This window comes from Verrucomicrobiota bacterium (assembly GCA_037139415.1).
Taxonomy (GTDB): domain Bacteria; phylum Verrucomicrobiota; class Verrucomicrobiia; order Limisphaerales; family Fontisphaeraceae; genus JBAXGN01.
In genome coordinates this window covers 1-44899 of record JBAXGN010000044.1, presented here as the reverse complement: position 1 = coordinate 44899, position 44899 = coordinate 1, and the positions used below count along the sequence as shown (strand labels likewise).

The window sequence follows — 44899 nt, the reverse complement described above, 5'->3', positions numbered from 1 at the left end:
AGGCATACGCCGAGGCGGAAGGGTTTGATCTATCCCGGTATCTGGACGGCATGGCGGCACATGCTTTGGAGGTAAATCCAGCCACAAAAGGTGAATCCACCCGCCATCATTAACCCGGCATCCATCCCATGAGCAGCCGCCCTGGCCATCCAGGGCGGTTGTTGTTTGCCTTGGTAGCCGTAAAATGAACCATGCGGAGAATTATTCCAGAAGAGATTGAAAACTTTATTTTCAAGAGTATGTTAGGGAAATAACAGTTATGGGCGCACCTGCAATACCAGTAAATATTCCAGTGGAAAGGCTGGGGAGCCTTACTACAAGGCAATTGCCAGACGACGGCAAACCCATCGTCATGGAGGGATACGATTACTTGTTTCTGAGTGATACCCAAGAATGGTTGGCGGAATGCCAGGGAGAAAAGGACGCCATATTGGAAGCGTTACCTCACGCCAAGGTGGTCATGCTTGCAGACATCCAGTGATCTCCATTCCCTAATTATGATCCGGCGAACCTTGCGCGGAAGTCCCGCGCCAGCCTGGCCAAGCACCCGCAGACCCGCCGCGATGATAATTTTTCCTAATGTAAAAAACTCAAAACGGCAAAATCTCCCAAGGTGGTCAATTCTAGCCACTTTCACTTTATCGTTAAAGGAACATTTCCAATCACTTGTCTTGGGGCCTTGGAAATCAAGGACTTACAAATGTCGATTTTGAAAACCCGCGACAAGTATAAAAGCACGAAAAACGGCCTCTCTAGGTTTTGCATCTCTCTTTATTCCAGCCAGTTCCAACTGATTCCAACCCAATGAAGGCTGTTAAAGGTGTTCAAGACAAGTGACTGGAAACATGACAATAATTCCGTTTATTGGTGCCGACGGAGGGGGTCGAACCCACACACTCTTGCGAGTACTAGATTTTGAGTCTAGCGCGTCTGCCAATTCCGCCACATCGGCCACCAAAAACTGACGGGCGCAACCTTAAACAAAAGGCGGCGCGGAACGCAAGCGTTTCATTGCGTTTTTTCTTATTCCTCGGAAAATAGGTATTCCAGGTCGGTCTGTGACAGGCTGCGGGCAAAGCCTTCCTCGCCGAGCACGTCCGCAATGGTCTGGGCTTTGCGTTGTTGCAGGTCCCAGATTTTTTCCTCGACCGTGCCGGGGGTGATCAAGCGGTAGGCGTTGACGGTGCGCGTCTGACCAATGCGGTGCGAGCGGTCAATGGCTTGCGCCTCCACCGCGGGATTCCACCACGGATCGTAAAGCACAACGTAACTCGCGGTAGTCAAGTTCAGGCCGGTGCCGGCGGCACGCAAGCTGAGCAGGAACACGGCGGCATTGGGATCATTCTGGAATGCCTGCACCACGGCCTGCCGTTCCTTGGTTTCCCCGGTCAGGATATGCGTGGGCATCTGGCGCTGGCGGCATTCGCCTTCCAGTATCTTGAGCATCTGCACAAATTGCGAGAACAGCAGCACCTTGTGGCCTTGGGCCAGCAACGGTTCGAGCAGTTCAAACAGGGTTTCGGTCTTGCCCGAGGCGGAATCATTGCCGACCAACATGGGATGACAGCAGATCTGGCGCAGGCGCGTGAGAGCCGCCAGCACATGCATTTTGCTGCGGGCCAAGCCCTTTTCCGCAACGATCTGTGAAATCTGTTCGCGGCTGCGGCGCAATTCGGCCAGATATAGTTTGCGCTGGGCTTCGCCCAAATCACAATCGCGGCGTTCCTCGATGCGGTCTGGCAAATCCTTGGCCACCTGTTGTTTCAGGCGGCGGATCATGACGGGGCGCAGCTTGGCGGCTAACCGCCGGCGCGCTACCCGTAACTGAGTGATAGCATCCTCGCCATCCCCGGTCACCTTTGGTTCGTAGGTCTCGTGGAAGTGATCCTGGTCGCCCAAGTAACCGGGCTGAATGAAATCCACAATGCTCCAGAGATCCAACAGGCGGTTTTCCAAGGGGGTGCCGGTCAGCGCCAGCCGTTGGTCGGCTTCGAGTTGTTTGACGGATTGCGAAACCTGGGCCGTCGGGTTCTTAATAAATTGGGCCTCGTCCAGAATGATGGTGCGGAAGTTAAACTTCTGCAACTCTTCAAGGTCGCGCCGCAGGAGGGCGTAATTGGTGACGATCAAATCGTGCTGGGGAATCTGTTTGCGCAGATTGTGGCGGGCGGCGCCGCTTTCCAGCACCAGCACCTTCATGGTGGGTACGAATTTTTCCGCCTCGCGCCGCCAGTTGTGCAGCACGGAAGCCGGGCAAATAACCAGCGAAGGTTTGGGATCCTTGCGATAATATTCCTTGAGCCAGGCCAGCCATGCCAACGTCTGGAGGGTTTTGCCCAAGCCCATATCGTCCGCCAGTACCCCGCCGAGCCGGAGGCTGGTGAGTTGGCACAGGAAGTCAAAGCCCTCCTTTTGGTACGGGCGCATATCGGCATGCACCGTGGCGGGCAGGGGGATGGAAGGAATGCCGTCGAAATTGGCCAGGCGTTGCTTGAAGGCTTTAAGTTCCGGTGTGGCGGTGAATCGTCCGAGGGCGGATTCATCCAGGTGCGCCGCTTGTTCCATGCCGATTTTTTGGGCGATGGGGCTCAACCCTTCCATGCCGAGGTCGGCCATGGTTTCGTGGGCTTGGGCGACGGCAGCGGTGTTGAGTTCCACCCAGCCGGCGTCCGGCAGTTTGACAAAGCGACTGGTCGAGACCGCCAGACGTTCGAGATCCGCCGGGGAGAGGCGCATCCCTTCCGCCTCCCATTCGGCGGAGACGGAGAGCCAGTCAATGCCGCTGCCCTTGATCATCAGCTTGGGCTTGAGCTGGCGCGGTTGGAGGAAGAGTCGGTGGAAGGCCGGATTACCCAGAAAATCCGCTTCTGCCGGGCGGTCATTCCAGATGGCGGCCAGCGTGCTCAGGAAAACTTCATTCGCATCGCCCACCCATTGACCGGGTTCCGGGGTGAACCAATCGAGGCGGCGTAGCCACTGGGTGGCGGCATCGAGCCGGGCATCTTCCAGGACGTTGGGTTTGTCTGCCTGCTTCGGCGTTCCGTCGGTGATCCACTCATTGCCAGTCCAATGCCATTCGCTGCCATCGCGGTCGCTCGTGGCCAACAGGCGCAAGTGGATGCTGTCCGCGCTGAGTTCAAAGGTAAATTGCGGCCGGGCGGTATGCGTCACGCATAACGCATCCCAATCCACTTTGCCCAAGTGGCGCAGCTTGCGCAATTGCATGCGCAGGCGGGCGCTCAGTTTGCGCACAGGGACGACCGGGTTTTCGCGCCAGTGTTCCAAGAGGATGTCCGGGGCGGGATTGCGGACCAGGAAAAAGTCATTCCCCACCAGGGCGATCGCCGGACTGCCGGCAAAGAACTTCACTTCCTGCAATGGACAGGATTTGCCATCGGGCAATTGCAGGTGCGGCGAGAGGGATAGTTCGTCCGCCCCGCTATTCAGGCAGGGCAGGAGTTCCACCACCTGCCCGTTAAAGGACAGGCAGGCCGGTTGATCCGCCCATTCCAGTCGCTTCGTATGGCCCCAGCGGGCCAGCCATTGCAGCAGTTCCACCCCGGCGAGATCCAGTTCTGAGGTTTCCGGGTCCGCCGCGGCGTAGCAGTCGGCAATCCATTTCATGAAATCCCAGTCGTCGGGCGAAAATAATTCCTGTTCGTGCGTAGCACGCGTGGTCAGCTCTATGATTTCCTCGAGCGTGCGGTTCTTTTCGCCGGAACGCGGGCGGAACAGGTTGAGTTTGACGCACAGCGTATGCAGGGACTGGGAATCCTTGACCGGTCGCACCGAACACAAGGTGCGGAGGGTGGCACGGGGGGCATCGAGGTGCTCGGGGGCGGGCGGGAATAGCCAGCGTTCGAGCGTATTCAGCATCTTTTGCTCCTGCTCGGCCTGCTCGATTTCGGCAAAGCGCTGGAGGTTGGCGTACTCGGTGAGTTCAGTGGGGACAGTGCGCCGGGAGCGCAGGAACAGGATGGCCAACTCTTCGAGCCGTTCGCGTCCGGTGACCGTCAACAGGCGCGCCCACCACTCCTCCGTGGGGAAATCCTTGCGGGACAGGGAGAGTTTCTCGAAGTAATCTTCGAGCAACAGCCAGGAGCGTTGCGAATCGGTGCAACTGGCGAACAGCTTGAGCACGTCATTGCGCTCAGCCACCTTGCTTTTGGATTCGGTCAGTTCACGACGCAAGTCGGCCAGCGCACCGTACGTCTTGGACAGCACGGAATGGTGCGCGTCATATTTGGCGGCGCTGGCGGAGAACCGCGGCGCACGCCCTTTGTTTTTAGCAATTCTAGGCATTAGTCAAAATCACAGTTGGCATCCATATAAGATGCAAGGTTCATATTGGCACAATATTTACCCCCTGTGGTCAATAGAAATTTGCGCTAGAGGCCATTTATTTTTGATCGGGTGGTTCCCGCCTGGGGCGGGATGTCAATCTTGGAATCAATAAAATGACTGCGCAGAACAATACGCCAGCCTAAAAATGGAACCCCGCCATGGCAAACGAGGGCAGGCAAAGCGCTTGGGGAAGGTGAAAACAACCGGAGGGAAAAGCCTTTCCGGGGCTGGCGGCAAGGTGCCACCCAGATTAGTCTCTGCTTTTCATTACCTGGGTGGTGGTTTATCGTGGGCCCATGCAGTCACACGAATTATTGCGGGAAGTGATCCAGCAGGCCGGGGCCAAGCACGTTGCGGCGGAGTTAGGGGTGTCGCTTTCACTGGTCTATAAGTGGACGGAGGCGTCGCAAGCGGATAGTGGCAGCGGATCGGCCAATCCGTTGGATCGTTTGGAAGCGCTGCTGAAATGCACGAACGACCCGCGGCTGGTGCAATGGTTGTGTGAACGGAACAACGGCTTCTTTGTGCGGAACGCCCCGGCGGATGGCGCGCCACCGGAGAATCTCATTCCAGCCACCAATGAAATTGTGAAGGAATTTGCCGATTTGCTCCAGGTGATTGCCACGGCGGCGGCGGATAATCGGATCACGCGGGAGGAATCCCTTTCCATTCGCGACCGCTGGGAAGAACTCAAGGGGGTGACGGAAACGTTTGTGCGCTGTTGTGAGCAGGGAAACTTCCGTCCGCTAAAGCTCCCGGTGCCGGGCGCCGCGCCTGCTGTCAAACAACGCGGTCACTGATCTATCCTTGGCTAAACCTGCCACCAGCATTCCTTTATCGCGATTTCTGAGCCGCTTTGTGGCCAGGGATGTTTTCTAACCCACCGACTTAACCGCCAGCGTTGCTATTCCTGCGAGCGGGAGGCCAATTGCTCGCACCAGGCGTCGCGGCGCTGTTTGGCGGTGTTGAAGAACTTTTCCAGGGCGGCACTATCGCCACGCTCAATCAAGCGGCCGAGGTTTTCCAGGGCGCGCACATAGGCCCGGAGTGATTTCCCCAGCGCCTCGCGGTTGGCAGACACGATGTCCCGCCACATCTCGGGTGAACCGGAGGCGATGCGGGTGGTGTCCCGAAATCCCGTCGCGCACAGTTGCGCCAGCTCTTTGGGGCTGCGCGGGTCGAGCACGAGGGTGGCCAGTTGGGCGGCGGCCAGGTGCGGCAAATGGCTGGAGCGGCTGACCAACTCATCATGTTGGGCGGGGGATAATTCGAGGACGCGTGCGCCCACCGCTTTCCACAAGGCTCGCAACCGGCGCACGGCTCCCGGCGGGGTCTGCGGGGTGGGGGTGACAATGCAAACCGCCTTTTCAAAAAGGTCCGCGCGGGCCGCCAGCGGCCCGGTTTTCTCACTGCCCGCCATGGGATGGCTGCCAATGAAGACCGCGCCGGCCCGTTTTAATACGGGCGCGAGTTCACGGATAACGCTGGTTTTGACGCTGCCGACATCGGTCACCAGTACGCCCGGACGAAGTTGGCCACTCATCTGCATGGCCAGCGTCCGCATCTGGGCCAGCGGCGTGCAAAATACGATGAGATTCGCGTCCTGGACCGCCTCCGATAAATCCAGGGTGGCGTGGTCCACCACGCCGGCTTTGGCGCATTCCGCCACGCTGGCTTCCCGCCGGACGTAGCCGACGACGCGCCGGGCCAGACCACGCTGTTTGAGCGCCAGACCGAGGGACCCGCCCAACAATCCAACCCCGATTAATGTAACCTGTTTCAGTTGCACGCGGGCAGGATACCGCAGGTGCGGAGGAAAAGTCGAGCGATTCACGCTGCCGATCATTCCCGGACTTATTTCAGGTGGGCTGGCGGTCGCGTGAGCCGCAGGTTTTGAAGGAATTCATTTCACTCATGTCCGGTTGTTCCTTGCCTCTGACCGCCGGTTTTCGTTTCTTGCACTATTTATTTCACTAACCTTATTTCTCTCATTGCCCGGCGGTGGGGACTGTGGCAGGCTGGACGCATGAGCACTTTACAGCACCGAACTTTTCTGGCGCGGATACTGGTCCTGACCGCCACGGCCACCTTATTGCTGACGCAACACCAAGCCGCCGCCTGGCAGCCGGCGCAAGGGCCGCTCGCGACCCGTTGGGCCAAGGATGTCAAACCGGAGACCGTCCATGCCGAGTACCCGCGCCCGCAGTTGGTGCGCAGCGAATGGCAAAACCTGAACGGCCTCTGGGAGTACGCCATCGTGGACCGCGCCGCCCAGCCCGCGAAATATGACGGGCAAATCCTGGTGCCGTTCCCGGTGGAATCCGCGCTCTCGGGTGTGATGAAGCCGCTGTTGGAGACGCAACGCCTCTGGTACCGCCGCACGTTCCAAATTCCTGAGAAATGGAAGGGCCAACGGGTGCTGCTGAACTTCGGGGCGGTGGATTGGGAGGCGACCGTGACCGTGAACGGCAAGGAACTCGGCACCCATCGCGGCGGGTTCGACGCGTTCAGTTTTGACATCACGGACGCGCTCAAGCCCGCGGGCGAGCAGGAAATCATCGTCGCGGTGTGGGACCCGACGGATCGCGGCCCGCAAGCCAAGGGCAAACAGGTGCTGAAGCCCGGCGGCATCATGTACACCGCGAGTTCGGGCATCTGGCAGACGGTGTGGCTGGAGCCGGTCCTCCCCGCGCATATCCAGAAGCTGCGCATTGTGGCGGACGTGGACGGCGGCAAAGTCCGCATCGCGGTGGACACCGTCGGCGCGACGCCGGAACAGCACGTGGAGGTGATCATCGAAGATCCCAACACGCGCCATAATGCGAAGAATCAACTCGTGCGGGAAGTGGTCGCCTTCAAAAACGGCAAACTCGGGGAATTCATTGAGCTGCCGATCCCCAATGCCAAGCTGTGGTCGCCCGATCAGCCGTTCCTTTATGATATCAAGGTGCGCCTGACGGATGCCGGCTCTGTCTCCATGGATTGGGTCAAAAGTTACGCGCCAGACGTTGACGCGAGAACGATTGATTTTGGTGGCGGCTCTGTCACCATGGATTGGGTCAAGAGCTACTTCGGCATGCGCAAGATTTCCATGGGCAAAGATGCGGCGGGCATCAACCGGCTGCTGCTGAATAATAAGCCGCTGTTTCAATACGGTCCGCTGGACCAGGGTTTCTGGCCGGATGGCATTTTTACCGCGCCAACGGATGACGCCCTGCGTTACGACATCGAAATCACCAAGGAACTCGGCATGAACATGGCGCGCAAGCATGTGAAGATCGAACCGGACCGCTGGTATTATTGGTGCGACAAATTGGGCCTGCTCGTCTGGCAGGACATGCCCGGCAGCGGCGTGGGCGACAATAAAACGGATACGATCCGCAAAGGGCGCGAGGATGCCGCCAAACAATTCGAGACGGAGATGAAGGCGATGATTGAAGGGCATTGGAATCATCCCTGCATCGTCATGTGGGTGCCGTTCAACGAAGGCTGGGGCCAGTACGATACGCCGCGCATCTGCGAGTGGATCAAGCAGCTCGATCCGTCGCGCCTGGTGAATAATGCGTCCGGCTGGACCGACCGCAAGGTCGGGGACGTGATTGACATGCATAATTATCCGGGGCCGGGCGTGCCGAAGCTGGAAGACGGGCGCACGGCGGTGCTGGGGGAATTCGGCGGGCTCGGGCTGCCGGTGAAGGGGCACTCCTGGCAGGACGAGAAGAATTGGGGCTATCGCAACTTCAAAACCTCCGAGGAGCTGACGGATACATACTTGGGACTGATGCGGAAGCTGCACCTGCTGACCGGCGAGAGCGGCTTGTGCGCCGCCGTCTATACGCAGACCACCGATTGCGAAATTGAGGTCAACGGCTTGCTCACGTACGACCGCGCGCTGGTGAAACTGGATCAGGCCGCCATCACCGAAGCGCACAAGCAGCTTTACACGCCGCCGGTGCCGCGCCGCGCGGAAGGCACGAAGCTCGTGCCGCCCGCCACGCCGCTCGTGGCTTGCGATCCGTATTTCAGCGTCTGGTCGCCCAGCGACAAACTGAACGAGACCGATACGACGCACTGGACCGGGAAGCCGCATCGCCTGAGCAGTGTGGTGAACATTGACAGCAAGCCGTACCGCGTTTTGGGCGGCGCGCCCCGGCGGTTGCCCGCGCTCGAACAGACGAGCCTGACGGTGCTGCCCACGCGCAGTATTTACACGTTTGAAGGCGCGGGCATCGCGCTCACCCTCACCTTCATGACCCCCGCGTTGCCCGAGGATATTGATATTCTCTCGCGCCCGGTGACGTACGTGACGTATGAGTTCAAAGCCACGGACGGCAAGAATCACAAGGTGGATTTCCAGTTCAGCGCCTCCGCCGAGTTGACGGTGAACGAAGGCAAGCAACCGGTGGTCGTGGGCCAGGAAAAGATCAATGGGTTGACGGTCGTGAAGGCGGGCTCGAAGGATCAGGCGATCCTGGCCAAGCGCGGCGATGACATCCGCATTGACTGGGGCTATTTATATCTGGCGGCGCCGTCCGCGCGCGGCGTGAGCGCGATGGTGCAGCCCACGTCGGCGGAGGATCAGGCCAAAGCGCCGGTGGAAGGTTCCGGCGACAGCTTGTTCGCCGTGCTGACGGTGGACGTCGGCAGCGTGAGCGCCAAGCCGGTCTCGCGCTGGTTGATGGTGGCCTACGACGATCTGTACTCGATCCAGTACATGAAAAAGAACCTGCGCCCCTATTGGCGGCGGAACGGCTGGGAAGCCGCGGATCTGCTCAAGGCCTCCGCGAAGGAGTACGCGTCGCTGCTCAAGCGTTGCGTGGCGTTCGATGAGGAACTCATGGCCGACTTAACCAAAGCCGGCGGCGAGAAGTACGCCAAACTCTGCGCGCTGGCGTATCGCCAATGCTACGCGGCGGGCAAGTTCGTGGCCGACGAAAACGGGCAGCCAATCTCCTTCTGCAAGGAGAACCACTCCAACGGCTGCATCGGCACCTCGGATGTCTTCTATCCCATGGCGCCGCAATTCCTGCTGTTTGGCGCGTCGCAGGCGAAGTCCTTCCTGGTGCCGTTCATGAATTACGCCGCGAGCGAGCGCTGGAAATTCCCCTTCGCCCCGCACGACCTCGGCCAATACCCGCACGCGAACGGCCAGCGCTACGGCGGCGGCGAGCGCACGGAGCAGAACCAGATGCCGGTCGAGGAAAGCGGCAATATCCTCTGCCTCTTCGGCGCGATCGCCCAGTTGGAAGGCAAACCGGACTTCGCGAACCTTTACTGGCCGCAATTGGAGAAATGGGCCGCCTATCTCAAGGAGAAAGGGTTTGATCCGGAAAATCAGCTCTGCACCGACGATTTCGCCGGGCATCTCGCGCATAATGTCAACCTGAGCGCCAAAGCCATCTGCGGGCTGGGCGCGTTTGCCAAGCTCTGCGCGATGCGCGGCGATGCGCGGGCCGATGAATACTTCAAACTCGCCCGCGAGTTCGCCCAGCGCTGGGTCAAGGAAGCGGATTCCGGCGATCATTTCCGCCTGGCGTTTGACAAGCCCGAGACCTGGAGCCAGAAGTATAACCTCATCTGGGACCGCATCCTCGGCCTCAACCTCTTCCCGGACGCCGTCCTGCGCAAGGAAATGGATTATTACAAGAAAATGCAGAACAAATACGGCCTGCCGCTCGATAACCGCCAGACTTATACCAAGCTGGATTGGATCACCTGGACGGCGACCCTCACGCAGAACCGCGCGGACTTCGAGGCCCTCATTGGCCCGATCTTCCTGTTCATGAATGAGACGCCGGATCGCTCGCCCCTCACCGATTGGTACCAGACCGTAAGCGCCCGCAAGGTCGGCTTCACCGCGCGCCCCGTCATCGGCGGCGTCTTCGCCCAGATGCTTTACGATAAGGCCGTGTGGGCGAAATACGCTGGCCGCGACCAAACCAAGGCCGCGAACTACGCCCCCATGCCGAAGCCGCCCGTCACGCGCACCATGGTCCCCACCGCCAAAGAAGAGGACGATATCCACTGGCGTTACACCACGCAAAAGCCCGCCGGCGGCTGGTTCAAGCCGGACTTTGATGCGGCGGCGTGGAAGGAAGGCGTTTCCGGGTTTGGCACCAAAGGCACCCCCGGCGCAATCGTCCGCACCGAATGGAATACCGCCGACATCTGGTTGCGCCGCGAATTCACCATCCCGGAAAGCGGCCTCAAAGAACCGCAATTGATCATCCACCATGATGAAGACGCCGAAGTCTATCTCAACGGCATCCTGGCCGGCTCCGTCGCTGGCTTCATCAGCGATTACGAAACCATGCCCATGAGCGCGGAAGCCCGGGCGACCCTGAAGCCCGGCAAAAACACCATCGCCGTCCACTGCCACCAGACCCGCGGCGGCCAATACATCGACGTCGGCCTGGCCGAAACCGTGCCGGGGAAGTGAGCTTTAAAGAACCAGTGAATAAGCCCCCTGTTTTGATCGGCTGCCATGAGTACAAGCAAGACGTCCAGCAAAACCGGATCGTCTGAGCCTGAAGCGGGCGAGGCAGCTTGAAGATAAGCCGGGATTTCCCGCCTAACTCACCATCGCCATGGCCGGATTGCTCCAATAACCAAACCCGGCGGCCCCTTTGGCGCGGACGCGCACCCAAACGCGCTGTCCGCTGACCAACTCCTCCAGCGTGCCCTTGCACTTCGTCTCCGCGGAACGCAACGTCCACGTCCCGACATTCGGATTATCCGTCGTGCTGATCTCATAAAGCGACGCGCCCTTGAGCCGTTTCCAGCGGACCAGCACCTTGCCTGAATCCGTCGAGGCAATGACGCGCACATTTAGCACCTTGCCCAGCGCGCCGACGGGCTCATGCGACTTCTGCATCTCCAATCCCGCCGCGACGAGGTCCATCGGCTCCGCGCTCAGGCCGACGCAACCCACGGCAATCTCCTGCACCATCGCGACCAGCTCCTTGGAATCCCGGGCCGTGACCAGGATCAACTCCTTCAACTCCGTTTCCTTCTCATCGCGCAACGCCTGATTGGCGGCGCTGACGGCGATCTTCCCGCCCAACGCGGCCAACTTATCCGCCAGGCTGGCATACTTGGGGACACTGGCCACCGCCTGCTTGATTCGGTTCGCTTCCGCCAAAAGATTCAGGCGGCTCAGCCGGGCATACTGACTAGTCTTAACAAGCTTCATAATTACCGATGCGCTGCGAAGAGCCGACACCACAAACCACCCCAGGAACACCCTGGAACCATCCATTTCATGGTAAACCGATGCCAAAACCCTTCAAATTTGCCATATTATTGGGAAATAATAATAAAGCACCAAACCCACTATCAACCATAAAAGACATAAAGTCACAACTTACTAACAGATAATACTTTAAACATGTCAGACACGCCTGAATTCCTATTTGAAATACATGATTTCCTTGCTTACAAAGGCCAAAAGCATTTTTACAAAGGCCTTTGTAAAAATAAACCTGCTCCATATTTCAAAACATACGATGCATGTCATAAAACTTTGTTTTATGAAAACAAAAGTAATGCTGTTTGAAACTAAATATTGATACAATAAAATGAAACAAATCACGTCAGTAACAAAAGAATATGCATCTGCTAATCAGGATTTAACATCTGTGAATAAGGAATTGGAGTCTGGATGAATGGACAGTGACATTGATTAACTGACATTTAGTACGAATACGAAGGAGTATGTATCAATAAATCAAATTCCTGTTAAGTCCAATCCATAGTGCCAGGCATGAGATCAAACAAATCCGTCCGAAAAGGAGAAATCAGTGTCTGAAAACCTGAAATTTGACTCCGAAAGGGTGGTTTTCGCCCACGGTGGGCTGACGCTCCAGTTTTCCCGCTACGGGGTTATGCTGACGCGAAAGCCTCCGAGGGGAGCGGGCGTTTGCGAGAATTATAATCGTCACTCTTCAGCGGACCGGGTGAGGGGTGGTTCCCAATAAATCTCCATCACCCGCCCCGCCTTGCACCAGCAATCCTGAAGGCGGTTGCGTCCGGTTTCACTTGCGCCTTGACGCACTACTGATAAAGCGGCAAACCTATTCCCGTGAGTCACGCTCCTAAAAGCAGTAAGCCAGCCAGCCTGCGCCGCCAAGCGGAGGCCAGGGTCAAGGCCGCTGCCAAAAAACGCCCGGCGCCGCTGACGCGCGCGAATGCCCTGCGAACGGTGCATGAACTCCAGGTCCATAAGGTTGAATTGGAGATGCAGCAAGAGGAATTGCGAGCCAGCAACCTACTCTATCGTTCCCTGTTCGAAAACATGCCGAATGGGCTTGCCCATTGCCGGCTTCACCGCGATGCCAAGGGCCGCCCCGTGGATTTCACCTACCTGACCGTCAACCGCGCCTATGAAACTCTGATTGGGGCGTCAAAGCAGGTCCTCGAAAAAAAGGTCACCGAAGTTATCCCTGGCATCCGGGAGTCCAATCCCGAATTGTTCGAGATTTATGGGCGCGTGACCGCCACCGGCAAACCCGAACGGTTTGAGATATTTATCCAGTCCCTGAAGACGTGGTACCGGGTTTCGGCATCCCGTTTGACGCCCGACGAGTTTATCGCCGGGATTGAAGTCATCACCGAGCACAAGCGGGCCGAGGAGGAATTGCGGGAGACCAATGAACTGCTCAGCCTCTTCATCAAGCACTCCCCCATTCACGCCTACATCAAGGAAGTGACGCCCACCCAAAGCCGCATCCTCAAAGCCAGCGAGAACTTCAAGGACATGGTCGGGATCCCGGGCTCTGCGATGGTTGGCATGACCATGGCCGACCTCTTCCCCGCCGACTTCGCCGCCAAAATTACCGCCGATGACTGGACCGTCGTTTCCCAAGGCAAAATCCTCAAATTGGATGAAGACCTCAACGGCCGCAACTTCACCTCCATCAAATTCCCCATCCGATTGGGCGGCCAACAACTGCTCGCGGGCTACACCATTGACATCACCGAGCGCAAACAACTGGAGCTTACCCATAAGCGCCTGCTGGCCATCCTGGGTGCGACCCCGGATTTCGTGGGCTTCGCCGATGCTAAAACCACCCAAATCATCTACATCAATCCCGCCGGTCGGAAGATGGTCGGCATTGGCGTGGAGGAAGACCTGGCTGGTTACAAAATAGGCAATGTACACCCGGAGTGGGCCAACACTTTAATGCGCGAGGTAGCCATCCCGGCGGCCACCCGCGACGGCGTCTGGACCGGCGAATGCGCCTTCCTGAACAAAGACGGGCGGGAAATTCCGGTCCTCATGGTGTTGTTGGTCCATAAATCGCCCGGCGGTGAAGTGGAGATTATTTCCACCGTCTCGCACGACATCACCACCCTCAAGCAGACCGAGGCCCAACTCCAGAAGCTCTCCCAGCAACTCCTCCGCACCCAGGACGCCGAGCGCCGAAGCATCGCACTGGACCTCCACGACTCCACCGCCCAGCGCCTGGTGGGCCTGCTGCTCAGCCTCAGCTCCCTGCGCAACCACGCCAAAACCGCTAGCCCCGGCAGCGAGGATCGGTTGGATGAATGCATGGAGATCACCAAGCAAAGCATTGCCGAAATCCGCACCCTCAGCTTCCTGCTGCATCCGCCGCAACTGGAACACTTCGGCCTGCTGGGTGCCATCCGGGACTTCGCCACCGAATTTGGCCACCGCAGCGGCATCCAACTCACTCTGGATTTGCCCAATAAACTCAGCGGGCTGACCAAGGAACATGAAAAGCCCCTGTTCCGAGTGCTCCAGGAAGCTTTGACCAACATTCACCGGCATTCCGGCAGCCTCTCCGCCACCATCCGGCTCCTGCGCGAAGAGCGGGCCGTGCGGCTGGAAGTCCAGGATGCCGGCTGCGGCATCCCCAAAGACAAGCTGCACGCGTTGGAATCCGAATCTGCCCGCTACGGCGTCGGCATCTCCGGCATGCGCGAACGCCTGAAATTCTTCCATGGGCAGTTGGAAATCAAATCCACGAAGACCCGCACCACCCTCATTGCCACCCTGCCGCTACGCACCTGACCGACCAAGGCGGCTGGCCGAAGGATTTGGGAGCGCCAGGGAAAACACCCGCCGCGGGAACGCAACCAGACCCGGGTCGAAAATAATCCCAAACTTTAGTTGACATCTAAACAATGATAGGTTAGACATAACCCCATGTTGCAACCATTGCCACAGCCGGGGCCGCGCTACGAAGCGCTTTTGGGCCTGTTGCACACCGCGGAAACGGTGTGGAACGCCAGCCGCCTGTTTTTTGTCCGCTGGGACCTCACCCCCAGCCAATTCAACATCCTGAATCTGCTCGACAGCCAGCCCGAGGGGGTTTCGCAGGTGGAACTCAGCCGCCGATTAATCATGCACCGCTCCAATGTGACGGGATTGATCGACCGGCTGGAGGCACGCAAGCTGGTGCAACGCCGCGATCTGGCGGACGACCGGCGCGCCTACCGCGTGGTGCTCACCACCGCCGGGCGCAAACTGGTGCAGGACATCCTGCCACACTATTATGCGGCGGCCGAGGCGGTCTGGGGCGACCTCCCAGCGGCCCGCGCCTGCAAGCTGGCGGCGGAGCTGACGAAAGTCAGCTCCAATGCGGAACAATTGGCTGAAACAATCGGCCCGGCCGTTTAAGGTTTGCCGCCACTCACGTATCCACCCGATATAATCGTATTCATGCAAAACCGATTCAATTATCCGCTTGTGCTGATCAGCCAATTCCTGGGCGCGTTTGGCGACCAGATGTTCCTTTGGCTGATCATTGGTCCGCTGACCGCCCAACAAAAGCAGGGGGTGATCACCGAACAGCATGTGAATAGCGCCAACGCGTTTTACGCCTGCATGTTTTACGCCGCGTACGTGGTACTGGCGCCGGCGGCGGGCTTCCTGAACGACCGCTTCCCCAAGACTCGCTGGCTGTTTGGCGGCAATGTCATCAAGATCATCGGCGTGCTGGTCGGCTCGGTGAGTCTGACCTCCAGCGGCCCCTGGCAGGCGGCGGGCTACTTCCTGATCGGCGTGGGGGCGTGCGTGTTCTCACCGGCCAAGTACGGCGTGCTGCCGGAGATTCTGCCCGCCGAGCGGCTGGTGAAGGCGAACGGCACGGTGGAGATGCTGACCATCGTCGCCATTCTGACGGGCATCATCTTTGGCGCGTGGATGACGGATCATTATTCGGCGGGCGTCGGGTACAGCGCGGTGTTCATCGTCTATGCGCTTTCCCTGGTGCTCACCCTGTTCATGTCCAAGACGCCGTGCAATCCGGATATCTGCGTACGCGCCAGCATCCGGGAATTTAGCCAGCACGCCATGAGCCTGTTCCGGCATCCGCGCCTGAGCCGCATGCTGCTCGGGACCGGCTTGTTCTGGGTCAGCGGCTCCGTCATGAAGAGTAACTTCCAATCCTGGGGCTTGCGGGAGCTGGGCTTGACGAGCAACACCAAGGTCTCCCTGCTCAGCCTGTGGCTGGCGGTGGGCATCATCGGCGGCAGCATGATCGTCGGGCATTTGCACAAGATCGGCGACCTGCGGGCGGTGCGCATCTACGGTTGGGTGATGGCCCTGTTCATCGCCGCGCTGGGATTTGTTCACCAGGCCACGCCGGAGCTGCTGACAATCACCGGCCTGATCATTACCGGCGTCTTTGGCGGGCTGTTCCTGATTCCGCTGAATGCCGCGCTGCAATGTGAAAGCGACCCGCATAAACTCGGCAAAACCATCGCCGTCCAGAACCTCATTGACAACCTGTCCATGATCATTGGCGGCGGCTGCGTGATCCTGTTGTCCAATCTCGGCTCCACCGCCTCAGTGAATTTCATGGCGCTGGCGCTGGTCAGCGCGGTGATCATCGCCCTGCTGAAAATGCCGGCCCTCAAACCCGCCAACGTAACCAACCAATCCTGAAGCCATGAAACTCGTCGCCCGGATATTTCTCTGGTTTTTCTACCGTTTCAAAGCGTTCAACACGGAGGTGCTGAAAACCCCCGGCCCGGTGCTGTTGTTGCCGAACCATCAGTCGTGGCTGGACTGGTTGTTTCTGCTGGCGCACCTGGATGGGGATTGGAAATTTGTCACTTCCTCCACCACGGCGCAAACCTCCTGGTTGCATCGGCTGGTGATGATTAACAGCCACACGTTCCCGATTGACACCGCCTCCCCCTACGCCGTCAAGCGCATGGCCGAGCATCTGCAAGGCGGCGGTCGCCTGGTATTGTTCGCCGAAGGCCGGATGTCGCGCACCGGGTCGCTGATGAAAATCTACGAAGGCACCGGGTTCCTCCTGTTTAAGACCCACGCCAAGGTCATCACCTGCTACCTGCGCGGCGCAGAGCGCATCCACTGGGCGCGCCACTACGGCTGGAAGCGCTGGTTCACCCCGGTAAGCGCGCATTATAGCGAAGTGCTGACGCCGCCGAAGTTGACGTGCGAAAGCACGGCCCAAGCGCGCCAACAGTTGACCGCGTGGCTGCATGATCGCCTCATGCACCAGCAATTCCAGGTGGAAATGGAACACGGCGCACGCACCATCCCGCTGGCCATTGTCAGCATGGCGGCGCGGCGGCCGGATTTTTGCATCATGCAGGATTTCACACTGCAATCCCTCACGTACCGCCGGTTCATGGTGGGCGCGGATGTGTTGCATCAGCACTGGCTGAAGCAACTCGGCGCGGAACCCGGTCAGCGCATCGGCGTCCTCTTGCCCAATGCCAACGCCAACCCGGTGGTGCTGATGAGCCTCTGGCTGGCTGGGAAAGTTCCGGCGATCCTTAACTATTCCACCGGCCCGGTGATCATGCTGAGCTGCGCGCAATTGGCGGGCTTAAAGCACATCATCACCTCGCGCGCCTTTGTCACGAAAGCCAAACTGAAGCTGGAAACGCTGACCGCCGCGGGGATTGAACTGATTTACCTGGAAGACGTGCGCGCCGCCATCAGCAACGCCACCCGCCTGTTAACCCTGGCAAAGCACACCCTGTTTTCGCAATCCTGGCCGCTGGCTGTATCCGACCCGCAAGCTACCGCCGTCGTCCTGTTCACCAGCGGCTCGGAAGGCATTCCCAAAGGCGTGGAACTCACCCATGCTAACCTCCTGGCCAACCTGCGTCAGATGCTGATCATGTCGGACATGACCGATGCCGAGCGTTTCTTCAGCGCCCTGCCCTTGTTCCACAGCTTTGGCCTGTCCGCCGGTCTCCTGCTGCCGCTGGTGCGCGGGATGTTCGTGTTTCTCTATCCATCACCGTTGCATTACCGCGTGGTGCCGGAGGCGTTTTACGACCGGGAATGCACGGTGATGCTGGCCACCAATACCTTCCTCAACGGTTATGCACGCAAAGCACACCCGTATGACTTTTACAAATTGCGCCTCCTGTTTGCCGGGGCGGAAAAAGTGCAGGAAGCCACCGCCAGTTTGTACATGCGACGGTTTGGCGTGCGCATTCTGGAAGGTTACGGCGCGACGGAATGCAGCCCGGTCATCAGCGTCAATACCCCGATTCTGGCGAAATTCGGATCGGCGGGAAGATTGCTGCCTGGCATCGAATACCGGCTCGAACCCGTGGATGGCGTGGCGGAAGGCGGGCGTCTGCACGTGCGCGGCCCCAACGTAATGAAAGGTTATTTAAATGCGGATGCCAACGCCACGTTCAAAGCCTTGGGCGGCTGGTATGACACCGGCGATATTGTCAAAGTAGACCCGGAAAACTTCGTATTCATCCAGGGCCGGATGAAACGCTTTGCCAAAATCAGCGGTGAAATGGTGAGCCTCACCGCCGTGGAAGAAGCGTTGGCCGGAGCCTTCCCGCAGTACGGTCTGCGACACCAAGTGGCCATCATCAGCCGGCCCGATCCCGACAAAGGCGAGGCACTCATCGCGGTTTCCAATGATCAGCGGCTGACCTTGGAAGAAATCCGCACGACCTTGCAAACCAAAGGCCTGCCGAACCTGAGCATTCCACGCGAAGTGCGCTTCCTGCGCGAGATTCCCAAGCTGGGCACCGGCAAAGTGAACCACCGGGAGTTGCAAAAGGTCATTGAGGAGGCGAAATAGGGCCATCATGAGCGTTACCGAGACATCGCCGGGGCGGATTCTGGGGAAAATTAGTGAGCCTCCTTACATCGGCACCTACGGGAGGGATGGGGGCCGGTCATGAGCATGACGGATACATTGCAAGTACGGATTCAAGGCGATGCCAGTTTGCCGACTTTGATCTATTGTCCCGGCATGCACGGGGATTGGACGCTGGCGCAGGCATTTCGACAGGCAATCGCCAGCCAAGTGCGCTTGGTGGAAATGACCTACCCGCTACAGCGCTGGGATTTACCAGACTACGCGCGCCATGTCGAAGCGGCCTTGCTGGCCAAAGGCATCATGACCGGCTGGTTGCTCGGGGAATCCTTTGGCTCGCAAGTGGCTTGGTGGCTCACGGCCCGCTCCCAGGCAAAACAGGCATTGGGCAAAAGCGGTTTTGCGCCACAAGGCATCATTCTCGCCGGTGGTTTTGTGCGTTATCCCCTGCCCTTGGGCGTGGTTCTGGTGCGCGCCATGCAACGAAAACTGACGTTGCAAAACATCAGCCTGACCTTGCGGGCCTATGTGAAATTCATGCGCTGGCGGCATCGGAACAATCCCGTAATGCAAGGCAGCCTGGATGAATTCCTGGTGAATCGCGGCACCCCGGGTGACCAGGCGGTCATTCAGAACCGTTACGACCTGATTCTAGGCAGCGACCCGCGATCGGTCGCCTCGCACACCCAACTTCCAGTTTATTATTTGACCGGTTTCTGGGACTTTATCGTACCATGGGTTCCCGTGCTGCTTTGGTTGAAACGGAGGTGCAAAACCTTCAAAGGAACACGCGTCGTATGGATGGCCGAACACAACATCCTGGGCTCAGCCCCGAAAGTTGCCGCTGAACAAATCGTGAAGTGGATAAAAAGTGAGGCGGTGTAATCTCCTCAGTTAAAAATGTGCAGGCGATAAATCAATCTCCGGCTTGGTTGTAATGCGAGACCGGAAACATTCGGCATGACAAACCCATACCTGCCACCCGCCCTGCACCGTCTCAACGGTTACTCGGCACGGATCAATCTCTGTCTTGGCGATATCCTCACCACAAAAACAACACGGTCCCCACTCTACTTGTTGTTCGTGTTTTTCACTCATAATGTGTGATTCCACACAACGCGGTTTATCTGTTCATGCTCACCGCCGAACCGGCACCAGTGCCCGTAAAATCGGTTCAACCCAAGCGTCCTGCTTGATGTCGTACAGGATAAAGTCGCTGTCGAACTGCCAGTACGCCCAACTCCAGCCCAGGGATTCCGCCGTGCGCGCCACCGCATCCGTATAACAAACGCGCGACGCCGTCGGTGCCGTATCATAAGCGCCAAACTCGCCGAGAAAGAGGGGGCGATTGCGCTCCTTGGCCCACGCAACGGCTTTGGCGAAGTCATTCGTCACTGCCTGGCGTTGCGCTTCCGTCCCGGACCAGGTAATATCCTTTTTCTCCTTGTGCGATGACCACGCCGCGCCCTGATGCGTGAACTCCATCGGCTTGTAATAGTGAACCGTCACAATGAGATGGCGGTCATCCGACGGTAATTCCAACTCCTTCAGGTGATCAATGGAATTCCAAAACGACGGCCCGATAATGACGGTCCGCATGGGATGGGATTTACGAATAATCGCCAGCGCTTCGCGCCAATATTCGTTCCACAATGCCGGCGTGAGCTTCTTGGAGGGTTCATTCAGGATTTCAAACACCACTTGGTCCGAGGCAGATTGACAGTGCGCCGAAAGCTGTCGCCAGAAGGCCAGAAATTTCTCTTTATTAGCCTCTGGATCAGCCCCCATGGTATTAAACTCATGCAAGTCCAGGATGACCATTAATCCCTGGTTTGTGGCGTTTTGAACCACCCAGTCCAGCGTTTTGAGCCAGGATTCCCGCAATGCCAAGCCTTTATCCGCATCCATGGAGCGGAACGGGTGCAGATTGACACGCACCGAATTAAACCCCGCTTCCTTGAGCAACCGGAAATGCTTGGCCTGGAACCGGGCCTGCTCCTGGGATTTCCACAGCGGATCGTAACCGATAATATTGACGCCCCGCCCAAGCTGACGGTTCTGTTCAAAAACATCCGCCGCGCTTGCTTGAGCAATGGTGAGCGCAACGAGTAATCCAATGCCGGTGAAAAATTTCATGGTTGGTTTAAATTCAGTTCCGGTTCTCAATCCACGTCTATGGCGCGTCCGCCCTCCCGCTTGTCGTAGCTGCGGAAAGCGAACATCGTTTCGCTTTCAATGATGCCATCGGTCTTCAGCAAATGGTCGGTGATGGCGGACTCTATCAGGTCAATGGAGTCGCACTTAATGATCACCAACAGATCGTGCCGTCCGGATACGGAATACACATCCGTTACCGCGTGAATATCCAAAAGCTTCTCGGCGGTGCCGGTGACTTTCTTGGGATCTATTTTCAGGAGAATGATTGCGGTAGGCATAAGCGGTTTATGATTTCATCGTGCCGACAGATGGTCTGCAACGGGCCAAAAGCCACCACCCAGTCACCATAGCTGACCCTTGCCCTGCGACTCCGGCACGTGTTGCACTGCGTTTGTGCGGCATGGCAGCACGATGAACCGGCGCCCCCACAGTGTCAAGAATTTCAGACTTTCCATTGACTTGGAAAACCATTCGGACTAATGAATCCACAACAATACTTATGAAAATCAAAGGGCTACGCTGGTACATCGCATTCCTGCTCTGCCTGGCGTCCGCCTTGAACTATCTGGATCGCCAGACGCTCTCGGTGCTCATCGGCACCATCAAGGACGATCTCGGCCTCACCAATGCCAGCTACGGTGCCATCAATGCCTGGTTCCTCACCAGCTACGGCGTGATGTACGCCGTCAGCGGGCGCGTCATTGATTACATCGGTACCCGCCGCGGGTTCATGGTCTTCGTTTCCGGTTGGTCGCTGGCCAACATGCTCCATGTTTTCGCCGCCACGGTGGGGCAGTTCTCGTTTTTCCGGTTCCTGCTTGGTGTATTTGAACCGGGTAGCTTCACTGGCGGCGTGCGTGCCGTTGCCGAATGGTTCCCGATGCGGGATCGCGCCCTGGCCATTGGCATCTTCAACGCCGGCACCGCCTTTGGTTCAATGGCGGCAGCCCCCATTGTCTCCGTCATCGCCATGCAATGGGGTTGGCGGGCGGGCTTTCTCGTCACCGGTGCCCTCGGGTTTGTCTGGCTGGCCGCGTGGGCGTTGCTCTTCAAACTGCCCAAACATCACCCGAACCTGACCGAAGCAGAACGCACCCTGATCCTGGACGGCCAACGCGAAGACGCTACTGTCGAACGCCCTGCCCCGTTGGCGAAACTGCTGCGCATGCGCGAAACCTGGGGCTGCATCCTCGTGCGCGCGTTGACGGACCCGATCAGCTATTTCCTGCTGTTCTGGATTCCGCTCTATTTCCAAAAACGGCACGGCTTCGACCTGAAACAAATCGGGATGTTTGTCTGGATACCCTTTGCCGCCGCCGCACTGGGCAACGTGTGCAGCGGAGTGATTCCACGGTTACTGATCAACCGCGGCTGGGAATTGGACACCGCACGCAAAAGCACGATGGGATTGATGACCGGTCTGCTGTTCCTATTTTGTTTGGCGACCACGCAGATTGCCAACCCCACCCTGGCCCTGATGCTCGTCGCGGGCATGACGTTCTGTCATGGCGGCTGGAGCAACATCACGCTTCCGGCGGAAGTCTTCCCCAAAAACTCCGTCGCCACCGTGACCGGCTTGGGCGGCGCGCTGGGTTCCTGGGTCAGCGCATTGTCGCAACTCTACATCGGCAGCGTGGTGGACGTGTATGGCTTCACCCCCATCTTCCTGGCCTGCGCCGGACTGTACCCCTTGGCGCTGCTGCTGGTATTTCTGCTCATTGGCAAACTTGGGGTGGAGCGGAAAATCGCGTAACCATTTATTACATTGAACTTTGCCCCGCCATGGCTTATATTGCCGCCAACATAACTATGAGTAACGGATTCCCAGTAACGCTGTTTGATTTCGTGGTGATCGTCGTGGCGGTGGTTGGGTTGGTCCGCGGCCGTCGGCGCGGCATGTCCCAGGAATTCTTGGATCTGGTTGCCTGGCTCGGTTTCGTCTTTGCTGGCGCCTATGTCTGCCGAAGCTATGGCAAAGAGGTGGCCCGCCTTTCCACCCTTAGTCTCATGTGGTCCAACATCATCGCCTACCTGGCCACCGGCTGCGTGATTCTGTTTATCATCTACATGATCAAAACGGCGCTGCGCGATCGCATCGCCCAGTGCGATTTCTTTGGCAGCATGGAATATCCGCTGGGAATGATGTCCGGCATCATCCGCTTTTTGTGCATCCTGGTGGTGGTCATCTCCGTCATTCACGCTCCCTTGATCACCGAACATGAACGGGCCAAAACCGCCAAGCTGCAATCCGATGCGTTTGGCAACATTTCCTTTCCCACCCTCGGTGAAATTCAACAAACTATCTTCGCTGATTCATTTGCGGGAAAACATTTGGGGGCTTACCTGGACTATGTGCTGATCCCAAAAGCTGCGGAGGGGGAGGCGGTGACCACCCCCAGAGCAACGGAGGCGCAACAAAAGGAAAACCTCATCAACCAAATCATTGGCAAGTAGGGTTCGCTTCCCGCACCGCGCCTTTTTAACTGGCTAAAGTCATGTCGGGCCTTGTTTCGCCGAATGTTCTGGAACAAATCCGCGCTGCGAGTGACATCGTGGAGGTGATCGGCGGTTATGTGCCCCTCAAACGCGCTGGGGCAAATCATCGCGCCCTCTGTCCGTTCCACCGGGAAAAATCTCCCAGTTTTCACGTCAACCAGCATCGGCAGACCTTTCACTGTTTCGGCTGCCATAAAGGCGGCGATGTCTTCACGTTCGTTCAGGAATACGAAAGCGTCGGCTTTGGCGAGGCCGTGCGCCGACTGGCGGAACGCGCTCATATCGTCATTGAGTACGATGCCCAGCCCGGCCAAAAACAGGCGCGGGAACTCAAGGAAACCCTGCTGCAAATCCATGACCAAATTGCGCAACGCTGGCAAAACGCTTTGGGCAATGAGGCCTCGGCGCAAATCGCCCGCGATTACCTTGCGAAACGCCAGGTCTCGCCCGAGGCAGTGAAGTTATTCCGCCTGGGCTACGCCCCGGACCTGTGGGATGACACCGTCAACTGGGCCAAGAGCAAAGGGTTCAGCCTGGAAATCATGGAGCAGGCCGGCCTGATCATCAAGCGGGAAGGCAGTGAGGGGTATTATGACCGTTTTCGCGGACGTTTAATGTTCCCCATCTGCGATGAACAGGGGCGGGTGGTTGCCTTCAGCGGACGCGTCTTGAGCGGTGATGAAAAGACCGCCAAATACGTCAACTCCCCCGAAACCGCCATCTTCACCAAAGGCAAAGTCTTCTATGGTCTGGACAAGGCCAAACGCGCGATCCTGGAAAAAGGGTTCGCCATCATTTGTGAAGGCCAACTGGATTTGATTGCCTGCTACATGTCCGGCACCCAAAACATGGTGGCCCCCCAGGGCACGGCGTTCACCAACGAACATGCCCGCATCCTGAAACGCTATGTCAACGAAGTCATCCTCTGTTTTGATTCGGACAACGCCGGCCAGAAGGCGGCGGTGCGGGTGTTGGACAGCCTGCTGAATTCTGGCCTCGCCATCCGGGTGGCCGTGGTCCCCGCTCCGCATGATCCCGATAGCTTCATCAAAGCTCATGGCGGCGCGGCCTTTCAGGAAATCATCCAGCACGCGGAAGGCTTTTTTGATTACTATCTGAGCCGCCTTTGCGCCACCAATGAGATCGCCACCGATCGGGGTCGGCTGGCTGTTTTGCACGACATGGCGCTGGCGGTCAACAAAACCGGCAATCAGGTGCTGCTGGATATCTATGCCCAAAAGACCGCCTACCGCCTAGGGGTCTCCCCAGAAGCAGTGCGGATGGAATTCAGGAAAGCTCCCGCTCCGACGCACAACGAATCCGCCGAATACACGGAAGACCACCTGCCGGACACGCCGCCAGCCGAGCGCCCGACGCCACTCGAATTCTGGTTCTTGCGGTTGCTCTTGCTGGCGGATGACCTCGTGCCCTGGGTGGCGCAGCGCATGGATGTGCAATGGTTGCAGCACGAAACCGTGCGCCGCCTCTACGCGTTGCGCATGGCGTATTACTACAACGAGAGCTGGGTCAGCATCCCTTCATTTCTAAGTGACCTCGAGGAACCGGAGTTGAAACAGCTCATCACCGAATCCGTGACGGAAGAGCGTCCCATTCCCGAGCCTGAGAAGCAAATGCGCGACGTCGTGATCCGCCTGCGGGATGAGTACATTAAACGTCAACATAACCTTATCATTACCCAGTTATCCCACCCGGACACCTCGGCGGAGCAACAGGTCCATTTGGTGGCCCAGCAGAATACGCTACGCGCCATTCGCCAGCAAGAGTTGTAACGGGGCCGGAAACGACATTGTCGCGCGGCCCGCCAGCGCGGTATCGTCAGTAGGTGTCGGGCGAACGAGACTCAAACTTTTTGGCTGGTTGCGGGCATTCATGGAATTCATATTTGAGTCTCCTTGCGTCGTCTCCTACGGGGTTATTGGCCGCCCTCCACCAGTGCGATTTCCGCCGGGGTGAGGCCGTACAACTCATACACCAGCGCATCAATCTGCTGATCCGTGGCGGTGATGGCGTTTTGCAATGTCTCCCGCTCGGCGTCCGTCTTGGCCGCACGCAACTGTGGTGTCAACGCCAGCATCTTGTCCACCAAGCCAACCAACTTGTCGTGCTGTGCTTTGTCGGCGGGTTTGCAAAGGTCGAGAAGTCGGATTGGCAAAGGTTTCAAATTTACAACCTTCACTTGGGCAAAAGCACGGCCTCCTTCCTGAACTTTTTCTGAATACAGGAAGTTGAGCAATCGAGAATTGTAAATTCCCAAGAGATATTTAATAGAAAAGAGCGGGTTCTTGAGCTGGATAACATGCGTGCTGTCCAATGAAAAGTAACCTTCGTTATCATAGGTCGCGACTAACCGATCACTGGTCTGTCTGCTGATTAGCTTCTCTGGCGATTTGAACATTTCTGGGTTTGTGTTGCTCCATAGTTTTTTGGGTTCATAGAAGACAAACATGCCTCCAAATTCTTTTGCATAACGATCAATGTCACGGCCTCGCAAAATTCTTTGCCATTTTGCACCTTGTTGCGTGTCTGAAAGGAATACGCTGTTATCGCCCGTAATAATTCCCTGATAAATAATGCACGCTTTATCGATTGTGATGAATGGAAGGGAGCGAACACGCGCCATCACGGTCCCACCGCCCATGGAAGCCAGCAAATTGAGGTCTGGATCTGACCGCAATGAGGTTGTTGGCAAGTGGCGACTCACAGGTAATATGAAATGCTCCTTTGACTCAGCGACGCGAATCTCCATCACCGGCGCTTCTACCAACTTGCTAAAAACAAAAATCCCGTTTCCTCCCATTTCCGCTTCGTCGAAGACCTTAAATCGCAGGTCAAAGACCGCGCTGAAACTGCCTGTTCCCAGCATAAAATGCCTGAGGTCGCGGAAATAATGGGTTGTAAAGAAAAGATTCGGTATAATAAATGAAAATTGACCGCCCTTCCGCAGTAGCGCTGTCGAGTATTCCATGAACAGTCCGAACAAATTCATTTTATAGACGGCCGCACTTGGATACTTGGATTGGTAATATTCGATAGTGTCGTCTGTTTCCGATTTCTGTTTTTTTCCTAGTAGCAAGCTGCGGTAAGGCGGATTTCCGATGACCGCATCAAATCCACCGACCTTCATGATGGCGGGGAATTGGACGGGCCAGTCGAAGGCATGCACGCGCACGAGGTTCTCGGGGATCATCGAGAAATCGGAGGCAATGAGGGAGTTACCGCATTTGATGTTGTCTTGCAGGGGCGGCAGCAGGGCTTCATCGCTGCCGAAGAGGCTGCGCTCATGGGCCAGGGTGGTGCGGTTCTCGTTCTCCAGCATCTTGAGGTAGAGGGAGAGCTGGGTGACTTCCACGGCCTGCGGGTCCAGGTCCACGCCGTGGATGGTCTCGCGGAGGATGCGGCGGCGGGCCTTGGTGGTGAGGTGGACGGCGTTGGCGCCGGGTTCGAGCCAGCACCAGTCGCGGTGTTTCTTCAGCCACGCCACCGCCGTAGGAGCCGACGTGAGGAGGCTCTGATCTTTCCCCTCCAGTTTGAGACTCGTTACCTCGTCACCTACGGATTGGTGGAGGTGGTCGGTGAGCCATTGCTGGCAGTGCTCGCAGACGGCCTCAAAGGCGCAGATGAGGAAGCTGCCGGAGCCGCAGGCGGGATCGAGGATGCGGACTTTGAGGGCGTCCTCCGGTTTGCGCCCGGCGAGCAGTTTGCCGACGGTCTGGGCGACGATGTATTCGACGATGTAGCGCGGGGTGTAATAGACGCCCCCGGCTTTGCGGACTTCCGGCTTTTCTTCAATCGTCACGCCCCGCCCGTGCGGGCGGACGACTTTGCCGAGGAACCGCTCGTAGATGGTGCCGAGGATTTCCACCGGGATGTAGCTGAAGAGGTAGGGGGATTCCTCATCGCCCAGTTCATCGAGGAAGTGGGCCAGCCATTCGTCGCTGACCAGGAGTTCCTCGCTGAAATGGGGCTTGAAGAGGTTGCCGTTGAAGAAGGGAATGTGCGAGGGGGGCCGGCGGTCCAGCGCGCGGAAGTGGCGGACGAGGGCGTGCCATAGAGAGCCAGCGTAGGTGCCGACGTCAGGAGGCTCATTCTTGGGGGCCGATGTTAGAGCCTCCTTACGTCGGCTCCTACTCTCTTCATCGTGGAGTTCAAACGGCTGCTGGCGGGCGGTGCGGGCGGTATCGGGATGGCCATCCTCACGCCAGGAGCGGACGAGGCGGTCGAGCGGGTAGCCGGTGTCAATATCGCGGTCTTCGCAGATGCGCAGGAACAGGATGCGGTCGAGGATGCGCTGGACGGATTCGTTGAGCTGGGCGCCTTCGAGGAGATCGGCGCGGTCGTTGTGGCGGAGCAGGTCGGAGGCGAGTTCGCGCCGGGCTTCATCGAGGAAGTTGAGGAAATCGGTGTCGAGGGCGCGGGCGCGGTCGGGCTTGATGAGCCAGCCTTGTTTGGCCTTGCCTTTGCCCTTGCCCGTGGGTTTCTTGGGCAGGGAATCAATGAGCTGATCAATGCTGCCGGCGGCGACGCGCTCGCGGGCGAGCAGGTCCCAGAGTTGCTGGGCGATGAGCGGGTATTGGGTGTAGTGCCAGGTCTCCCAGAGGCCGACCTCGGGCTCGTCCTTGTAGGGGCGTCCGCCGACGATGTAGATTTTGAACTCCTCGAAGTCGGTGAGGACGGCGAGCGGGAGGCCCTTGTTCCAGGCATAGCGTTTGGCTTGGAAGGCGTAACCGGCGTGGAGTTCTTCGGCGGGCTTCTTGGCCTCGCAGACAAAGCGGTCGGTGGGGTGGGTGCGGAACAGGAAGTCGGCGCGCTTCTGGCGTCCGCCAATCTGGGGACGGCTCTCGATCTCGACTTCGCGGTGCTGGGGAATCAGCCCGGCATCATTCTCCACATCCCAGCCCAGGGCGCGAAAGAAGGGCGTGAGGAATTCCTGGCGCAGGCTGGCCTCGTCATAGGCGGAGCTTTTGTACGCGACGAGGTTCCGGCCGAACGTGTCAACCAGACGGTTCAGCGCGCGTTGGAACGACTCAAACGTGGCCGGATCAGACATGGCGGGAAGGTAAAGGAAACGGACTGTTGGGGGAAAGGAAAAACAGTCATCGGTAAACAGTAATCAGGGGAGAATCGTAACTCTCAGACTTCATATTTCAGAATGAGACTGAGGGGGCTGATTTTTGCAGAAAAATCAAAGCTGATAAACCATAGAGAGCACAAAGACAGCAGAGACAACAAGGTCTGCAAGAACGGCCACAGCCTTAGCCAGCCGTGTCCTCAGCGGCATCCGTACGTGGTTCACCCATGGTACCCTGGCCCGGCGGACCGTACGGTCACGTTGCCATCACGTCGCCATATTGGTTTTTCCAATCAATCGTCACTTTGAAGCCCCGGAAACCCTGTCGTTCCAAAATGCTGGCCCCTTCGCTCAAAAGTTTATCAGCCAAATCGCCCAATTCCGCGCGCCCGAGTTTAGCCAGATCATACGCCAATCCCCAAGGCAATCGCAGAACCGTTGGCCGGGTGTCGGGCTGCCGCCGATGCTGGTCTTTGAGTGAGTCAACAATACCATCCAACGCTTCAATACCTGTCATATCAGTCACAATAACCCAACGGCGAGCGAAAGCGATGAAAATCACAATGGGGTGAACACCCCATAGCACGAATAATGATACCCAGTGTATTTTTATGGTTAGAAAGATACGATGAACGTACTATTGTTATATCCGGAGTTCCCGGACACGTTTTGGAGTTTCAAACACGCCTTGAAATTCATCCGCCGACGCGCCTCATTCCCGCCGTTGGGCCTGCTGACTGTGGCGGCGATGCTGCCACCCAAGTGGGGCAAGCGTCTGGTAGATGTCAACGTGCGAACGTTGCGCGAGCGGGACATTGCCTGGGCCGACATAGTGTTCATTAGCGGTATGATCGCCCAGCAAGACTCTGCCCGGGACCTGATCGCGCGTTGTCACGCCGCAGGCAAAACGATTGTGGCGGGTGGACCGCTGTTCACCTTGGGACATGAACAGTTCCCCGACGTGGACCATTTTGTGCTGAACGAGGCCGAGGTCACTTTGCCCGATTTTTTGCATGACTTCGAGCGCGGTTGCGCACGGCGGGTGTACACCTCGCCCGAGTTTCCCAATCTGCATGAGACCCCGGCGCCGCTATGGGAACTGGCGGAAATGCAGCGGTATGCCTCGATGTGCCTTCAATTCTCGCGCGGCTGTCCGTTCGACTGCGAGTTCTGCAACATCACTTCGATGTTCGGACACCGCCCCCGCACCAAAACCACCGCCCAAATCATTGCCGAGCTGGACACCATCTACCGGCTGGGGTGGCGCGGATCGGTCTTTTTTGTGGACGACAATTTTATTGGCAACAAGCGGGTACTCCGCGAGGAATTGCTGCCCGCGCTGATCCAGTGGCAAAAAGGCCGGCACGGCATGCCGTTTTTCACCGAGGCGTCCATCAACCTCGCCGACGATGAGGAACTGATGCGGCTGATGGTCGAGGCGGGCTTTAACCAAGTCTTCATCGGTATCGAAACGCCCGAAGCGGCAGGTCTGGCCGAATGCAACAAACGCCAGAACCAAGGGCGCGACTTGGTGGCTGACGTAAAACGCATCCAGCGCGCCGGGTTGGAGGTGCAGGGCGGGTTCATCGTCGGATTCGACAGTGACACGCCCACAGTTTTTCAACGGCAGATTGAGTTCATTCAAAAAAGCGGAATCGTCACAGCCATGGTCGGCATGTTGCAAGCCATGCCGGGCACGAAGCTGTACCAACGGCTAAATAGCGAAGGACGCCTGCGCAGCCACACCTCCGGCGATAATGGGGATGGAACGACCAACTTTGTTTCGCGGATGAACCCGGAGACCTTACGTCTGGGCTACCAGCGCCTCATGGAACACCTCTATTCCCCCGGGCCTTATTACCAACGCATCCGCACTTTTCTCCGCGAGTACCGGACCCCAAAAGTCTCCGTCTCGGTAAACTGGCGCTATCTCATGGCCTTTGTCCACGCCAACTTACGCCTTGGCATCCTGGGCCGCGAACGTTTCCATTACTGGGCTTTGATCCTCTGGACGTTCACTCATCGCCCTTCCCTCTTGTCGCTGGCCGTGACCCTCTCGATTTACGGTCACCATTTCCGCAAGGTTTGCGGCGTGATCAGGCCCTGAACTGGCGTCCCAACTGGACTTCTCGGACAAAGGCACTTCCTCGCCATGCGCCAACAAGCACTTGATTGCGTCGCCCGCCGTATAGGTGTTGCAGCCTGGCGGCAGAAAACTGGTGATACCGGTCAGGTCGTCGCCCGCCGTGACGAATGCCAACTCCTCCACGCCTTCCGCGCGACTCTGGCCAAGCCCGATCGTGGCAAACAATCCGTTGCAGACGCACTTGCGGCCCTGCGTCTCTTCCAAGCTACCGCCTTTGCGTAAAAATGCGTCCACCGGTTCCGCCGGGCATCGGTAGCCCACCGTCCCATCCGCCCGCCGGTAGGGATTCCGCAAGTACCCCACGTCGCAGACGCGCGCACGGACTGCAAAACCAGACGCCTCCGAAAGGGTTCCTTCCAACTGCGCCACTTTGAAGGGAAACCCGGTGGGAGAGGCGCGCGGATCAGTAACCACGCGTATCTGTCCGGCGCGGCTCAACTGAATGGTGCGATATTTTAGTTCCGGCGCCATGTCTGACTCTTCGCAGAAGGCAAACGCCGTACCCACCTGTATGCCAGCGGCACCTTGTGCCAGCGCCTCGGCAAGTTTGCCAGGCCGGCCATACGAGCCAGCCAGCCAAAACGGCAATTCTAACGCACGGATTTTCTCCAGATCAGGCACATCACGCACGCCATAGACCGGTTCCCCCCCGGCATTGAGCGTGAGCGGACCACGTGGCGGGGCGTTATGCCCACCCGCCGTGGGACCTTCCACCACAAACCCATCCACATGCCCGCTGGATTTACGCGCCAGCGTCAACGCCAAGGTCGCCGAAGCGATGATCCCGAGAAACAAGGGACGCTTGAGCGCGGGGGCGGTGCCGCCACAAAAGTCCCGCGGCACAAACGTAGAACAAAACGACTCCTCGGCAGCAGCCCCGGAAACATCCATGCGCAGTTGGGCCTGAGCCCCACTGGCAAAACAGTCCAACACGGCGGGTATTGCCCGGGGAATGCCGGCACCCATCAAGATAAAGTCCACGCCAGCCAGCATCGCACCGAACAAGGACGGAAGCGTGGGGAGTTGAATCTTCTCAAGGAAGTTGATGCCAACCTTGCCGGAATGGCCCTCCCTGGCCAGAAATACCTCCACGAAATTGGCCACCACGATCAACTCCACCAAAGTGGCGCGCGGTTGCAGGTTTGGCATGGCGACCGTTTTAAACGGCGTCTTGGGCAGCTTGCCACCTTCGATAAAGTACTCCGCAAGAACGCGATCAGCCATCGGCGGAAAAGGAAAATGTGACAGGGCACGACGCAGCGGTCCACCGGGATCACCCAGTTGAAGACGGCGCGCCAACACCAAGGCCAGCGCAGTGCCGGAAACGACACCGAGTTGACCTGCTCGCGAAACGGCACGCGCCAGCGTCCACCCGGACACCGCGACACCCATTCCGCCCTGAATGATTTGAGGATATATCATAAACTGCCTGGGTTCGATTTCTTGGACTAAGAAAAAGACGCGGCAGGATAGTCGGGTGCGGCTGCACTGGAGCCCCTCCATGGCAAACACCGGCGCAAAGCCCTTCAGAAACCGACGCGTAACTTAATTTTAGCCGAGGTTCACACAAAAGACAAGCTTAATCGGTAGAAAACGCGAACCCACCACCGCTTTTTGGGACAGGTTTTTACACGTTGCCAAAGGGGCTGGAAATCGGCTAGATTTGTCACCCCACTGGTTAAACCACTAGTGGTGAAAGCCGGATGTCCGAATACAAAGTAAAATTTGAGGTGTTTGAAGGGCCGCTGGACCTCCTCTTGTATCTAATCAAGAAGGAGGAGGTGGACATTTATGAGGTCAACCTGACCAAGCTGGCGACGCAGTTCATCGAATACATTGAAGTAATGCGGATGCTCGACTTGGAAATCGCGGGCGAATTCCTGGTCATGACCTCCACTCTGATGTACATCAAAAGCCGGGAGTTGCTGCCCAAGGAGCAACGGGTTTCCACCGAAGTTGAGGAGGATGGAGAGGATCCGCGTTGGGAATTGATCCGCCAATTAGTCGAGTATAAGAAGTTCAAGGATGCTGCCGCCCAGTTGCAGAACATGGAATTCACGCAGGAGAATACCTATGCGCGTGTGCCGGCCAAGCCAGAGTTCGAGACGCCCAAAGGTCCCGCCCGCAGTGAATTATCCATTTTTGACCTACTAAACGCGGTCAACACCATCCTGAAACGCTTTGGCGAACGGGAAAATACGCGCGAAATTTTTGAGGACAAATGGTCGGTCAGCGAGAAGATCCAGTACGTCCGGAACCTGCTTCTGGAGCGTCCGTCCGTCAGGTTTTCTGAATTATTTGCCAATGCCACCAGCCGCATCGAGGTGGTGGTCACGTTTTTGGCCGTGCTGGAATTGACGCGGTTGCGGCAGGTGGTGATCGTGCAATCGGAGGAATTTGGCGAAATTGAGCTGGCGCAAGCGCCGCAGCAACCCGGGCCGGAAACCTCACCGAAACCCGTGTCCATTCCGGTCAACCAGCCGGAGCGCGTTGAAAAGCCCAAGCCACTTACGGAAACGCTGCCCGCGACCGCCCATGCGCCCACCATGGTCGTGGAGGTGCAGCCTCCCGCGCACTCGGAACAACCGCCTCTTGATCTCCCGGCTCTCCCGACTGCCAGCGTATCGCCGACGAATCCGCAATTCAACTAAGCCATGGAACTTAAAGACATTCTGGAGGCGATCCTGTTTACATCGCAGAAACCCCTGACCCCGCAGGAATTGCGAGATCTCTTGCGGACCACTGCCGAGCAGGCTGAAGAACCCGCCCCCGCCGCCTTCAAGCGTACCCCGCTGGATAACATCCAAGCCGCTTTGGAACAATTGCAGCGTGAACATGAGGATGCCAAGCGAACCTTCCGCCTGGCTTGTGTGGCTGGGGCTTGGCAATTCGTCAGCCTGCCGGAGTTCGCTCCCTGGCTGCGTACCTTGCTGGGACAGAAGACGCGTCCCCCACGGCTCTCCCAGCCCGGATTGGAGACGCTGGCAATCATCGCCTACCGCCAACCGGTAACCCGCGCGGAAATTGAACAGGTGCGCGGTGTCGCGGTGGATGGGGTGATGCAAACGTTGCTGGAACGCGGGCTGGTTGAACAGACCGGTCGGGCAGAGGTAGTGGGACGACCATCCCTATACGGCACCACCCCGGCATTTCTTGAATATTTTGGTCTGCGCGGATTAACCGAACTGCCGGCGGCAGATGAACTGCGGCGCATCCCGGTGCAAAAACCGGAATCGTTATTGACGGCGGACCTCAACCTGGCCACCGCACCAGCATCCCAACCGGCCGCCGAAACGACGGAAGCCAGCCAATCCCCCCACCAGGAAGCGGCACCGTCCGCCACCAACGAGGCTATCCCTGCCGCGCCTCCGGCAGAACCCCAACAAACTTAGTTTGAAGTATCATGAGCATCCAGGAACACCGTAAAGCCATAGACCAACTCGACGCACAACTCGTCAAACTGCTGAATGAGCGTACCCGGCATGTGTTGTCCATCGGCGAGGTGAAGAATAAAACCGGTGAGGAAATCTACGCGCCCCACCGTGAACTCGCCGTGCTGCAGCGGGTCTGCAAACAAAACGATGGGCCGCTCACCAATGAATCGCTGCAATCCATCTATCGCGAAATCATGTCCAGCGCCCTGTCGCTGGAAAAGACGATGGAAGTAGCCTACCTTGGCCCGGAAGGGACGTTTACGCACCAGGCCGCCATTGCCCGCTTTGGCGCCAGCCTTACCTATGTGCCGCACAAAACCATTTCCGATGTGTTCAATGTGGTCAGCAAAGGCCGCGCGGATTATGGAGTGGCGCCGGTGGAGAATTCCACGGAAGGAGTGGTAACCCACACACTGGACATGTTTGTGGAAAGCGATCTCAAGATCGTCGCGCAGATTGTCATGCCCATCCAGCAGTGCCTGGCGAGCAACGTGGAACAAGACCAGATCAAGCGTCTGTACGTGCATCCGCAATCGCTGGCGCAATGCCGCGAATGGATTCAGCGGGAACTGCCCCGGGTGGAAATCATTGAGACGTCCTCCAACGCACGTTCCGCCGAGTTGGCCGCCAAGGAAAAACACGCCGCTGCCGTCGCGGGCGTGCTGGCGGCGGATATATATCATTTGAAAATTCTGGCTCGGGACATTCAGGATAACGTCGTCAACATGACCCGCTTCATTGTGCTGGGACGCAAATGCAGTCCGGCTACCGGCAAGGACCGAACGAGCATCATGTTCAGCATCCGGGATGAGGTGGGCGCGCTGCACCGCGCGCTGACCCCCTTCCGCCAGTACAAGTTGAACATGACGAAAATCGAGTCGCGCCCCAGCAAACGCAAAGCCTGGGAGTATTTCTTCTTCGTGGATTGCGATGGGCACATGACCGATCGCAAGGTGGCACGCGCCATCGAGCAACTGAACCTGCACTGCTCCTTTGTCAAAGTCCTGGGATCGTACCCCATCACCGAAGGACAATAGCCATGTCACACCTGACCCAGGCTCGCAAGGTTTTTGAAGTGGAAATCGCTGCCCTCAAGGCGGTGAACCAGCATTTGGACGCCTCCTTTGATGCAGCCGTGGAGTTGCTTGTCGCCACCGTGCGCAATCGTGGCAAACTTGTCGTGGTGGGTATTGGCAAGTCCGGCAACATCGGGCGAAAAATCGCCGCCACGCTCACCAGCACCGGCACTCCCACCGTGGTTTTGAACAGTGTGGATGCGCTGCACGGCGACCTGGGTATCATTGCCGATGGCGATGTGATCCTGGCGCTCAGCTATTCGGGTGAGACCGAGGAAATGTTAAGTTTGCTGCCAGCCATCAAACGCTTTGCGGTGAAGCTGATCGCCTTCACGGGTAATCTCAAATCTTCGCTGGCGGGCCACAGCGACGTGGTCCTGAATGTGCGCGTGCCCAAGGAAGCCTGTCCGTTCAATCTGGCGCCCACCTCCAGCACCACCGCGATGCTCGTGATGGGCGACGCGCTGGCCATGGCGGTCCTGCATGCGCGCGGGTTCAAGCAGAGTGATTTCGCCCGCTACCATCCTTCCGGCGCGATTGGCCGGGCGCTGCTGGTGCGCGTCAAGGATATCATGCGCACGGGCGACCGGAACCCCGTGGCCGCCGAGCATCTGACCGTGAAAGAGGCGCTGCTGATCATGACGCGCGCCAAATCCGGCAGCCTGAGCGTCGTCAATGCCAAGGGCAAACTCGCGGGCATCTTTACGGATGGCGATTTTCGTCGGCGCATGGCTACGGATGATCAATTGCTCAACCAGCCGTTGAGTTCGGTGATGACTCGCAACCCGATTCATATCACGGAAAACGCGCTGGCCGCCGAGGCGCTCAAGATTTTCAACGAACGCGCCATTGACGATCTGGTCGTGGTCAACGCGCGGCAGGAACCGGTCGGCCTGGTGGATTCCCAGGACTTGCCGCGCCTGAAATTAATGTAATAAACTAAAACTATGACAAACATGTCTCATCGCTCGCTGGTCCTGATTGGATTAACCACGTGTACCCTGATGTTCCCTATGAAACGCGCCAAAGCCCAACCCGGAACCCAAGTCCCCCAGACATTTGAAACCACCATCACCCGCACCATCGGCTATCGCTATCTGCTTTACCTGCCGAAGGAATACGATGCCAAGGCCCGCCAAGGGTTTCCGCTGATGATCTTCCTGCATGGCGCGGGGGAACGCGGTACGAACGTCCAGAAGGTGGCGGTGCACGGCCCGCCCAAACTGGTTGCGCAAGGGACCAACTTCCCCTTCATCGTGGTTTCACCGCAATGCCCGGCGAATCAGCGCTGGCAGGATGATGTCGTGCTGGCGTTGCTGGATGATCTCTGCGCCAAATACAACGTGGACACGAACCGCCTTTATCTCACCGGGTTAAGCATGGGCGGTTACGGATCGTGGAGCTTGGCCGCCAAATATCCGGAGCGCTTTGCCGCGATCGTCCCGATCTGCGGCGGCGGCGAGACCATTGATGTGTTGCTGGCCGGCAAGCGCAAAGAAAGCGCCTTCAAGAAGCTGGCCATCCGGGCCTTCCACGGCGGGAAGGACCCCGTAGTGCCGCTGAGTGAATCACAACGCATGGTGGATGCCTTCAAACGCGTTGGCACCGACGTCGAACTTACCATCTTCCCGGACGCCGGTCACGATAGTTGGACGGCCGCTTACAGTGATCCGAAACTCTTCGAGTGGATCTTGGCGCACGGGAAGAAATAAGATCGTTCCATTCGATGGTACTCGTGGGAAGCGTTCTCAATTTTGTTCCACCCGGGATGAATTTAATGCCGCCTGCTCAGCTAGGTAAACGTTGGCGAGGATAATTGACATCCCCTTGATCTCGTCGATTGACCAGCCAGCCCAACCCACAGGGTTGACTGCCAGTAATCGGTCGGCCAGGAGGGGGTACGGAACGACATTGTTATCCCATCGTCATCGCTGACAAGCTGCTCAGCGCGGTTCCTGGCGCGCCCATCCAAAGCGGCATCGCGGCCCCCTTACCCCGCCTTGCCGCCGCGCTCCAATTAAGCCATCGCCCGCCCCAGCCGCTCAATCCCCGTCTGGATGTCGGCCTCGCTCGCGCTGCCGAAGCTCAGGCGCAGGGTGTGATCCGGCTTTTTCCGGATGGGATCATCCGCGTGGCAGAAAACCCCCGGCACGTACAACACGTTCTCCGCCACCGCCCGTTTGAATAGCTTGGAATTCGGGCCGGTACGGAGCTGCTTCGGTGTGCGCACCCAGAAATACATCCCGCCCTGCGGCTCATCCCAGGCGACGCCTGTGGGGAAATGCCGTTCCAGGGCCTGCTTCATGACGGCAGCCTTGGCGGCGTAACGGATCCGCAGCGCCGCCAGATGCCGGGCGTAGCGCCCGGAGCGCACCGCGTCCGCGAGCACCTTTTGCAGGAGATGGGCGGTGCCGAAATCGTGGTTGCCCTTGATGCGCAGCACCGGCGCGACCAGCTCCGGCGGCAACAGCCCGTAGCCGACGCGGATCCCCGTGGCGAACGGCTTGCTGTACGTGCTGGTGTAAATCACGCGCGCTGTTTTGGCGGCCGTCAGGGCGGAGGGGACTTCCGGCCCGGCGAAGCGCAGCCCGCGATACGCGGCATCCTCCAGCAGATAGATCGGGTGCCCGGCGGCCTTCTCATAGCGCCGCAGCAACTCCAGCGCGCCCGCCTTCTTCGCCAGGGAAGTCGTGGTGCCCGTGGGGTTCTGGTAATAGCTGACGAGGTAAAGAAACTTCAGCCGCTTGATGGCCCCGGTGTGCTTGAGATCATCCAGCACCGTCTCCAGATGTTTCAGGCGGATGCCGTCCGGTTCCATCTGGATGGCGCGGCAGCGCAACCCGTGGCTCTGGGCAATCCCCAGGTAAACGAAATATGTGGGATCCTCCACCAGCACGACATCGCCGGAATCGCACAGCGCCTCAGTGACCAGATAAAGGAATTGCTGCGAGCCGTGCGTGAGCAGCAGCCGGTCGGGCTGATAGCGGGCGTCCGTCGCCGCAGCGCCATCCGCCGCGCGGATCAACGCCGCCGTGGCCGCGCGCAATTCCGGGTCGCCCGCCGTGCTGCCGTACTGCAAGGCGGCCTGGCCGCGCTGGGGATTGGACAGGATTTCCGCCAGCACCTCGCGCGCCTCCTGCAGCGGCAGCGACGGGTTATCCGTGAACCCGGCGGCCAGCGAAATAATGCCCGGATGCTCCAGGGCCGTCTTCATCAGCCAGGAGATGGGCGGTTCTTTCGTTCGCTGTCCCAATATGGATAAGGCACTATTCATACCGCCCCAATGGTGCTAAAAATTGCCCCGGAAAAAAAGATATTCCTTCATTAAATCAGGCAGGCCGTGGAAAAAGTAAACCAAAACCACACCAAAATCACACCGGTTCGAGCGGTATAGCAGTGTGGCTTGATGAGAGAATTGACGTGAGTCGGCGAAAACATCTTCGCCGCGCTCCTCATTCGCAGATGCGCTTGAACAACCTGCCTCACGCTAATTTATCGCGACAAATGTAAGCCTGCTGCGTATCATACACCAATTATTACTATGAAGCGAATGACTGGCAGCGTATTGGCGATCATTTTAACTGGAACCACATTCCTCCCGGCAGCGGTGTCACCGTTGCCGGACAAACTCCCTGCGGCGGTGGCTGACCAACAGGATTTTCAGGTGCCGGATCGCGTGCAATTGGGCGGATGGATCGGCAGCCGCATAGTCGGCAACGAGGCCAACCGGATGGTGAAGATTGATACCGACCGCCTGCTGGAAGGCTATCGCAAACGACCGGGCCGCCAATCCTGGGATGGTGAACACGTGGGCAAATGGCTGCATGCCGCCACGCTGGCCTGGGTGAACACCGGCGATCCCGCGTTACGAGCCAAGCTGGATTACACCGTGGCGGAACTCTCCAAATGCCAATTAGCCGATGGCTACCTCGGCACCTACCTGGACAAGGATCGCTGGACGGAATGGGACGTCTGGGCGCACAAGTACAACCTGCTTGGCCTGATGACTTATATGCAGTACACCGGCAACCTGGAACCGTTGCCCGTATGCCGCCGCATGGCGGACCTCCTCTGCAACACGTTCGGCGACACCCCCGGCAAACGGGACATCATCAAGGCGGGGCATCATGCCGGGATGGCCCCAACCAGTGTGCTGGAGCCGATGGTCCTGCTGTACCGAATGACCGGCGAAACGCGTTACCTGGACTTCTGCAAATATATCCTGCGCTCGTGGGAACAGGAGAACGGGCCGCATATCGTCTCCCGGCTGCTGGAACTCAAGCGCGTGGATAAAGTGGGCAATGCCAAGGCGTATGAGATGATCTCCTGCCTGAATGGTGCCCTGGAGTATTACCGCACCGTTGGCGGCGACCGCCAGATTCTGGATGCCTGCCTGAACGGCTGGAAGGATATTGTAAGCAATCGCCTTTACCTCACCGGCACCGCCAGTTACCGCGAGCATTTCCATGACGACTTTGACCTGCCCAACAATAACAACGTGGGAGAAACCTGCGTCACGGTCACCTGGCTGCAATTCAACGCCCAACTGCTGCGGCTCACGGGCGAGGCCCGCTTTGCCGAAGAGTTGGAGCGTGTAGTGCTCAATCAGCTTTTCGGCGCGCAACACCCCAACTGCACGGCCTGGGGTTATTACGTGCAGATGGAAGGCAAGAAGCCGTACAGCGCCACGCTGGATGGCCACTGCTGTCTCTCCAGTGGTCCGCGCGGCGTGTCGCTCATCCCCACGTTTGCCACCAGCACCGATGCCGAGGGCGTGGTGGTGAACCTGTACGAAGCCGGCAAAGCGGCAGTCAAATTGCGCAACGGCACCGAAGTGACGCTGGTTACGGAAACCCAATTCCCCGCCAGCGAACGCATTCGCATCACAATCAACCCAACGGGCAAAAAGAAGTTCGCAGTTAAACTCCGTCTCCCAGCCTGGTGCCGAGCCGCCACGATCACGTTCGAGGGACAAAAACTGGAACCAACCATCGGGCCGGACGGCTACGCCACCATCCGCCGCGTATGGTCACCGGGTGACCTGCTTGAACTGAACTTCCCTTCGGAACCGCGCGTGATCCTCGGGAACCACCTGAACCAGGACAAAGCCGCGGTGTTGTGCGGACCACTCGTATTGGCAGCCGATGAGGGTTTGCTGGCCGACCTCGGCCAAACCATCAACTCCATCAGCCTGGCGGGTGCTGATCTGGCGGCCCTGAAAGTCTCCCCGGAACTGGCAGCGGGAGATTATAGGTCCTGGCCCGGTGCCCGCGTGTTCCGGGTTAATGCCATCGCCCGCAAAGCCACCGCCACCCTGAAGGCCGGTGCCGCCATCACTATTCCCCTGGTCCCCTTTGCGGATGTCGGTGTTACCGGGGGGCGTTACAAAGTGTGGCTTCCCCTGCCCCAGTTCAAGAGTGCGAACCTGCTGCTCGGCGGCCAGGAAAGCCGATCGCGTCAGGGCAATATGGATGGCTCCATCTGCGACGACGATGCGCAAAGCGCAGTGGTAACTTATGATGCCAAGCCCGCCAAGGAAGACTGGTTTGCCGTAGCCCTCACCGAGCCCGTCAAACTCAGCCGCATCGTCTTCGCGCATGGCAAGAACTTCCACGACGGCGGATGGTTTGATGCCAGCGCGGGAAAACCAAAGGTGCAGGTGCAACGCACCAAAGATGGCGCTTGGGAAACCATCGGCGAACTGACGGATTACCCGGCCACCACCGCCTCGAACAATGCCAAGCTCAAGAATGGCCAGACCTTCACGCTCAAACTGGCCCAATCACTTACTGCCACGGCCATCCGCGTGATCGGCGTACCGGCGGGAGGGGACAATCCCAAGCAAGCCTTCTCCTCCTGCGCGGAACTTCAAGCCTTTGCTGAGTAACTTATGAGCAAACCAGCCATCATCGTCGTCGGCAGCTCCAACACGGACATGATCATCCGTCTGGACCACATTCCCAAACCGGGGGAAACCATCCTGGGCGGAGAGTTCCTCACGGCCGCCGGCGGCAAAGGGGCCAACCAGGCCGTGGGCGCGGCCCGGGCCGGTGGAGCGGTCACCTTCGTGGCGCGCGTCGGCGGGGATATGTTTGGCGAGCAGGCCATCGCCGGTTTTCGCCACGACGGCATCGGCGTGGAGTATGTCTTGCGCGACCAGGCTGCGCCCTCGGGCGTGGCGCTGATCTTCGTGGCCAAGGATGGCGAGAACAGCATTGCCGTGGCCTCGGGTGCCAACGGGAAATTATCCGTGGCGGACATCACCGACGCCCGCAGCGCCTTTGCGGGAGCGCGCGTCTGCGTCATGCAACTGGAGACGCCGCTGAAGACCGTCCAGGCCGCGGCCAAGCTGGCGGCCCAATTGGGATTAACCGTCATTCTAAATCCCGCGCCCGCCCGTCCCCTGCCCGACCGCCTGCTGCGACAGATCACCATCCTGACCCCCAACGAGAGCGAGGCCGAACTCCTGACCGGCATCGCTGTGAAAGACCCCGCCTCCGCCGCGCGGGCCGCCGCCCAACTGCGCAGCAAAGGCGCCCAGACCGTCGTGCTCACCCTGGGGCCGCGCGGCGCGCTGGTGGCGGACGCGGTCGGCTACCGGCTGATCCCCGGCTTCAAGGTCAAGGCCGTGGACACCACCGCCGCCGGGGACATCTTCAACGGCGCGCTCGCCGTGGCGCTGGCGGAGGGCCGCTCCCTGGATGCCGCCGTGCGTTTCGCCAATGCCGCCGCCGCGTTATCCGTCACCAAGCTGGGCGCGCAACCTTCCGCCCCCAGGCGTCCCGAGATTGAACGCTTCATCAAAACGTATAAGCCTTGAAATCCAAGCCCCGCACGTTAGTCTTCGCCAGACTTAGCTCAATGCAATTTATGAAACGATTATTAGCCCTTGCCCTATTGATCGGTATCAGCGGCGCCTGCCTCGCTGCGGACCAGGCTGCCACGCCCGCCGCCAGACCCAACTTTGTCCTCATCAACATTGACGACCTGGGCTACGCCGATATCAGCCCGTTCGGCGCCAAGAAGCAGCACACCCCGAACCTGGACCGCATGGCCCAGGAAGGCCGCAAGCTGACCAGCCATTACGGCGCGCCGGTATGTTCCCCCTCGCGCGCCTCGCTCATGACCGGCTGTTATCCCAAGCGCGTGCTGCCCATTCCGCACGTCTTGTTTCCCGTCAGCAAAGTGGGTCTGAGCCCGAAGGAAGCCACCGTGGCGGAAGTCCTCAAGGCCGCCGGTTACGCCACGGCCTGCATCGGCAAATGGCACCTGGGAGATCAACCGGAGTTCCTGCCGCGCAACCGGGGCTTCGACTATTACTTCGGGCTGCCCTACAGCAACGACATGGGGCCGGGCGAAGACGGCACCAAAAGCAGCTACGGCCAGCCCCTGCCAAAAAAGAAAGCCGCCGCCAAAAATCCCAACGACGACGACATGGGCATCCGGGGCGCGCAACCGCCGCTGGCCCTGGTGGAAAACAACCAGGTCCTTGAGCACATTCGCGCCGAGGCGCAGACCACCCTCGTCAAGCGTTACACCGAGAAGGCGCAGCAATTCATCCGCGACAACCAAAGCAAACCGTTCTTCCTCTACCTGCCGCATTCCGCCGTACACTTCCCGCACTATCCCAGCGAGGCCTTCCGGGGCAAATCCGAGAACGGGCTCCTGGGCGATTGGGCGCAGGAAGTGGATTGGAGCGTGGGCCAGGTGTTTGCCACCCTGCGGGAACTGAAACTGGACCAGAACACCCTCGTCTTCTTCACCAGCGACAACGGCGGCCCGGTCAACCAGGGCGCGTGCAATCTGCCGCTGCGCGGCGGCAAGGGCAGCACCTTTGAAGGCGGTATCCGCGTCTGCACCATCGCCTGGTGGCCGGGGAAAATCCCCGCGGGCACCGCCACGGACGAAATCACCGCCATGATGGACATCCTGCCCACCTTCGCCAAACTGGCGGGCGGCAAACTCCCCGACCGCAAGCTGGACGGAGCGGACATCTGGCCGGTGCTCGCGGGCGAGGCCGGGGCCAAACCGCCGCATGAAGTGTTCTATTATTACCAAGGCTTCAAGCTGCAAGCCGTGCGCTCCGGCCCCTGGAAGCTCCAGCTCAACAAACAACTCCTCTACAACCTGCAAACCGACATCGGCGAAGCCACCGACGTGGCGGCGCAACATCCGGACATCGTGAAACGCCTGCAAGAGTACGCCAACCAAATGGCGGATGACCTCGGGTTGGACGGCGTGGGCCCCGGCTGCCGTGAGCTGGGCCGAGTCGAGAAAGCCGAACCCCTGATCAACCACGACGGCACCATCCGCGAAGGCTTCACCGGCAAATTCTCCAAACTGCCTTGAGTGGGGGATGGGCTATTGGTAAATAATTTTTTCGCATTGACCGGCGGTGCCTTTTTGGGGATGGTCGATACCATGATAACAAACTGGCCAACGGAAACGATGAACGAGAAAGGCGTTCGGGAATATTGTTGGCCGCAAAACGCGCACACATAATCCTATGCTTAAGTTTATTGAAGGCATGTTCCGCAAGAAGGCGGAGACCGCGACGGCTGACTTCAGAAACCATATTCGGGAGGTCCGCTCGAAGACCCAACCGCTCAGAATTCAGCTTATTCCAAGCACAGACGCAGCTTGGCTCGATGCTGCTCCTGCTCGTTCCATCGTCGAGTTCCTGTTGCAGTTGGGCTTTCAGCGAGCGGATGTTGTCGGCATCAAGGGCAACGCGAAGGTGGTCATGGCAGGCTTTGCGGCTCCTCACCACGGCGTACTCGCAAGCATCCCAAAAGGGAGCGAACACATTTTCTTGTCCTTCGTGTCACATTTCACCGACGGCAGCGCTTTTGAATGCTCTAACATGCCGGTCCCCTGTGAGCCGCCGTGTCCAGAGTGGCTTATTCGTCGGCGCCACCCAGGCGCATCGGCACAGGATCTCTGGTCCGCCTTCCTTGCGGAACGTCCGCCCAAAACGGTGCAGCCTGTGGCCGCTGAATCGTTTGCCGAGTCGAATGCGGATGACTTCTTCCGGTATCAGGCGTGGATGGCCGAGCGCGGAGGGACCACGCGAGAAGAGTTGGAGACGCGCTACAAGTCCATCGGCAAACTTCCGGCGGGTGAGGAAGCGGCCAACTTCCTGAACATGGCGCGCAGCAACGAGATTGAGCGGGCCATGTGCAATTGGTGGCGTTTGCAGTCGGAAGCGCCCTATCCACTGGAGCAGGTGATGGACTCTCTCATTATCGTTCACAACGAATTGTCGCCGGACTTGCTTGTCAATGCTTATTGGTGTGGGGCGAACGACTTCAAGGCGAAGGTCCCGGACTTTGCTGGCGAATCCCCGCGCGAAGCGTTTGCCAGAGTAGTAGCCAGCCGAGGGGGGCTGCTTCGCAAGGTCTTCGAGAAGCGCTCGCCCTTGCAGGCAGATTTCTACCTGCCGATGGAAGACGTCAAGAGATGACAGAAACAACCGCCTCATGGATTGTCCGAAAAGCCATTCCCCCAACCTCTCTGGCACCCGCTCCGGGGTGCATTCGTCTTTTCTCTGCATTTCCGGTGGTCCGGCCCCTTCCGCCTCCGGACAACACCGGCTATTATCTGCCAATCCTTCTGATTGGGGAAATCCAATCCCCCGATGGATTGGGCGCGGCGGGTGGTGCGGTGAAACAATTCTGAAGGAATTGCGTCACCACAGGCCAGGGTTGGTTGCGGGGGCGAAGAGGGAGCAACCTTGCTGGTTCTGCGCCCCACCTTTTCCCATCAACCCTGCAAGGGGTTGTGTCAATGTACGCCTTGACAGGAAGACCGACGTTTGATGCGTGGCGGAATTGATCATGGCGTATCCATTGCCGCAACCCCTTCAGGGTTGGGGAATCCACGAACCGCCAAACCCAGGGTGGCTCGTTCCTCGCGACCCTGGGCTGGAGGACGCAACTCCGTTGGAGTTGTCGCGCGCATCCCGCATGGGATGCCAGACAGTAGCGTCATTGAGTGGAACGGGGCATGACCTCCGGAAAGGCGTCCCATAAACCCAATGCATCCTGAAGGGATGAATGTATTAACTGCATTTTACCGCATTT

At 58.5% G+C, this 44899-nt stretch carries 29 protein-coding genes, 1 tRNA gene and 1 pseudogene; 21 read left to right on the top strand and 10 right to left on the bottom strand.

The genetic code is table 11. From position 1 onward, the window contains the following. The first annotated feature begins 259 nt into the window (after positions 1–259). Positions 260–481 (top strand): hypothetical protein, encoded by a 222-nt coding sequence (locus tag WCO56_09865; protein ID MEI7729866.1) that lies wholly within the window; start codon positions 260–262, stop codon positions 479–481. Positions 482–865: 384 nt separating this feature from the next. On the opposite strand, the gene WCO56_09860 is transcribed toward WCO56_09865, so the two are convergent. Beyond that, positions 866–952, bottom strand: a tRNA-Leu gene (locus WCO56_09860). 71 nt (positions 953–1023) lie between these two features. Beyond that, complete coding sequence (locus WCO56_09855) at positions 1024–4302, bottom strand: DEAD/DEAH box helicase (GenBank protein MEI7729865.1); 3279 nt, start codon at positions 4300–4302, stop codon at positions 1024–1026. A 338-nt stretch (positions 4303–4640) separates the two neighbouring features. Between WCO56_09855 and WCO56_09850 the strand changes: the two genes are divergently transcribed. Continuing rightward, positions 4641–5144, top strand: a complete 504-nt coding sequence (locus tag WCO56_09850; protein ID MEI7729864.1) for a phage regulatory CII family protein — start codon at positions 4641–4643, stop codon at positions 5142–5144. A 104-nt stretch (positions 5145–5248) separates the two neighbouring features. On the opposite strand, the gene WCO56_09845 is transcribed toward WCO56_09850, so the two are convergent. Further along, positions 5249–6178: a prephenate dehydrogenase/arogenate dehydrogenase family protein gene (locus tag WCO56_09845; protein MEI7729863.1), complete on the bottom strand. Its 930-nt coding sequence runs from the start codon at positions 6176–6178 to the stop codon at positions 5249–5251. Positions 6179–6370: 192 nt separating this feature from the next. Between WCO56_09845 and WCO56_09840 the strand changes: the two genes are divergently transcribed. Then, positions 6371–10783, top strand: coding sequence for a DUF4965 domain-containing protein (locus WCO56_09840; GenBank protein MEI7729862.1), 4413 nt, complete (start codon positions 6371–6373; stop codon positions 10781–10783). A gap of 132 nt (positions 10784–10915) precedes the next feature. Here WCO56_09840 and WCO56_09835 read toward each other — a convergent pair whose 3' ends face one another. Continuing rightward, complete coding sequence (locus WCO56_09835) at positions 10916–11536, bottom strand: fibronectin type III domain-containing protein (GenBank protein ID MEI7729861.1); 621 nt, start codon at positions 11534–11536, stop codon at positions 10916–10918. Between the two features lie 888 nt (positions 11537–12424). Between WCO56_09835 and WCO56_09830 the strand changes: the two genes are divergently transcribed. The 5 genes from WCO56_09830 (at position 12425) to WCO56_09810 (ending at position 19304) form a co-directional block, all read left to right on the top strand. Further along, positions 12425–14377 (top strand): PAS domain S-box protein, encoded by a 1953-nt coding sequence (locus WCO56_09830; protein ID MEI7729860.1) that lies wholly within the window; start codon positions 12425–12427, stop codon positions 14375–14377. A 135-nt stretch (positions 14378–14512) separates the two neighbouring features. Continuing rightward, on the top strand, positions 14513–14986 hold the full coding sequence (locus tag WCO56_09825; protein MEI7729859.1) for a MarR family transcriptional regulator: 474 nt from the start codon (positions 14513–14515) through the stop codon (positions 14984–14986). A 42-nt stretch (positions 14987–15028) separates the two neighbouring features. Further along, positions 15029–16255 carry an MFS transporter gene (locus WCO56_09820; protein MEI7729858.1) on the top strand — a complete coding sequence of 409 codons (1227 nt, stop codon included), beginning with the start codon at positions 15029–15031 and terminating at the stop codon, positions 16253–16255. 4 nt (positions 16256–16259) lie between these two features. Further along, a complete protein-coding gene (locus WCO56_09815) occupies positions 16260–18401 on the top strand; it encodes an AMP-binding protein (GenBank protein MEI7729857.1) in 2142 nt (713 codons plus the stop codon). A gap of 105 nt (positions 18402–18506) precedes the next feature. Next, complete coding sequence (locus WCO56_09810; GenBank protein MEI7729856.1) at positions 18507–19304, top strand: alpha/beta hydrolase; 798 nt, start codon at positions 18507–18509, stop codon at positions 19302–19304. Positions 19305–19556: 252 nt separating this feature from the next. Here WCO56_09810 and WCO56_09805 read toward each other — a convergent pair whose 3' ends face one another. Together WCO56_09805 and WCO56_09800 are read right to left on the bottom strand one after the other, a co-directional pair. Then, complete coding sequence (locus tag WCO56_09805; protein MEI7729855.1) at positions 19557–20555, bottom strand: glycoside hydrolase family 5 protein; 999 nt, start codon at positions 20553–20555, stop codon at positions 19557–19559. Between the two features lie 26 nt (positions 20556–20581). Further along, positions 20582–20854: an Lrp/AsnC ligand binding domain-containing protein gene (locus tag WCO56_09800; protein ID MEI7729854.1), complete on the bottom strand. Its 273-nt coding sequence runs from the start codon at positions 20852–20854 to the stop codon at positions 20582–20584. A gap of 221 nt (positions 20855–21075) precedes the next feature. Here WCO56_09800 and WCO56_09795 point away from each other — a divergent pair, with 221 nt between their 5' ends. From WCO56_09795 to dnaG, 3 genes are read left to right on the top strand one after another with little or no spacing between them, the layout of a single operon-like run. Continuing rightward, positions 21076–22329, top strand: a complete 1254-nt coding sequence (locus tag WCO56_09795) for an MFS transporter (GenBank protein MEI7729853.1) — start codon at positions 21076–21078, stop codon at positions 22327–22329. Positions 22330–22385: 56 nt separating this feature from the next. After that, a complete protein-coding gene (locus tag WCO56_09790; GenBank protein MEI7729852.1) occupies positions 22386–23030 on the top strand; it encodes a CvpA family protein in 645 nt (214 codons plus the stop codon). A gap of 41 nt (positions 23031–23071) precedes the next feature. After that, positions 23072–24862, top strand: a complete 1791-nt coding sequence (dnaG, locus tag WCO56_09785) for a DNA primase (GenBank protein ID MEI7729851.1) — start codon at positions 23072–23074, stop codon at positions 24860–24862. A gap of 143 nt (positions 24863–25005) precedes the next feature. On the opposite strand, the gene WCO56_09780 is transcribed toward dnaG, so the two are convergent. Together WCO56_09780 and WCO56_09775 are read right to left on the bottom strand one after the other, a co-directional pair. Next, positions 25006–28140 (bottom strand): TaqI-like C-terminal specificity domain-containing protein, encoded by a 3135-nt coding sequence (locus WCO56_09780; protein ID MEI7729850.1) that lies wholly within the window; start codon positions 28138–28140, stop codon positions 25006–25008. 277 nt (positions 28141–28417) lie between these two features. Further along, a complete protein-coding gene (locus WCO56_09775) occupies positions 28418–28678 on the bottom strand; it encodes a hypothetical protein (GenBank protein ID MEI7729849.1) in 261 nt (86 codons plus the stop codon). A gap of 111 nt (positions 28679–28789) precedes the next feature. On the opposite strand from WCO56_09775, the gene WCO56_09770 reads away from it, so the two are divergent. Further along, positions 28790–30268, top strand: coding sequence for a B12-binding domain-containing radical SAM protein (locus WCO56_09770; GenBank protein MEI7729848.1), 1479 nt, complete (start codon positions 28790–28792; stop codon positions 30266–30268). Between the two features lie 459 nt (positions 30269–30727). On the opposite strand, the pseudogene WCO56_09765 reads toward WCO56_09770, so the two are convergent. Next, positions 30728–31198 (bottom strand): annotated as a pseudogene (locus WCO56_09765) (nitronate monooxygenase). A gap of 812 nt (positions 31199–32010) precedes the next feature. Here WCO56_09765 and WCO56_09760 point away from each other — a divergent pair. From WCO56_09760 to WCO56_09740, 5 genes are read left to right on the top strand one after another with little or no spacing between them, the layout of a single operon-like run. Next, a complete protein-coding gene (locus tag WCO56_09760) occupies positions 32011–32958 on the top strand; it encodes a segregation/condensation protein A (protein MEI7729847.1) in 948 nt (315 codons plus the stop codon). Between the two features lie 3 nt (positions 32959–32961). Next, on the top strand, positions 32962–33699 hold the full coding sequence (gene scpB / locus WCO56_09755) for an SMC-Scp complex subunit ScpB (protein MEI7729846.1): 738 nt from the start codon (positions 32962–32964) through the stop codon (positions 33697–33699). An 11-nt stretch (positions 33700–33710) separates the two neighbouring features. Continuing rightward, positions 33711–34778, top strand: coding sequence for a prephenate dehydratase (gene pheA / locus WCO56_09750; GenBank protein ID MEI7729845.1), 1068 nt, complete (start codon positions 33711–33713; stop codon positions 34776–34778). A 2-nt stretch (positions 34779–34780) separates the two neighbouring features. Next, complete coding sequence (locus WCO56_09745) at positions 34781–35752, top strand: KpsF/GutQ family sugar-phosphate isomerase (GenBank protein MEI7729844.1); 972 nt, start codon at positions 34781–34783, stop codon at positions 35750–35752. 12 nt (positions 35753–35764) lie between these two features. Then, the gene (locus WCO56_09740; GenBank protein ID MEI7729843.1) at positions 35765–36529 is read left to right on the top strand and encodes a prolyl oligopeptidase family serine peptidase; all 765 of its coding nucleotides are present in this window, start codon (positions 35765–35767) and stop codon (positions 36527–36529) included. Between the two features lie 305 nt (positions 36530–36834). On the opposite strand, the gene WCO56_09735 is transcribed toward WCO56_09740, so the two are convergent. Further along, on the bottom strand, positions 36835–38091 hold the full coding sequence (locus tag WCO56_09735) for a PLP-dependent aminotransferase family protein (protein MEI7729842.1): 1257 nt from the start codon (positions 38089–38091) through the stop codon (positions 36835–36837). Between the two features lie 267 nt (positions 38092–38358). On the opposite strand from WCO56_09735, the gene WCO56_09730 reads away from it, so the two are divergent. The 4 genes from WCO56_09730 (at position 38359) to WCO56_09715 (ending at position 44280) form a co-directional block, all read left to right on the top strand. Then, positions 38359–40704 (top strand): beta-L-arabinofuranosidase domain-containing protein, encoded by a 2346-nt coding sequence (locus WCO56_09730; GenBank protein ID MEI7729841.1) that lies wholly within the window; start codon positions 38359–38361, stop codon positions 40702–40704. A gap of 3 nt (positions 40705–40707) precedes the next feature. After that, positions 40708–41637 (top strand): ribokinase, encoded by a 930-nt coding sequence (rbsK, locus tag WCO56_09725; protein ID MEI7729840.1) that lies wholly within the window; start codon positions 40708–40710, stop codon positions 41635–41637. A 50-nt stretch (positions 41638–41687) separates the two neighbouring features. After that, positions 41688–43166 carry a sulfatase gene (locus WCO56_09720; protein MEI7729839.1) on the top strand — a complete coding sequence of 493 codons (1479 nt, stop codon included), beginning with the start codon at positions 41688–41690 and terminating at the stop codon, positions 43164–43166. 157 nt (positions 43167–43323) lie between these two features. Then, positions 43324–44280, top strand: coding sequence for a hypothetical protein (locus tag WCO56_09715; protein MEI7729838.1), 957 nt, complete (start codon positions 43324–43326; stop codon positions 44278–44280). The last annotated feature ends 619 nt before the right edge of the window (positions 44281–44899 follow it).

Excerpts from the sequence above, each read along its gene's own strand:
- WCO56_09715 (MEI7729838.1), top strand. The coding sequence starts at position 43,324 with ATGCTTAAGTTTATTGAAGGCATGTTCCGCAAGAAGGCGGAGACCGCG.
- scpB (MEI7729846.1), top strand. The coding sequence starts at position 32,962 with ATGGAACTTAAAGACATTCTGGAGGCGATCCTGTTTACATCGCAGAAA.
- dnaG (MEI7729851.1), top strand. The coding sequence starts at position 23,072 with ATGTCGGGCCTTGTTTCGCCGAATGTTCTGGAACAAATCCGCGCTGCG.
- rbsK (MEI7729840.1), top strand. The coding sequence starts at position 40,708 with ATGAGCAAACCAGCCATCATCGTCGTCGGCAGCTCCAACACGGACATG.
- WCO56_09770 (MEI7729848.1), top strand. The coding sequence starts at position 28,790 with ATGAACGTACTATTGTTATATCCGGAGTTCCCGGACACGTTTTGGAGT.
- WCO56_09825 (MEI7729859.1), top strand. The coding sequence starts at position 14,513 with ATGTTGCAACCATTGCCACAGCCGGGGCCGCGCTACGAAGCGCTTTTG.
- WCO56_09810 (MEI7729856.1), top strand. The coding sequence starts at position 18,507 with ATGACGGATACATTGCAAGTACGGATTCAAGGCGATGCCAGTTTGCCG.
- WCO56_09820 (MEI7729858.1), top strand. The coding sequence starts at position 15,029 with ATGCAAAACCGATTCAATTATCCGCTTGTGCTGATCAGCCAATTCCTG.
- WCO56_09790 (MEI7729852.1), top strand. The coding sequence starts at position 22,386 with ATGAGTAACGGATTCCCAGTAACGCTGTTTGATTTCGTGGTGATCGTC.
- WCO56_09815 (MEI7729857.1), top strand. The coding sequence starts at position 16,260 with ATGAAACTCGTCGCCCGGATATTTCTCTGGTTTTTCTACCGTTTCAAA.
- WCO56_09835 (MEI7729861.1), bottom strand. The coding sequence starts at position 11,536 with ATGAAGCTTGTTAAGACTAGTCAGTATGCCCGGCTGAGCCGCCTGAAT.
- WCO56_09730 (MEI7729841.1), top strand. The coding sequence starts at position 38,359 with ATGAAGCGAATGACTGGCAGCGTATTGGCGATCATTTTAACTGGAACC.
- WCO56_09780 (MEI7729850.1), bottom strand. The coding sequence starts at position 28,140 with ATGTCTGATCCGGCCACGTTTGAGTCGTTCCAACGCGCGCTGAACCGT.
- WCO56_09760 (MEI7729847.1), top strand. The coding sequence starts at position 32,011 with ATGTCCGAATACAAAGTAAAATTTGAGGTGTTTGAAGGGCCGCTGGAC.
- WCO56_09855 (MEI7729865.1), bottom strand. The coding sequence starts at position 4,302 with ATGCCTAGAATTGCTAAAAACAAAGGGCGTGCGCCGCGGTTCTCCGCC.
- WCO56_09850 (MEI7729864.1), top strand. The coding sequence starts at position 4,641 with ATGCAGTCACACGAATTATTGCGGGAAGTGATCCAGCAGGCCGGGGCC.
- WCO56_09775 (MEI7729849.1), bottom strand. The coding sequence starts at position 28,678 with ATGACAGGTATTGAAGCGTTGGATGGTATTGTTGACTCACTCAAAGAC.
- WCO56_09800 (MEI7729854.1), bottom strand. The coding sequence starts at position 20,854 with ATGCCTACCGCAATCATTCTCCTGAAAATAGATCCCAAGAAAGTCACC.
- WCO56_09720 (MEI7729839.1), top strand. The coding sequence starts at position 41,688 with ATGAAACGATTATTAGCCCTTGCCCTATTGATCGGTATCAGCGGCGCC.
- WCO56_09865 (MEI7729866.1), top strand. The coding sequence starts at position 260 with ATGGGCGCACCTGCAATACCAGTAAATATTCCAGTGGAAAGGCTGGGG.
- WCO56_09840 (MEI7729862.1), top strand. The coding sequence starts at position 6,371 with ATGAGCACTTTACAGCACCGAACTTTTCTGGCGCGGATACTGGTCCTG.
- WCO56_09805 (MEI7729855.1), bottom strand. The coding sequence starts at position 20,555 with ATGAAATTTTTCACCGGCATTGGATTACTCGTTGCGCTCACCATTGCT.
- WCO56_09740 (MEI7729843.1), top strand. The coding sequence starts at position 35,765 with ATGACAAACATGTCTCATCGCTCGCTGGTCCTGATTGGATTAACCACG.
- WCO56_09735 (MEI7729842.1), bottom strand. The coding sequence starts at position 38,091 with ATGAATAGTGCCTTATCCATATTGGGACAGCGAACGAAAGAACCGCCC.
- WCO56_09745 (MEI7729844.1), top strand. The coding sequence starts at position 34,781 with ATGTCACACCTGACCCAGGCTCGCAAGGTTTTTGAAGTGGAAATCGCT.
- pheA (MEI7729845.1), top strand. The coding sequence starts at position 33,711 with ATGAGCATCCAGGAACACCGTAAAGCCATAGACCAACTCGACGCACAA.
- WCO56_09795 (MEI7729853.1), top strand. The coding sequence starts at position 21,076 with ATGAAAATCAAAGGGCTACGCTGGTACATCGCATTCCTGCTCTGCCTG.